Annotated in this window: 48 protein-coding genes (2 of these 48 only partly in view); 15 read left to right on the top strand and 33 right to left on the bottom strand. The window is 72.3% G+C overall.

All coding sequences use genetic code 11. From position 1 onward, the window contains the following. The 10 genes from F603_RS0116850 to F603_RS0116895 all read left to right on the top strand — a co-directional run. A protein-coding gene (locus F603_RS0116850) for a flavodoxin family protein (protein ID WP_019547158.1) crosses the window boundary here: on the top strand, positions 1–288 show its final stretch. It extends 333 nt beyond the left edge of the window; the window shows 288 of its 621 coding nt (coding positions 334–621); its start codon lies off the left edge, out of view; the stop codon is at positions 286–288. A gap of 123 nt (positions 289–411) precedes the next feature. Continuing rightward, complete coding sequence (locus F603_RS0116855) at positions 412–1,578, top strand: 3-deoxy-7-phosphoheptulonate synthase (protein ID WP_019547159.1); 1,167 nt, start codon at positions 412–414, stop codon at positions 1,576–1,578. A gap of 63 nt (positions 1,579–1,641) precedes the next feature. Beyond that, positions 1,642–2,412 (top strand): 2,3-dihydro-2,3-dihydroxybenzoate dehydrogenase, encoded by a 771-nt coding sequence (locus F603_RS0116860; protein WP_019547160.1) that lies wholly within the window; start codon positions 1,642–1,644, stop codon positions 2,410–2,412. 26 nt (positions 2,413–2,438) lie between these two features. Next, positions 2,439–3,065, top strand: coding sequence for an isochorismatase family protein (locus tag F603_RS0116865; protein WP_019547161.1), 627 nt, complete (start codon positions 2,439–2,441; stop codon positions 3,063–3,065). Beyond that, positions 3,062–4,960 carry a phenazine-specific anthranilate synthase component I gene (locus F603_RS0116870; RefSeq protein WP_019547162.1) on the top strand — a complete coding sequence of 633 codons (1,899 nt, stop codon included), beginning with the start codon at positions 3,062–3,064 and terminating at the stop codon, positions 4,958–4,960. The genes F603_RS0116865 and F603_RS0116870 overlap by 4 nt, the downstream gene beginning before the upstream one ends. Then, a complete protein-coding gene (locus F603_RS0116875) occupies positions 4,957–5,958 on the top strand; it encodes a 3-oxoacyl-ACP synthase III family protein (protein ID WP_019547163.1) in 1,002 nt (333 codons plus the stop codon). Before F603_RS0116870 ends, F603_RS0116875 begins: the two co-directional genes overlap by 4 nt. A 37-nt stretch (positions 5,959–5,995) precedes the next feature. Beyond that, the gene (locus F603_RS0116880; protein WP_019547164.1) at positions 5,996–6,796 is read left to right on the top strand and encodes an arylamine N-acetyltransferase family protein; all 801 of its coding nucleotides are present in this window, start codon (positions 5,996–5,998) and stop codon (positions 6,794–6,796) included. Next, on the top strand, positions 6,793–7,200 hold the full coding sequence (locus tag F603_RS0116885; protein WP_019547165.1) for a YybH family protein: 408 nt from the start codon (positions 6,793–6,795) through the stop codon (positions 7,198–7,200). Before F603_RS0116880 ends, F603_RS0116885 begins: the two co-directional genes overlap by 4 nt. 35 nt (positions 7,201–7,235) lie before the next feature. Next, the gene (locus F603_RS0116890) at positions 7,236–8,333 is read left to right on the top strand and encodes a phenylacetate--CoA ligase family protein (protein ID WP_019547166.1); all 1,098 of its coding nucleotides are present in this window, start codon (positions 7,236–7,238) and stop codon (positions 8,331–8,333) included. Continuing rightward, positions 8,333–9,706: an aldehyde dehydrogenase family protein gene (locus F603_RS0116895; RefSeq protein WP_019547167.1), complete on the top strand. Its 1,374-nt coding sequence runs from the start codon at positions 8,333–8,335 to the stop codon at positions 9,704–9,706. Before F603_RS0116890 ends, F603_RS0116895 begins: the two co-directional genes overlap by 1 nt. A gap of 710 nt (positions 9,707–10,416) precedes the next feature. Here F603_RS0116895 and F603_RS0116900 read toward each other — a convergent pair. From F603_RS0116900 to F603_RS0116925, 6 genes are all read right to left on the bottom strand, one after another. Beyond that, the gene (locus F603_RS0116900; protein ID WP_019547168.1) at positions 10,417–11,796 is read right to left on the bottom strand and encodes a nitrosuccinate lyase; all 1,380 of its coding nucleotides are present in this window, start codon (positions 11,794–11,796) and stop codon (positions 10,417–10,419) included. Further along, on the bottom strand, positions 11,793–13,760 hold the full coding sequence (locus F603_RS0116905) for an FAD/NAD(P)-binding protein (RefSeq protein WP_019547169.1): 1,968 nt from the start codon (positions 13,758–13,760) through the stop codon (positions 11,793–11,795). Before F603_RS0116905 ends, F603_RS0116900 begins: the two co-directional genes overlap by 4 nt. Continuing rightward, the gene (locus F603_RS0116910; protein ID WP_019547170.1) at positions 13,757–14,995 is read right to left on the bottom strand and encodes an FAD-dependent monooxygenase; all 1,239 of its coding nucleotides are present in this window, start codon (positions 14,993–14,995) and stop codon (positions 13,757–13,759) included. The genes F603_RS0116905 and F603_RS0116910 overlap by 4 nt, the downstream gene beginning before the upstream one ends. Next, a complete protein-coding gene (locus tag F603_RS0116915; protein WP_026328481.1) occupies positions 14,992–16,563 on the bottom strand; it encodes a class I adenylate-forming enzyme family protein in 1,572 nt (523 codons plus the stop codon). Before F603_RS0116915 ends, F603_RS0116910 begins: the two co-directional genes overlap by 4 nt. A 45-nt stretch (positions 16,564–16,608) precedes the next feature. Further along, complete coding sequence (locus F603_RS0116920; RefSeq protein ID WP_051096250.1) at positions 16,609–17,166, bottom strand: SRPBCC family protein; 558 nt, start codon at positions 17,164–17,166, stop codon at positions 16,609–16,611. A 94-nt stretch (positions 17,167–17,260) separates the two neighbouring features. After that, positions 17,261–17,875: a TetR/AcrR family transcriptional regulator gene (locus tag F603_RS0116925; RefSeq protein WP_019547173.1), complete on the bottom strand. Its 615-nt coding sequence runs from the start codon at positions 17,873–17,875 to the stop codon at positions 17,261–17,263. A gap of 165 nt (positions 17,876–18,040) precedes the next feature. On the opposite strand from F603_RS0116925, the gene F603_RS0116930 reads away from it, so the two are divergent. The 3 genes from F603_RS0116930 to F603_RS0116940 all read left to right on the top strand — a co-directional run bounded on the left by F603_RS0116930 (position 18,041) and on the right by F603_RS0116940 (position 20,865). Beyond that, entirely contained in the window at positions 18,041–19,432 is a 1,392-nt protein-coding gene (locus tag F603_RS0116930) for an FAD-binding oxidoreductase (protein ID WP_019547174.1), read from the top strand. 31 nt (positions 19,433–19,463) lie between these two features. Continuing rightward, positions 19,464–20,252, top strand: coding sequence for an alpha/beta hydrolase family protein (locus F603_RS0116935; protein ID WP_245600804.1), 789 nt, complete (start codon positions 19,464–19,466; stop codon positions 20,250–20,252). 157 nt (positions 20,253–20,409) lie between these two features. After that, the gene (locus tag F603_RS0116940) at positions 20,410–20,865 is read left to right on the top strand and encodes an NUDIX hydrolase (protein WP_019547176.1); all 456 of its coding nucleotides are present in this window, start codon (positions 20,410–20,412) and stop codon (positions 20,863–20,865) included. A gap of 336 nt (positions 20,866–21,201) precedes the next feature. Here the strand turns inward: F603_RS0116940 and F603_RS0116945 are convergent, their stop codons facing one another. The 17 genes from F603_RS0116945 to F603_RS0117025 all read right to left on the bottom strand — a co-directional run bounded on the left by F603_RS0116945 (position 21,202) and on the right by F603_RS0117025 (position 41,284). Further along, positions 21,202–21,738 carry a GNAT family N-acetyltransferase gene (locus tag F603_RS0116945; protein WP_019547177.1) on the bottom strand — a complete coding sequence of 179 codons (537 nt, stop codon included), beginning with the start codon at positions 21,736–21,738 and terminating at the stop codon, positions 21,202–21,204. A gap of 92 nt (positions 21,739–21,830) precedes the next feature. Then, positions 21,831–23,477, bottom strand: a complete 1,647-nt coding sequence (nuoN, locus tag F603_RS0116950) for an NADH-quinone oxidoreductase subunit NuoN (RefSeq protein ID WP_026328482.1) — start codon at positions 23,475–23,477, stop codon at positions 21,831–21,833. Positions 23,478–23,497: 20 nt separating this feature from the next. Next, positions 23,498–25,153 (bottom strand): NADH-quinone oxidoreductase subunit M, encoded by a 1,656-nt coding sequence (locus F603_RS0116955; RefSeq protein ID WP_019547179.1) that lies wholly within the window; start codon positions 25,151–25,153, stop codon positions 23,498–23,500. Next, positions 25,154–27,049 (bottom strand): NADH-quinone oxidoreductase subunit L, encoded by a 1,896-nt coding sequence (gene nuoL, locus F603_RS0116960; RefSeq protein WP_026328483.1) that lies wholly within the window; start codon positions 27,047–27,049, stop codon positions 25,154–25,156. Between the two features lie 13 nt (positions 27,050–27,062). Continuing rightward, positions 27,063–27,362, bottom strand: coding sequence for an NADH-quinone oxidoreductase subunit NuoK (gene nuoK, locus F603_RS0116965; protein WP_016909548.1), 300 nt, complete (start codon positions 27,360–27,362; stop codon positions 27,063–27,065). Continuing rightward, positions 27,359–28,234, bottom strand: a complete 876-nt coding sequence (locus F603_RS0116970; RefSeq protein WP_019547181.1) for an NADH-quinone oxidoreductase subunit J — start codon at positions 28,232–28,234, stop codon at positions 27,359–27,361. Before F603_RS0116970 ends, nuoK begins: the two co-directional genes overlap by 4 nt. Next, positions 28,234–28,809 (bottom strand): NADH-quinone oxidoreductase subunit NuoI, encoded by a 576-nt coding sequence (nuoI, locus tag F603_RS0116975; protein ID WP_019547182.1) that lies wholly within the window; start codon positions 28,807–28,809, stop codon positions 28,234–28,236. Before nuoI ends, F603_RS0116970 begins: the two co-directional genes overlap by 1 nt. After that, positions 28,802–30,178: an NADH-quinone oxidoreductase subunit NuoH gene (gene nuoH, locus F603_RS0116980; protein ID WP_245600811.1), complete on the bottom strand. Its 1,377-nt coding sequence runs from the start codon at positions 30,176–30,178 to the stop codon at positions 28,802–28,804. The genes nuoI and nuoH overlap by 8 nt, the downstream gene beginning before the upstream one ends. Positions 30,179–30,261: 83 nt before the next feature. Further along, complete coding sequence (locus F603_RS0116985; protein ID WP_019547184.1) at positions 30,262–32,778, bottom strand: NADH-quinone oxidoreductase subunit G; 2,517 nt, start codon at positions 32,776–32,778, stop codon at positions 30,262–30,264. Continuing rightward, positions 32,775–34,136 carry an NADH-quinone oxidoreductase subunit NuoF gene (nuoF, locus tag F603_RS0116990; protein ID WP_016909543.1) on the bottom strand — a complete coding sequence of 454 codons (1,362 nt, stop codon included), beginning with the start codon at positions 34,134–34,136 and terminating at the stop codon, positions 32,775–32,777. Before nuoF ends, F603_RS0116985 begins: the two co-directional genes overlap by 4 nt. Then, positions 34,136–34,840, bottom strand: coding sequence for an NADH-quinone oxidoreductase subunit NuoE (gene nuoE, locus F603_RS0116995; RefSeq protein ID WP_037956269.1), 705 nt, complete (start codon positions 34,838–34,840; stop codon positions 34,136–34,138). Before nuoE ends, nuoF begins: the two co-directional genes overlap by 1 nt. A gap of 80 nt (positions 34,841–34,920) precedes the next feature. Then, positions 34,921–36,249, bottom strand: a complete 1,329-nt coding sequence (locus tag F603_RS0117000) for an NADH-quinone oxidoreductase subunit D (protein ID WP_019547186.1) — start codon at positions 36,247–36,249, stop codon at positions 34,921–34,923. After that, positions 36,249–37,001, bottom strand: a complete 753-nt coding sequence (locus F603_RS0117005) for an NADH-quinone oxidoreductase subunit C (RefSeq protein ID WP_019547187.1) — start codon at positions 36,999–37,001, stop codon at positions 36,249–36,251. Before F603_RS0117005 ends, F603_RS0117000 begins: the two co-directional genes overlap by 1 nt. Beyond that, the gene (locus F603_RS0117010) at positions 36,998–37,552 is read right to left on the bottom strand and encodes a NuoB/complex I 20 kDa subunit family protein (RefSeq protein WP_016909539.1); all 555 of its coding nucleotides are present in this window, start codon (positions 37,550–37,552) and stop codon (positions 36,998–37,000) included. The genes F603_RS0117005 and F603_RS0117010 overlap by 4 nt, the downstream gene beginning before the upstream one ends. Positions 37,553–37,656: 104 nt before the next feature. After that, positions 37,657–38,016, bottom strand: coding sequence for an NADH-quinone oxidoreductase subunit A (locus tag F603_RS0117015; protein ID WP_019547188.1), 360 nt, complete (start codon positions 38,014–38,016; stop codon positions 37,657–37,659). 1,874 nt (positions 38,017–39,890) lie between these two features. Then, the gene (locus F603_RS35110) at positions 39,891–40,397 is read right to left on the bottom strand and encodes a hypothetical protein (protein ID WP_158678650.1); all 507 of its coding nucleotides are present in this window, start codon (positions 40,395–40,397) and stop codon (positions 39,891–39,893) included. Positions 40,398–41,092: 695 nt separating this feature from the next. Further along, a complete protein-coding gene (locus F603_RS0117025; RefSeq protein WP_019547190.1) occupies positions 41,093–41,284 on the bottom strand; it encodes a hypothetical protein in 192 nt (63 codons plus the stop codon). 503 nt (positions 41,285–41,787) lie between these two features. On the opposite strand from F603_RS0117025, the gene F603_RS0117030 reads away from it, so the two are divergent. Continuing rightward, the gene (locus F603_RS0117030; RefSeq protein ID WP_026328487.1) at positions 41,788–42,624 is read left to right on the top strand and encodes a C40 family peptidase; all 837 of its coding nucleotides are present in this window, start codon (positions 41,788–41,790) and stop codon (positions 42,622–42,624) included. Between the two features lie 299 nt (positions 42,625–42,923). Here F603_RS0117030 and F603_RS0117035 read toward each other — a convergent pair whose 3' ends face one another. From F603_RS0117035 to F603_RS0117060, 6 genes are all read right to left on the bottom strand, one after another. Further along, positions 42,924–44,237: a geranylgeranyl reductase family protein gene (locus F603_RS0117035; protein ID WP_019547192.1), complete on the bottom strand. Its 1,314-nt coding sequence runs from the start codon at positions 44,235–44,237 to the stop codon at positions 42,924–42,926. A gap of 114 nt (positions 44,238–44,351) precedes the next feature. Beyond that, entirely contained in the window at positions 44,352–46,175 is a 1,824-nt protein-coding gene (locus F603_RS0117040) for a hypothetical protein (RefSeq protein ID WP_158678651.1), read from the bottom strand. Between the two features lie 1,173 nt (positions 46,176–47,348). Then, on the bottom strand, positions 47,349–48,047 hold the full coding sequence (locus F603_RS0117045; protein ID WP_026328489.1) for a demethylmenaquinone methyltransferase: 699 nt from the start codon (positions 48,045–48,047) through the stop codon (positions 47,349–47,351). A 143-nt stretch (positions 48,048–48,190) separates the two neighbouring features. Next, positions 48,191–49,387 carry a cyclic dehypoxanthinyl futalosine synthase gene (gene mqnC, locus F603_RS0117050; RefSeq protein ID WP_019547194.1) on the bottom strand — a complete coding sequence of 399 codons (1,197 nt, stop codon included), beginning with the start codon at positions 49,385–49,387 and terminating at the stop codon, positions 48,191–48,193. 53 nt (positions 49,388–49,440) lie between these two features. Then, positions 49,441–51,123: a serine/threonine-protein kinase gene (locus F603_RS0117055; protein WP_019547195.1), complete on the bottom strand. Its 1,683-nt coding sequence runs from the start codon at positions 51,121–51,123 to the stop codon at positions 49,441–49,443. 134 nt (positions 51,124–51,257) lie between these two features. Then, complete coding sequence (locus F603_RS0117060) at positions 51,258–52,133, bottom strand: menaquinone biosynthetic enzyme MqnA/MqnD family protein (protein ID WP_019547196.1); 876 nt, start codon at positions 52,131–52,133, stop codon at positions 51,258–51,260. 297 nt (positions 52,134–52,430) lie between these two features. On the opposite strand from F603_RS0117060, the gene F603_RS0117065 reads away from it, so the two are divergent. Then, entirely contained in the window at positions 52,431–52,634 is a 204-nt protein-coding gene (locus F603_RS0117065; RefSeq protein ID WP_016909527.1) for a cold-shock protein, read from the top strand. 184 nt (positions 52,635–52,818) lie between these two features. Here F603_RS0117065 and F603_RS0117070 read toward each other — a convergent pair whose 3' ends face one another. The 4 genes in view from F603_RS0117070 to F603_RS0117085 are tightly spaced (at most 50 nt apart) and all read right to left on the bottom strand, a layout consistent with a single transcriptional unit that may run on beyond the window. Beyond that, entirely contained in the window at positions 52,819–53,307 is a 489-nt protein-coding gene (locus tag F603_RS0117070) for a ribose-5-phosphate isomerase (protein WP_019547197.1), read from the bottom strand. Positions 53,308–53,357: 50 nt separating this feature from the next. Next, a complete protein-coding gene (locus F603_RS0117075) occupies positions 53,358–55,088 on the bottom strand; it encodes a dihydroxyacetone kinase family protein (RefSeq protein WP_019547198.1) in 1,731 nt (576 codons plus the stop codon). 12 nt (positions 55,089–55,100) lie between these two features. After that, complete coding sequence (locus F603_RS0117080) at positions 55,101–56,570, bottom strand: FGGY-family carbohydrate kinase (RefSeq protein ID WP_019547199.1); 1,470 nt, start codon at positions 56,568–56,570, stop codon at positions 55,101–55,103. Further along, positions 56,567–57,479 carry the 3' portion of a 2-hydroxyacid dehydrogenase gene (locus F603_RS0117085; protein ID WP_019547200.1) on the bottom strand. The gene runs 140 nt beyond the window's last position, so only the last 913 of its 1,053 coding nucleotides appear in the window; the start codon falls outside the window, past its right edge; it ends in the stop codon at positions 56,567–56,569. Before F603_RS0117085 ends, F603_RS0117080 begins: the two co-directional genes overlap by 4 nt.

Below are 57,479 nucleotides of genomic sequence, written 5' to 3' on the forward strand. Positions count from 1 at the left end.
AAGGCCGTCACCGCGTTCACTTCGGGCTCGGCGCCGCACGGCGGAGCGGAGACCGCGATCCTCTCGCTCCACAACGCGTTCGCGCACTGGGGCGCGCTCATCGTGCCCAACGGCTCGACCGAGCCGATCCTCTTCCAGCCGGAGAACGGCAATCCGTACGGCACCGCCTCCGTCAGCCGCAACCGCCCCGGCAACGTCCACGAGGACAACCTGCGCTCCGTCGAGTTCCAGGCCCGCCGGCTGACGACGATCGCCTCCGCACTCGCCCGGGGCCTCGCCGACGCGTAACCCGCACCGGACCCCAACCCGCCCAGCCCCCAGGCGTTTCGGGGAAGCACGAGCCGCACCGCCGCAGGGAGGACGCCCCGCGGCACGGCACCTCATGCCCCGCACACCCGTCTTGGAGACACCGTGGAACAGGTCCTGCGCGCGTTACGCACGCGCCCCGCACAACAGCAGCCCGAGTGGCCCGACCCCCTGGCGCTGAGGGAGGTGAAGAACGCGCTCGGGGAGCGCCCCGCGCTCGTGAGGGCCGCCGACGTACGGCAGTTGCGGCTCGCGCTGGCCCTCGTCTCCGCGGGCCGGGCCCAGGTCGTGCAGGCGGGCGACTGCGCCGAGGACCCGGCCGAGTCGACCCGTGAGGACGTGGCACGCAAGGCCGGGCTCCTCGACGTCCTCGCGGGCGCGCTCCAGATGGTCACCCGGAAGCCCGTCGTCCGCGCGGGGCGGATCGCCGGGCAGTACGCGAAGCCGCGCTCCCAGCCGACCGAGCAGGTCGGCGGCGTGACGCTCCCCGTCTACCGCGGCCACCTCGTCAACAGCCCCGAACCCGACCCGGAGTTGCGGCGCCCCGACCCGCAGCGCCTGCTCACCGGGTACGACGCGGCCGGCCGCGTCCTCGCGCACCTCGGCTGGCACGGCGGCAGGCCCGAGAGCTCCGCACCGGTCTGGAGCAGCCACGAGGCGCTCGTCCTCGACTACGAACTCCCCCTCGTACGCACCGACGAGACGGGACATCTGCTGCTCTCCTCCACCCACTGGCCGTGGATCGGCGAGCGCACCCGACAGTTGGACGGCCCGCACCTGGCGCTGCTCGCGACCGTGTGCAACCCGGTGGCGTGCAAGGTCGGGCCGGCGATGGAGCCGGCAGAGCTCATCGAGCTGTGCGCGCGGCTCGACCCCCGGCGGACGCCGGGACGCCTCACGCTGATCGCCAGGATGGGCGCCGACGCCGTCGCCGACCGGCTGCCGCCGCTCGTGGCTGCCGTACGCGCTTCGGGGCACCCGGCGATCTGGCTCAGCGACCCGCTGCACGGCAACACCCTCTCGGCACCCGGGGGTTGGAAGACCCGCCTGCTGCCGACCGTCGTCAGCGAAGTGCGCCGCTTCCAGGCCGCCGTCGCAGCGGGCGGCGGCACGGCGGGCGGCCTGCACCTGGAGACGACGCCCGACCAGGTGACCGAGTGCGCCGACGACTCGGCGGCGCTCGCGTCGACCGGCGACAAGTACACCAGCTTCTGCGACCCGCGGCTCAACCCCGCGCAGGCCCTCGCCGTGGTGCACGGCTGGCAGGAGTGACCCCGAGGAGCACACGCGGCGCCGGCCGGCGCCGCGACCGGCGAGCTGTGGAGGTGACACGGAATGCAGAACAACGTGGCTGTGGTGACGGGAGCGGCCGGCGGCATCGGCGCGGCGATCGTACGGGCGCTCGGTGAGCGGGGTGCCGTCGTCGCCGCCGTCGACCGCGAAGGGGAGCGGCTGGAACCGCTCGCCGAGAAGGCGGCGGCCGAGGGCATGCGGGTGCACGCGTACCCGGCCGACGTCACCTCGGGGGGCGAGGTGGAGCGCCTCTTCGACCGTGTGGAGGGGGAGTTGGGCGAGGTGGAGTACCTCGTCAACGCCGCCGGGGTGCTCCGCCTCGGCGAGGTGCACGACTTCTCGGAGGACGACTGGACGGACACCCTGGAGACCAACGCGGGCGGCGTCTTCCGCCTCTCCCGCGCCGCCGTCGCCCGGATGATCCCCCGCCGCCGCGGCGCGATCGTCACCGTCGCCTCCAACGCGGCGGCCACCCCGCGCGCCGGCATGGCCGCCTACGCGGCCTCGAAGGCGGCAGCGACGCTCTTCACCAAGAGCCTCGGCCTGGAGGTGGCCCGGTACGGCATCCGCTGCAACACGGTCGCGCCCGGCTCCACCGACACCCCGATGCTCAGCTCCATGTGGCACGACGAGACCGGTCCCGCCGCGACCCTCCACGGCAGCGCGGAGAACTTCCGGATCGGCATCCCCCTCGGGAAGCTCGCCCGCCCCGACGACATCGCGGACGCCGTCCTCTTCCTCCTCTCCGAGCAGGCACGCCACATCACGCTGCACGACCTCACCGTCGACGGCGGCGCCGGCCTCGGCGCCTGAAACGGCACCAGAACCAGGAGACCTCCATGCCCGGCATACCCGCCCTCCTGCCCTACCAGCCGCCCACGGCAGGCGAGTTACCGCGCAACACCGCCGAGTGGACCCCGGACCCGGCCCGCGCCGTCCTCCTCGTCCACGACATGCAGCGGTACTTCCTCGGCGCCTTCGGGGGAAGGGAACCGCACGACGCACTCGTCGAGAACGCCGCGGCGCTGCGCGACGGCTACCGCGCACGCGGCGCCCGGATCGCCTACACGGTGCAGCCCGGGGACATGTCGGACGAGGACCGCGGCCTGCTCCGGGACTTCTGGGGCCCCGGCATGCGCAGCAGCCCCGAGGACCGGCAGGTCGTCGACGCGCTCGCGCCCGAGCCCGGAGACTGGGTGCTCACCAAGTGGCGCTACAGCGCCTTCTTCCGCTCCGATCTGCTCCACCGGATGCGCGCCGCCGGCCGGGACCAACTCGTCCTGTGCGGCGTCTACACGCACGTCGGCGTGGTCGCCTCGGCCGTCGAGGCGTTCACGCACGACCTCCGCACCTTCGTCGCCGCCGACGCCACGGCCGACTTCAGCCGGGAGCACCACATGTCGGCGCTCCGGTACGTCGCGGAGCGCTGCGGCATGGTGCTCACCACCAAGGAACTCCTCCGATGAGCTCCGCTGCCGAGCGCACCGGCAGCGCGCTGCTGGAGCACGTACTCGCCGCGCCCCAGGGCCCGTTCGCGCTGCTGCACCGGCCGGACAGCGCGGACCCGGAGTCCGTCGACGTCCTCCTCGGCACGCTCTCCACGCCCGGGTCGCTCGCGGAACTGCCGCTTCCCGCAGCCTCCCCGGGACCGCACGGGCCGCGGCAGGACGTGCTCGCCGTCGTGCCGTACCGGCAGATCGCGGAGCGCGGCTTCGCGTGCGTCGACGACGGGGCGCCGCTGCTCGCGCTGAGCATCACCGAGCAGGGCAGCGTGGGGCTCGCGGAGTTGGCGGCGCGGGTGCCGCGCCGCACCAGCGGGTTCACCGCCGGCCGGTTCCGCCCTTCCGACGAGGCGTACGCGCGCCTGGTGCGCCGCGTCGTCGACGAGGAGATCGGCAGCGGCGAGGGCGCCAACTTCGTGCTGAAGCGCTCCTTCACGGCCCAACTCGCCGACTACGGCCCGCACACCGCTCTCCTCCTCTTCCAACACCTGCTGGAGCGCGAGTCCGGCGCCTACTGGACGTTCCTCGTCCACACCGGCGAGCGCACCTTCGTCGGCGCGTCCCCCGAGCGGCACGTGAGTCTCCGCGACGGCCGCGCCGTCATGAACCCCATCTCCGGCACCTACCGGTACCCGGGCTCGGGCCCCGACCTGCCCGGGATCATGGAGTTCCTCGGCGACCGCAAGGAGACCGACGAGCTCTTCATGGTGCTCGACGAGGAGCTCAAGATGATGGCCCGCATCTGCGAGTCGGGCGGACGGGTCACGGGGCCCCGGCTGAAGGAGATGGCCCGGCTCGCGCACACCGAATACCTCATCGAGGGCGAGAGCCGCCAGGACCCGCGCACCGTGCTGCGCGAGACGCTCCTCGCGCCGACCGTCACCGGCAGCCCGCTGGAGAGCGCCTGTCGCGTCATCGCACGGCGGGAGCCGGCCGGGCGCGGCTACTACAGCGGCGTCGCCGCGCTCATCGGCCGCGACGAGCAGGGCGACCGCACCCTGGACTCGACGATCCTGATCCGCACCGCCGACATCGACGCACGCGGCCGCGTGGAGATCGGCGTCGGCGCCACCCTCGTCCGCCACTCCGACCCGCACTCCGAGGTCGCGGAGACGGCGGCGAAGGCGGCCGGGCTGCTCTCCGCGCTCGGCGGCGAGCGGCCGCAGCGCTTCGGCACGCACCCCGCGGTCCGCGAGGCACTGCGCCGGAGGAACGCCGCGATCTCCGGGTTCTGGCAGAGCGGCCACGCCCAACGCCGCGCTGCGGCACCGCTGTTGGAAGGCCGCAAGGCACTCGTCGTGGACGCGGAGGACACGTTCACCGCGATGCTCGACCACCAGCTCTCGTCGCTCGGCCTCGACGTGACCGTCCGCAGGTTCGACGAGCCGTACGCGCTCGACGGCGGATGGGACCTCGTGGTGATGGGACCCGGACCCGGTGATCCGCGGCAGCTCGCGGAGCCGAAGATCCGGCACCTCGAAGCGGACCTGCGCCGACTCCTCGCGGAGGAGCGCCCGTTCCTCGCCGTCTGCCTCAGCCACCAGGTGCTCGCCGGGTTGCTCGGGCTGCCCCTGCACCGGCGCGAAACGCCCAACCAAGGCCTGCGGCAGGAGATCGACCTCTTCGGCACCCGCGAAGAGGTCGGCTTCTACAACGCGTTCAGCGCGCTCAGCACCCAGGACAAGATCGAGAGCGAGGCCGCAGGGCTCGTCGAGGTGAGCCGCGAGGCCGGGACGGGCGAAGTGCTGGCGCTGCGCGGGCGGCGGTTCGCCTCGCTCCAGTTCCATCCGGAGTCGGTGCTCACGCACGAGGGACCCCGCATCCTCGCCGGCCTGCTGACGGAGGTGCTGGCCCCGTGAGTCGACCGCCCGGCACAGCAGACACGTCGGCCGCGTACGTCCTCGGGACGGGCGGCCATGTGCCCGCGCGGACCGTGAGCAACGCGGAGGCCGGAGCGGCGGCCGGCGTCACGGGCGAGTGGATCGCGCGGAAGACGGGCGTGCACGCCAGGCGCCGCGCCGACGCCGGCGAGGCCACCTCGGACCTCGCCGTGCACGCCGGGAGGGCGGCGTTGCAGAGCGCGGGGCTCACCGCCGCCGACCTCTCCTACGTCGTCGTCGCCACCTCGACCCCCGACTCGCCGCAACCGCCGACGGCGAGCGCCACGGCGGCCGGACTCGGCGCGCCGGCCGGCACGGCCGCCTTCGACGTCAACGCCGTGTGCAGCGGCTTCGTCTTCGCGCTGACGCTCGCCTCGGGGCTGCCGGGGTACGGGCTCGTCGTCGGCGCCGACGTCTACTCACGCATCCTCGACCCAGGCGACCGGCGGACCGCCGTGCTCTTCGGCGACGGTGCGGGCGCCGTCGCCCTCGGCCCGCCCGCCGCTGGGCGCGGCGCCCGCGTCCTTGCGACGCGGCTCGCCGGCTACGCGGAGGCGCGCGGCCTCATCGGCGTGCCCGCGGGCGGCAGCCGGATGCCGGCCACGGCCGAGACCGTCGCCGCCGGGCTCCACCACTTCACGATGGACGGACGCGGCGTCCGCGAGTTCGTGCAGGAGCAACTCCCGCCCGCCGTCCACGACTTCCTTTTCGCGGCGGGCCACAAGGCCGAAGAGGTCGACCACTTCGTACCGCACCAGCCCAACCTCCGGATGCTGGAGGCCCTTTCGGACCCGCTGCGCATACCGCACGAGCGCACCTGGTCGACGACGGAGGAGTACGCCAACACCGGTGCCGCCGCAGTGCCGTTGACGCTCGACCGCGCCGCGCGCTCCGGTCGCGTGCGGCCGGGCGACCTCGTCCTGCTCGCCGGCTTCGGCGGCGGCATGGCACTCGGCCTCGCCCTGCTCCGCTGGTGAACGCCCCACCCGACCGACGACCCGAAGAGGAGAAGCCATGCTCGAAGAACCGCAGGTCGAGGCGTACTTGAAGCGTATCGGTGCGACCGCGCCCACCCGCCCGGGGCTGGAGGGGCTGCGCCACCTCCAGGAGCGGCACGTGCTCTCGGTGCCCTTCGAGAACCTCGACTACCACCTCGACCGCGCCATCCACATGGACGAGGAGGTCCTCACCAAGGTCGTCGACGAGCACCGCGGCGGCGGCTGCTACGAACTCAACCCGGCGCTGTACTTCCTGCTCACGGCGCTCGGCTACCGGGTGAGCATCCTGCCGGGCCGGGTGCACAGGCCCGACGGTATCGGCCCGGCGATGTGCCACCTCGCGCTGCGGGTCGAGCTGGAGGAGGCGTGGCTCGTCGACGTCGGCTTCGGCCGCAACAGCAGGCGCCCGCTGCGCCTCGCCGACCGCGCGGATCAGAGCGATCCGCACGGCACCTACCGGCTCATCGAGGCCCCCGAGGGCGGCATCGACGTCCTGCTCAACGGCCGCCCGCTCTACCGCATCGACGACCGCCCCTGCACCCTCGACGACTTCCGCCCCACGCTCTGGTGGTACCGCACCTGCCCCGACTCCCCGTTCCTCCAGGACGCCTTCTGCGCGCTCCGCACCGAGGACGGCCGCGTCACCCTCCGCGGCACCACCCTGACCACCATCGGCTCCCAGGGCCGCACCGAGGAGGAACTCCCCGACGAGAGCGCCGTGCTGAGCGCCTACAAGGAGCACTTCGGGTTCGAGCTGGACCGCCTGCCCAACGACCCGACGGTCGCGGGGCGCACCGCGGGGGTGCAGATCGGATGAGCACCGACAGCCCGGCACGCGCCGGGATCGATGCGCCGACCGCGCCCGAGGAGCTTCCCGCCGCCTTCGCAGAGGCGTTCAACAGCGGCGAACCGGCGGCTGTGGAACGGCTCTTCGAGCCGGACGCCGTCTTCGTCACCGAGCCGGGGAACGCCGTCTCGGGGGAGGCGAGGCGCGCGGCCGTCGCCGACTTCCTCGCCCTCGGCGTCCCGATCGCGCTCGCCCCGAGGCACGTCTACACCGCGGGCGACCTCGCGCTGATCGTCGGCGAGTACCTCATCGAGGGGACGGCGGCCGACGGGTCGGCCGTGCACTCGGCCGGCGTCGCCACCGACGTCGCCCGCCGGGGCGCGGACGGCAGGTGGCGCTACGTCATCGACAGCCCGCCCGGCATCACGCCGTGAACAGCGGGCCCGACCACCCAACGGAGGGACGAACCATGGCACTTGCCGACCCCGTACTCGACTCGCCCAAGGAGGCGGCCGCCGACCCGGACGCCTTCGTCCGCGCCGCGATGCACTGGCACTTCTCCCCCGGGACCGGCTCGCCCTTCTGGCTCGCGCGCAGGTCCGAGCTCGGCTTCGACCCGCTCACCGACATCCGCGGCCACGCGGACCTCGCGAGGTTCCCCAACCTCGCGAGCGAGCTGCGCGAGGCGCCCGTCGGCGAGCTGATCCCGCGCGGCTACGGCGAGCGGCCCGACGTCGTCGGCGTCTACGAGAGCGGCGGCACCACGGGCGCGCCGAAGCGGATCGCCTTGCTCCAGGACTGGCTCGACCAGCTCCTCGCCTGGTCGAGCGGGCAACTCGACGCGCACGGCGTGCCGCAGGACGTCAACTGGCTCGTGGTGGCGCCCTCGGGGCCGCACATGGTGGGCGACGTCATCAAACGCCAGACGGCGTACCGCGGAGGCCTCGCCTTCACCGTCGACCTCGACCCGCGCTGGGTGAAGCAGCTCATCTCCGGGGGGCGTGCGGCGGAGGCCGACGCCTATGCGGAGCACATCGTGGACCAGGCCGCGTACGCGCTGCGCTCCCAGGAGATCGGCGTCCTGATGTGCACGCCGCCGGTGCTGGAGCGGATCTCGCGCCGGGACGAGCTCGCCGAGCTCGTCAACCGCAAGGTACGCGCGATCAATTGGGTCGGCACCCAGATGGACGCGGACACCCGGCACCTGTACCGCACCGAGGTCTTCCCCGACGCCGTCCTCTACAGCGGCTACGGAAGCACCCTCATCCTCGGCAACGCCAGCGAGCGGCCCGGGCTCACCGACGACGACCCGTGCGTCTACGACCCGTTCTCGCCGTACATGTCCTTCGGCGTCGTCGACCCGGAGAGCGGCGAGCCGGTGGAGTACGGGGAGCGCGGGCAGGTCGTCATGCACCATGTGAGCCGGAGCCTGCTGCTGCCGGCGAACCTGGAGCGGGACACGGGGCTGCGCGTCGAGCCGCTCCCCGGTCAGGTCGGGGACTCGGTGGCCGACATCGCGCCGGTCGCGACCTTCGAGGACCAGAACGTGATCGAGGGGGTGTACTGATGGCCGAGGAGCCGATCCAGCTCGACGCGCTCGGCGCGAGCGGCGCCTACCGGTCGCGCAGGCGGCAGACGGTCGAGGACGTCGCCGGGAGCCCCGTCGCCGAACTCACCCTCGTGCCGGGCCTGTTCGTGGGCCGCACGATGAAGGCGCTGCACCGGGCCCGCACTCTCCCCGCGCCCGAGCGGATCGCCGCGCTCGCGCGCGCCGGGTCGCTCTTCGCCGAGGGCGTCTTCGACGGCCTCGGCCCCGCCGGGTACCGCAGGACGGTGAGCCGCGTCTCCGGCGTGCCCGTCTCCGTGGTCGCCGAGGCGGCGGCGGCGATCTCCGAGGCGGCCGGGACCGCGGGCGAGACCGCGTACGCGGCGAAGCCGGCGGCCGCGGTGAGCGACTGGCGGTCCCCCGAGACGACGAAGGGCAGCGCCGTATGGACCCGGCGCGGCGACGTCTTCGCCGTCCACGCGGCGGGCAACCACCCGGGGCCGCACTCGCTGTGGCTGGAGGCGCTCGCGCTCGGCTACCGCGTCGCCGTACGCCCGTCGCGCCGCGAGCCGTTCACTCCGCACCGCCTCGTACTCGCCCTGCGCGAAGCGGGGTTCGGACCCGACCACGTCGCGCTGCTGCCGACGGACCACGGCACCGCGGACGCGATCCTGCGCGACGCGGACCTGGGCCTCGCCTACGGCGGGGACGACGTGGTCGCCAAGTACGCGGGCAGCGGGGTGCTCCCGCAGGGCCCGGGGCGCTCGAAGATCCTCGTCACCGCGGACACCGACTGGCGCGCGCACCTCGACACGATCGTCGCCTCCGTCGCCCACCAGGGCGGCGTCGCCTGCATCAACGCCACCTCCGTACTGGTCGAGGGCGACCCGGCGCCGCTCGCCGAAGCGCTCGCGGAACGCCTGGCGACGCTGCCCACGCTGCCGCCCGAGGACGAGGGGGCCGTGCTCTCGGCCCAACCCGTCGACTCCGCAAGGGCGTTGGAGAAACACCTGCTGAGCAGGGCGGCGGGGACCACCGCATGGCTCGGCGGCGACGGCGTGGTGGAAGAACTCCCGGGCGGCGGCGCCGTGTTGCGTCCCGCCGTCCACCAGGTCGCGGAGGCAGGCGCCGAGCAGCACCGCGTCGAACTCCCCTTCCCCTGCGTGTGGGTGGGCCCCTGGAGCCCGTCCGACGGAGTGGGCCCGCTGCGGGACAGCCTCGTCCTCACGGTGATGACCGAACAGGACGCGCTGGTGGACGAGTTGGTGGCAGAGCCGTCGATCAGCAACGTCTACCGCGGCGACCATCCGACGTACTGGATCAGGCCCGGCGTTCCGCACGACGGGTACCTGGGCGAGTTCCTGATGCGGACGAAGACGGTGATCCGGGACTGAACCCGACCGGCCGGAGCCCCTGCACAAGGGCTCCGGCCGAGACGCCTTCGGTGCTTGGCCCAACAGGGCGTGCCAGCACAGGGGTTGGAGCACGGGCCGGCCTCAGCAACGCCTGCCGCGGCGACAGCCCGACGTCGCCAGCCGCAGCCACGTCCGACGCCTTTGCGTGGTCAGGACGGTGCGAAGTCGGGGTAGTAGGCCGCGGTGGCGGTCCCGATGTTCCTCCGGAACAGCGCGGCTTCGTAGGCGCGGACGGCCGCGTGGATGTCCTGGGATGTTCGGCGACAGCGTTGACGAACGGGTCCGCGCCGCCCGAGCCCGGCTGCGGGACGCTCGGCGCACTGGTGCCCATGGCGTCCCGCTGGATGGCCTCCGGGTTCCCGGACGGGGACGCCAACACGGCACTCCGCTCCTGTGTGGGGCCGCGTTCCCGCATCCAACCCTCGGTGATGCGTCGCTGCCCCCACACGATCCGCCCGCGTCAGCTCCGACGTGCTCTCCCGCTTCGGCTCACCCGCGCGCCGCCAGAAGTCGCACCGTTCCGCTAGCGATTGGGCTTCCCCCGCTCCGCCACACACACGCTGTTCGAGCCGAACCTCCTCACGCAGCGCGGTCGCTCCGACGAGCGAGCGACGCACACCCACCTGCTGACCGGGCCGGAACCTCACCCACCGGCCGAAGCCCGCATGCGGACTCCGGCCGACCCGTCTTCAGCGCCCCAGCTCCCGATCGACGAGTTCGCCCGCCGCGCCCGCGTACCCCAGCGGGTCGGTCAGCTCGGCGAGCTTCTCCAGACCCAACTCCGCCTTGATCGCGGGACGTTCGGCGAGCACCTCGGCGAGGGGGCGGCCGGTGGCTTCGGCGTCGGCCGACGCCTCCGCCAGTGCGCGACGCGCCTCCTGCTTCCCCAGGTGCGGCGCGAGCGCCGCCGCGACCCGTTCGGAGACGATCCGGCTTCCGGTGAGGGCGAGGTTCTCGCGCATCCGGGACTCGTGGACGCGGAGCCCCTCGGCGAGCTCCACGGCGGTCTCGGCGGCCCCGCCCGTCAATCGGAGGGCCTCGCGGAGGAGTTGCCACTCCGCGTGCCAACCGCCGCCGGAGCGCTCGTCCTCGGAGAGGAGGCTCTGCGTCAACCCGGTGGCGAGCACGGGGACTTGGAGGGCGGCGCTGCGCACCAGGGTGGCGAGCACCGGATTGCGCTTGTGCGGCATCGCGGAGGACGAGCCGCGCCCCGCCACGGAGGGCTCGCTCACCTCGCCCACCTCGGTGCGCGCGAGCACCTGGACGTCCACGGCGAACTTGCCGAGCGCACCGGCGGTGAGCCCGAGCACGGAGCCGAGGTCGGCGAGCGGGGTCCGCCGCGCGTGCCAGGGCAGCGGCGGAACGGCGAGCCCCGTCTCCTCGGCGAACGCCTCGGTGAGCCGCGCCGCGTAGCCGCCCGACGCGTCCTCCGCGCCGTCCCCGGCCGCGAACTCCACGTAGCCGGCGAGGGTTCCGGCGGCGCCGCCGAGCGAGACGGGCAGCTCGTCGAGGACGCGGCCGAGCCGCTCATCGGCCTCCAGGAGCGCCCGCCGCCATCCGGCCGCCTTGAGGCCGAAGGTGACGGGGACGGCGTGGAGCGCCAGCGTCCGCCCCGGCATCGGGGTGTCCCTGTGCCGTCGCGCGAGGCTCGCGAGGGCCTCGGCGCAGCGGTGCAGGTCCACCCTGAGCAGCCGCACCACCTGCGCCGAGACGAGCATGGCGCCGGTGTCGAAGACGTCCTGGCTCGTGGAGCCGCGGTGCACGTACTCGGCGGCGGCGGGCTCCAACCGTCCGACGCGCCGGGTGAGCGCCGCCACGAGCGGCACCACGGGGTTCGCCGACTCCCTTGCGGCGAGGGCGAGTTCGCGCACGTCGAACTCGTCGGCGACGGCGGCCTCCGTGATGGTGCGGGCCGCGTTGGCGGGCAGCGCGCCGAGCCTCGCCTGGGCCCGCGCGAGGGCGGCCTCCGCCGTCAACATCCCCTGGAGCCAGGCCCGATCGTCGACCGCCGCCTCGGCCCGCGTCCCCGCGCGCACCGGTGAGAGGAGACCCGCGTCCAGGGCCGTCATACGAGCACCCCCGTGCGTTCTGCCGCCTCTGACGACCACCCACCGGGCTTCAGGGCAGGCGGCAGGGAGAGCACCTCGCGCGCGAGGGCGTCCGAGTCGCCGAGCGTCACCGAGTCGACGCCGGGGCGCGTGCCTGCGGCGGTGACCCAGTGCACGCCTTCCGTCGGGACGCCGAAGGCGAACCTGCGCGGGTGCGCGTGCCCACCCCCGTCGACGACGCGGTAGGGGCGGCGGGTCACGGCGAGCCCGCCCGTGTCGTGGCCGCGGCCGTTCCCTGCCGGGATGCGGTACGTGGTGCACTGCGCCGTCTCCATGAGGTGCCGCAGCAGCGGGTCGGCGGTGCGGCGCAGGTCGGTCTCGGGGAGCCGCGCCTCGATGAGCACCCGGGCGCGGACCGGCGGCCCCGGCACCGTCCGCGAGGCGCAGACGAAGGCGGGGTTCTCGGGGTCGATCCGGATCTCCGTGCCGGGGCCCGTGAGCTCGACCAACCCCGCGTCGACGAGTGCGAGGAGCTGCTCGATCCGCTCGGCGGGCGGGCCGATCGAGAGGAAGGCGTTGAACGGCGTGTACCAGCCGGAGAGTTCGTCGCGGTAGGAGCGCCCGTCGAGGCCGCCGTGGTCGACGACGAGGCGGACCTCGTTGCGGATGTCGCGGAGCACGTCGAGCGCGGCCTTGAGGGGACCCCTGACGTTGCCGGCGCGGGCGGCGCGCACGTCCTCGGCGAGGTGGCCGCGGAGCCAGTCGCGGAAGTCGGCGCGGTCCCTGAAGCGGCGCCCGCCGTACGGTCGCGCGAGGCGCTCCCAGTCCCACCTGTCCTCCTCGCCGATCCCGTACGCGGCGAGGAGCGCGCGCTGCTCGTCCTCCGCGCCCGGCGGCAGCGCGAGGTACCGCGCGACGAAGTCGTCGCGCTCGGCGGCGCGGCCACGCGCCGCGAGGAGCGCACCGTAGTAGACGCTCTCGACCTCGCGCGCCACGAGCGGCCAGACGTCCGTCGCGAACTCCACCCGGCCGCGCGTCCGAAGCTCCTCCACGGTCCGCGCGTCGAGCAGGCGGGGCAGGTGGCGGCCCGAGGCGCCCTTCTCGTTCTCCCCGCGGGCGTGGTAGGGAACGCCCCTGCGGGAGCTGGCGAAGAGCTTCGGCTCCCGCCCCGACGGGTGGTAGACGAGCCCGTGTTCGCCGCGCTCGAAGACGCCGCCGCGCGCGGTGGTGAAGAGCGCAAGGTAGTCGAAGAAGCACAGCCCCAGGCCGCGCAGGAGCACGTGCTCCCCGGGCGCGATGTCGTCGAGCACGGCGTCCGCCGGGTTGCCCGAGGCGACGTACCGCAGGCCGTGCACGCGCGCGAGGCTCGCGGTCTGCGCCTCGGGCGGCGACGGGCGCACGGGCCCGTGGCCGAGCGCGAGGACGACCGCGTCGAGCTGGTGGAGGCGGGTGCCGTCGGCGAGGCGTACGCCCTGCGGCCCGCCGGCCACCCCGTGGGTGTCGGCGGCGGCGACGGCGGCGGACCTGTGCACCCGTACGGTGACGCCCTCGGGGGCCGCCACCGCGATCCGGTGGAAGGCGTCCCGCAGGTAGCTTCCGTAGAAGGCCCTGCTCGGGTAGGTGTCGGGGCCCAACTCGGCGGCCTCGGCGACGGTTTCGGCGCCGTGCGCCTCGGCGGCCCCGGGATCGTGCACGAGGCCGCGTGCCCACTCGTGGAGGGTGGGGCCCGGCTCGATCGGTCCGTCGATCCGCGTCGAAGCGTCGGTGTAGACGGTGATCTGCGAGGCCACCGTGTTCATCAACAGGTGCCGGTGCTGGTCGGTGCGCCAGACGGCGCCCGCGCCCGGCGGCGCCGGGTCCACCATGTGCACGATCAGCGGTGGACTCGGGGGCTGCGCACGGGCGTTGGCGCAGAGCCGCTCGAGGACGGAGAGCCCTCTGGGGCCGGCTCCGAGTATGCAGACCTGGCGGGTGGTGAGGGTCACGTCGAGGCTCCGTCCCGGACGGGAGCAGTGTCGGTGTCGGCAAAATAGCGGGCGCCGTGCATCCACGCCAGGTGGTCGTGGAGCTGTGCAGGCGAGAGGGCGGCGAGCGCGCGGTTGCGCTTCTTCGCCGCCTCGCCCGAGGGGTGCCAGAGGCCGATGCTCAGCCGCGAGACGTCCTGGATCTCGGCGGTGCGCCGCCGGCGCCGTGCGTTGTACTCCGTGAGCAGGGCGGGGAGTTCGGCGTCCCCGCCCTCCAGCAGGTCGCCGAGGACGACGGCGTCCTCGATGCTCTGGCAGGCGCCCTGCGCGGCGTAGTGCAGCATCGGGTGCGCGGCGTCGCCGAGGAGGGTGACCCGGCCGTCCGTCCAGCCGGGCACGGGCGCGCGGTCGACGAGCACCCACGAGCGCCAGTCCTCGCCCAGGGCCATGAGCCGCTGCGCACCCTCGCCGAGCGCCTTCATCTCCCGCTCCACGAGCGCCTGCGACGCGGGCACGCCGGCGAGCGCCTCGGTGGCCCCGTCGGCGCTGCTCGCCGCCATGTTGAGGTACTCGCCGCCGGCTATCGGGTAGTGGACGAAGTGGCACCCGGGCCCCGCCCACCAGGTCACGGCGGTGAGGAGGCGCTCCGCCTCCGGCACGCGCTCCATCGGGACCACGGCCCGGTAGACCGTGATCCCGGAGATCCGCGGCTCCCCGTCGGCGACCAACTGACGCCGGATCGCGGAGTGCAGGCCGTCGGCGCCGATCACCATGCGCGCGGTGAGGCGCTCGCCCGCTGCCGTGCGCACGGTCGCGGTCGCGGGCCCGTTCTCGTAACCCGCCACCGCGCAGCCGCTCCTGAGCTCCACCGCCGGATCGGACCTGCACGCCGCGAGCAACGCCGCGTGGAGCTCGGCGCGGTGGACGACGACGTACGGGTTGCCGAACCGGCGCCTGTACCCCTCGGTGAGCGGCACGCTCGTCACGTGTTCGCCCGTCACACCGTCCATGAAGCGCAGTTCGGACATGTGGACGGCGAGCGACCGCACCTCGTCGCCGACGCCGAGGCGGTCGAGGGCGTGCAGCCCGTTCGGCGCGATCTGGATGCCCGCACCGATCTCTGCGAACCGCTCGGCGCGCTCCAGCACGAGGACGCGCATGCCCGCCCTCGCCACCGCGAGCGCCGCGGCGAGACCGCCGATCCCGCCGCCGACGACGACGGCGTCGAGGCCCTCTCCGGGCCCCTGCGCGCTCACGCCTCCTGCCCGGCGCCGACGGCGAGCAGCTTCGCGAGCTCCAGCCGTTTGATCTTGGTGGTCGCCGTCTGCGGCAGGTCGGCCTGCTTCCACTGCACGGGCTCGGCCATCGGCGGCAGCCCGGCGACGGCCGCCTCCCAGGCGGCCCGGTCGAGCGGCACGTCCCCCCTGGTGCACACGACGGGCACGGCGCGCCCGTCCGCGCCCGGCACGACGACCACCTCCGCGAGCTGCGGAACCCTGCCGAAGAGCCGGTCCTCCACCGCGAGCGTGCTGCCGAACCCGTCGATGAGGTCGACCTCGCGGTCGAGCAGGTGCACACAGCCCCACTTGGTCCGGTATCCGACGTCCCCCATGCGCCACCAGCCGTCGGTCACCTGCTCCCGGTAGCGCTCGTCCTCACCGAGGTAGGTGACGATCCGCCCGTCGCTCTTCACCTCGATGTATCCGGGGTTCTCGGCCGAGGGCGGCCTGCCGTTGCGGCTGACGACGCGCACGTCCGTCATGCCGGGGAAGGGCACGCCGACGCAGCGCCCGTCGGCGTCCTGGCGCCTGCGGCGCGAGAAGGAGCGCACCACGGAGGGGCCTATCTCGCTCTGCCCGTAGAGCTGCCCGAAGACGGGCGCGGGGCGTTCGGAGGCGGCGAGGAGCCGTTGGACGGTGCGCGGGTGGATCGCGTCGAAGGTGCTGCTGTAGAGCCGTACGCCGGAGAGCGGGCGGCGCGGGTCGTCGGCCAACTCCTCCCACTGGAGGTAGGAGTTGGGGTGTGCCTCCAGCACCGTCGGCTTCAGCCCCGCGAAGAGGTCGGCGACGTGCGCGGTGCCGCCGTCGGCGAGGATCACCACCGGGTAGCCGCGCAGCAGCGAGATGGCGAGCGCGGTGACGAGGCGGGAGTGGACGAACGAGACGTGGATGGCGACGACCTGCCGCCCGCGCAGCGGCGCGGTGACGGCGGCCTGCGGGCGGAACCGCGCTTGGAGCGTGCGCCCGGTGTGCACGGCGAGCTTGGGCACGCCCGTCGTCCCGGAGGTGTGGGTGATCAACGTCGGGTGGTCGGGCGGCATCTCCAGGGGGGCGACGCGCTCGACACCGGCGAACGAGCCGAGGGTCCGAGCCCTCGGGTGGCTGCCGGTGACCAGCAGCACGCTCTGCGAGGCGTCGAACACCTCCTCGGAGAGTTCCTGTTGGAGCTTCGCCCCGTCGGTGACGAGGTGCGGCCGGCCGGTGCGCCGCATGAGGGTCTCGACGGTCGCGCCGTCGAGCTGCGGCGAGAGCAGCACGGGCACGGCGCCGATCCGGGCGGCCGACCAGGCGAGCAGCGTGATGTCGAAGCCGTCGGACTTGTAGACGACGACGCGGTCGCCCGCGCGTATGCCCGACGCCCATAAGCGGGAGGCGAGGTCGGCGACGGCGTCGGCCGCCTCGCCCACCGTCGCGCGTCTGCCGAGCTGCGGTGCCGCATCGAGGTCGTGATCGAAGACGAGTATGTTGGCCGGGTGGCGTCGGGCGGCCCGCTCCAGGAGCGTGCCGAGGCCGATCCCGCGGTTGGCCACGCGCTGTAGAAACACTTCGCCGTCCTCTCGGGGAAGGGGGGGTCGTTCAGCCGGAGGTGCTCAACCGCCCTTCTCGATGACGGACTTGAGGCGCCGCAGCGTCTCGCCCATCTCGCGCTCCAGCTTCTCGCCCCACTCGGCGAAGAACCGCTCGCGCTGCGCGGTGTCCATCCCGGCGGTGATGCCCTGGATGCCCTCCGTCGGCGCGCCCATCCTGAAGTGGTGCGCGAGGGTGCTGCCGTCGGGAGCGGGCGCGATGTCGAACCCCCACACGCTCTCCTGGAGGCGCTCGGCCGAGTCGCGCATGGCCCAGTGGAACCGGGCGCCCGGTTCCGCCGTCGTCACCTCCGCGTGCGTACGCCAGTTGCCCCGCACCACGGGGGCCCAGGGGACCTCCTCCTCGGTGCGGTGGTTGCGGCCCTCGAAGACCGAGCCGACGGCGCCGGGTGAACCGGAGACCCAGTCGCCTCCGGTGCACTCGGCGCTCCACTCGCCGCTGCGCGGCAGGTCGCTGACGACCGCGTAGACCTGCGCCGGAGGAGCCTGGACGGGCGTTTCCACACGTACCCGGAAGAGCGTGTGTGCATCGCTTGTCTCTGAAGTCGCGTATGCGTCCATGGCCGGGATGGTGCCAGGGGCGCGCCGGGAGGGGTCAAAGCCGGCGGGCGGTCTCCGTCAAGTCCCGCTGTACGGAGGCGCGGAGGGCGGAGGGCTAGTCGGCGGGCGCCGCGTAGGAGTGGAGGAAGGTCTCGACGCCCTCGGCGACCACGGTGGTGACCTGCCGCCTCGACATGGGGAGGGCGCCGTAGAAGGTGGGTTGGGCGACCGCTATGAAGGTGAGCAGGTTGAGGTGGTTGGCGGCGCGCGCCGGGTCGTCGGTCGCGAGGTGCCCGCGGTCGACCAACTCGGAGATCCAGCGGGTGAGTTCGGCGATCGTCGCCCAGGGGCCCGCCTGCTGCCACTCCTCCAGGAGGACGGGCCGGATGCGGGCGGCCTCCGCTTCGATGACCCGGACGAGCGCCCAGTGGTCGGCGAACTCCTCCAGCGTGGCGACGCGGTCGAGGGAGAAGGCCACCAGGTCCTGCTCCAGGTCGACGATCTTGTGGAGGTGCCGATCGGCGAGGACCGCCTGGCTGCGGGCGACCTCCCGTGCGCCCTCCAGGACCACCGCCTGGAAGAGGGACTCCTTGTCCGTGAAGTGGTTGTAGACCGTCCGCTTGGAGACCTCTCCTTCGGCGGCGATCACGTCGACGCTGGCCCCTGTGAAGCCCTCGCGCCCGAAGACGGCCCTGGCCGCCCGGACGATGGCACGTCGCTTCTCCGGCATACGACGCGTCCTCGCTGAGGTCGTCTCGACTGTCACTGCGCGCTCTCCTCCTGGGACGGTTACACTCGCCAGTGTAATCCTGTAGCGTGCACCGCCTTGCGACAAGTGGACTCAACTCGGCGCCGCCGCCTGCAAGTTCGCGGACGCCCCGGTACGGGAGTGAGCATGCTCGATGCAGTGGGCCCTGTCCTGCGGCCCGAGGACGCGGGCTACGACGCCGAGCGCCTCGGCTTCAACCTCGCGCTCGACGACCACCCCGCCGTCGTCGTCGGCGCCGAGGAGTGGGGGGACGTCGCGGCGGCCGTGCGGTACGCGGCCGGGTCGGGGCTCGGCGTCGGCGTCCTCGCCACCGGGCACGGCATCTCGGTGCGCACGGACGGCCAAGTCCTCGTCGCCACACGGCGGATGCGCGGCGTCGAGGTCGACGCCTCGCGGCGCGTTGCGCGCGTCGAGCCGGGGGCGCGCTGGCAGGACGTCGTCGAGGCGGCGGCGGAGCACGGCCTCGCGCCGCCGAGCGGCTCCAACCCGGGTGTGGGTGCCGTCGGCTACACCCTCGGCGGCGGCATCGGCCTCCTCGGCCGCCGCTACGGCTACGCAGCCGAACACGCGCGCTCCTTCGACCTCGTCACCGCCGACGGACACCGGCAGACCGTCGACGCGGACCACGAGCCCGACCTCTTCTGGGCCCTCCGCGGCGGCAAGGGCAACTACGGCGTCGTCACCTCGATGGAGATCGGCCTCCTCCCCGTCTCCCGACTCCACGGCGGAGGGCTCTACTTCGGCGCCGACGACGCCGAGCACGTCTTCCACGCCTACCTGCACTGGGTGCGCGACATCCCTGAGGAGATGACCTCCTCGATCCAGCTCATGCACCACCCCGACCTGCCCCAGATACCCGAGGAGCTCCGCGGCCGGTACATCGCACACGTGCGGATCGCCCACTGCGGAGCGCCGAACGAGGGAGAGCAGTACACCGCCGCCCTCCGCGAGGCGGCCACACCGGTCCTCGACACCGTCCGGACCATGCCGTACACCGAGGCCGGCTCCATACACCACGAGCCCCCGGACCCCATGCCCACCTTCGACCGCAACTCGGCGCTCACCGACCTCACCGACGCCACCGCCGACGCGCTCCTCGCCCACTGCGGCCCCCGCAGCGAGGCACCGTACGTCGTCGAACTGCGCCACCACGGCGGCGCCTACGCCCGGACCAGCAAGGACCGCATCCCCGTCACCGGCAGGGACGCGGCCTTCCTGCTCTTCACCACGTCCCTGCTGGAGCCCGGCGGCTACCGGCAGGCACGCGCCGAGCACGACCGCCTCCACGAGGCCGCGGCCCCCTGGGCTACACACCGCACCTTCGTCAACTTCCTCGGCATCGACGACGCCCCGCAAGAACGCGTCGCCACCGCCTACGAGCCCGACGCCTACGCCCGGCTGCGCGCCCTCAAGGCCGCCTACGACCCGGACAACCTCTTCCGCGTCAACTACAACATCCCGCCGGAGGAGCAGCCCGACCGCCGGCACCGGGCCCCCGCGGAGCCGCACCCGCATTGACGGGCACCGCGGCCTCCCGCAGCATGCCCCTATGGCCCCAGGAGCGGTGCGCGCGCCCGTCCCCCGGTGGGCTGCGCTCCCGCTCGCCGCGCTGCTCCTCACCGGCTGCACCTCCCAGGACGGCGAGGAGCCGGGCCGCTCGACGGCCCCCGGCCACACCGCGCGCGAGTACGGCTGCTTCAACCCGGACGAGGTCCCGCACACCACGCTCACCGTCCCGCTCGCCGACGGGCAGGAAACGGGCGGCCTGCTCGTGGGCGACGCCCGCGTGGGAGCCACCGGCGTCCTCCTCTCCCACCAGGACGGCGGCACCGTCTGCGAATGGCGCGAACAGGCCCTGAAGCTCGCAGAGGACGGGTATCTGGTCCTCGCCGTGGAAGCCGTCGAGGACCGCCTGGAGGAGGACGTCTCCGGACCCGACGTCGCCGCCGTGGAGGCGGGCGTCGGCACCCTGCGCCAGAAGGGTGCCCGCACCGTCTTCCTCATGGGCGCCTCCCGCGGCGCCGCGGCATCCCTGCAAGCGGCCCCCGACCTCGACCCGCCCGCCGCAGGCGTCGTCGCGATCTCCTCCCCCGACAGCTACCGCGGCCTCGAACCCCTCGACGCAGTAAAGAAGTTGCGCACCCCCGTCCTCTACCTCGTCTCCCCCGACGACCTCGGCTTCGACGAGCAGACCGAACGCCTCTACCGGGCGAGCACGGCGGCCGAGGAACGGGACCTCGTGGTGAAGGGGCTGGGGCACGGGGCGCCGCTGCTGGAGTCGGGGGAAGGCATGTGGGGGCGGGTGGTGCGGTTCCTGGAGCGGCACGGGGAGGGGTGACGGCGGGTCGACGCCGGTGCGGAGCCTTGCGCCCGGCGAGTGCCTGCGCCGCGGAAGGCGGCACCGCGGCCCGGCTACGCTGACCGTCGGGCACTCCCGCCGCGTGCAGGACCGATGCGGCACCCGACGCCGCCAACCACCGCGAGGAACACGCACAGTGCACGCACCCGTCGACTCCGCCCTCCTGGCCTCCCTTCTCCACGCCGCCGACGCCGAGAACATCGCCAGACACGTCGTCGGCGCCGTCCTCACCGACGCCGAAGGGAAGGTCCTGCTGCTCCGCCGCACCGGCGGCGACCACTTCGGCGGCCTGTGGGAACTCCCCTCCGGCGGCGTCGAGTCGGACGAGACCCTCATCGACGCCCTGCACCGGGAAGTCGCCGAGGAGACCGGCCTCACGGTCACGGCGATCGGCGCCTACCTCGGCCACTTCGACTACCTCTCCCACAGCGGCAGCAAAACCCGCCAGTTCACCTTCACCGCCACCCACGCGAGCGACACGGTCCGGCTCACGGAGCACGACGCATACCTGTGGGCCGACCGAGAGGAACAGGAGCAGGTCTCCAGCTCCGTACGGTCGGTGCTGGGCACTTGGCGGGAGCGGGGCGTGTGAAAAAAGGCAGGGGTGCGAGAGTCGGACGGGGCGTGGCGGCGGGTCGGCGGGTATGCAGCGGTCCGGACCACACATCAGCCCAGGGAACGCGGAGACGCAAGCGCCGAGTTGCGCGCCCGGACAGTCAACGGTGACACGGAGTCCCGCACGCTGCTGACCTCCGGGGAAGCCGAAGTCGACGAGGGCACCGAACTCGGCCCCTCTCGACGAGGTCCGGGTCAGCTCGGCGAGTTGGGCATCGAGGAGAACGACGAGGCCCGCGCGAGCTGCGGCACTTCGGCGTGGGGTGTCACCAAGCCTGTACGGCACGCGCTCCGTCAAGCCCGGACCGGCGGCTCAACCCCGCAGTTCCACACGCCATTCGACCTCGTCCCCGACCAGCTCCCCCGTCCTCCGCATCCCCAGTGCCGCGGCCACGCCGGCCGAAGCCCCGTGTGCCGGGTGTACGTGGGCCGACACTTCCGACACCTCGCGCGGCGGGGAGGCGAGCCACTCCAGCAGGCCGCGTGCCGCCTCCGTCGCGTAACCACGGGACTGCCACGCCTCGCCGACGATCCATGCGACCTCCGCGCCCCAACCACCCGGAGTCCGCGCCACGGTAGCCTGCACCGTTCCCAACAACCGGTGCTGTGAGCGGTCTTCGAGGACCCAGTTGCACCAGTGCACCCCCGGTGACGGGCACCCGTCGGCGAGACGCTGGTAACGCGCACGCAGGGACGTGACGGAGGGGGGCGAACCCCCCGTGAAGGCGTACAGGCTCGGCCCCGCGAGAACCTCCGCCATCTCCTCCGCGTGTGCGGGAAGGAGCGGTCGGAGGAGGAGCCGTCGGGTCGCGATCGTCCGCGCCACCCACACGCTTCCCCCACCGTCCATGCTGGAACGCTACACGCACCGGGCCGGCTTCCCTCCCCGCAGCGAAATCGCCCGGCCCCTCCGCAGAGGAACCGGGCGACCCGCGGAAACCCTCAGCGCACGAACACCCCCGCGCTCCCCGCCAGATCCAGGAAGTACTGCGGCGCCACGCCCAGCACCACCGTCACCGCGACCCCCACGGCGATCGCCGTCGAGGTCAGGACGCTCGGTACGGCCACGCTCGGCCCGTCGGCCTTCGGCTCGCTGAAGAACATCAGCACGATGACGCGCAGGTAGAAGAAGGCCGCGATCGCCGAAGAGGCCACGCCGACCACGACGAGGGCGCCGGCCCCGCTCTCGGCCGCCGCCTTGAAGACGGCGAACTTCCCGCTGAAACCGGAGGTGAGCGGGATGCCGGCGAAGGCGAGCAGGAAGAGCGCGAAGACCGCGGCGAGCAGCGGCGAACGCCGGCCGAGACCCGCCCACTTGGAGAGGTGGGTCGCCTCCCCTCCGGCGTCCCGGACCAGGGTGACGACAGCGAAGGCGCCGAGCGTCACGAAGGAGTAGGCCCCGAGGTAGAAGAGGACCGACGAGACGCCCTCCTCGGAGAGCGCGACGACGCCGGCGAGGAGGAAGCCGGCGTGCGCGATCGAGGAGTAGGCGAGGAGCCGCTTGATGTCGGTCTGCGTGATGGCGACGATCGCACCCGCGACCATCGTGACGATCGCGACGCCCCACAGCACGGGACGCCAGTCCCAGGCGAGGCCGGGCAGCACGACGTAGAGCAGCCGCAGCAGCGCGCCGAAGGCGGCGACCTTCGTCGCCGCAGCCATGAACCCGGTGACGGGGGTGGGGGCGCCCTGGTAGACGTCGGGCGTCCACATGTGGAAGGGGACGGCGCCGACCTTGAAGAGCAGCCCCATCAGCACCAGGGCGCCGCCGATGAGCAGCAGCGCGTCGTTCCCCGTCGTCTGGGCGAGGACCGGGTCGGTGGTGGCGTCGGCGCCGGAGACGACGCGGGCGATGCCGGAGTAGGTGACGGTGCCCGCGTAGCCGTAGAGCAGCGCGATGCCGAAGAGGAGGAACGCCGAGGAGAAGGCGCCGAGGAGGAAGTACTTCACCGCCGCCTCCTGCGAGAGGAGCCTGCGGCGGCGTGCCAGCGCGCACAGCAGGTACAGCGGCAGCGAGAAGACCTCCAGCGCGATGAAGAGCAGCAGCAGGTCGTTGGCGGCGGGGAAGAGGAGCATGCCGCCGATGGCGAAGAGCAGGAGGGGGAAGACCTCGGTCGTCGTCCAGCCGGCCTTCGTCGCCTCCTTCTCCCCCTCGCCGCCCGGCACGGAGGCGGGCTGCGCGGCGAAGGAGTCGACGCGGGAGCCGTGCGCGGCGGGCTCCAGCTTCCGCTCCGCGAAGACGAGCACCGCCACCACACCGGTGAGCAGGATGACGCCCTGCATGAAGAGCGTCGGCCCGTCGACGGCGAGCGCACCCACGCCGACGAGCTGCGCCTTGGTCCCGGCCGCCCCGCCCGCGGCGAGCGCGATCACGGCGGCGAACGCCGCGACGAGGCCGAGCGCGGAGACGAACACCTGCGCCGTGTAACGGGCCTTGCGCGGCAGGAACGCCTCCAGCAGCACCCCCAGCGCGGCGACGCCGAGCACGATCAGCACGGGCGAGAGCTTGCCGTACTCGATGCTCGGGGCCTCGAGTTTCTCCGCTGAGAGCGTCCACAGGTTGGGGACTGCGCCGGAGGGCGCGTGCATCGAGGTGATCGCCACCGCGCTCACTCGTGCTCACCTCCACGGTGGTCGGTCTTGTCGGTGGACGCCCCGCCGTGCTCGGCCACCGGATGGTCCGGACGCGGATCGTTCTTCTGCACGTCGGAGAGGGAGTGCTCGACGGCCGGGTTGACGACCGAGGTGAGCGGCTTCGGGTAGACGCCGAGGACGATCAGCAGGGCGATCAGCGGTGCGACGACGGCGAGTTCGCGCACCTTCAGGTCGGGGATCGCCTTCACTTCGGCCTTGACGAGCGGGCCCGTCATCGTCCGCTGGTAGAGCAGCAGGACGTAGAGCGCGGCGAGGATGATGCCGGCCGTGGCGACGATCCCGGCCGCCGGGTAGCGGCTGAACGTCCCGACGAGGACGAGGAACTCGCTGACGAACGGGGCGAGTCCGGGCAGCGAGAGGGTGGCGAGCCCGCCGACGAGGAAGGTCCCCGCGAGGACGGGTGCGACCTTCTGCACCCCGCCGTAGTCGGCGATGAGGCGGCTGCCCCGCCGGGAGATGAGGAACCCGGCGACGAGCATCAGCGCCGCGGTGGAGATGCCGTGGAAGACCATGTACAGCGTCGCGCCGCCCTGGCCCTGGCTCGTCATCGCGAAGACGCCGAGGATGATGAAGCCGAAGTGCGAGATCGACGCGTAGGCGATGAGCCGCTTGATGTCCCGCTGGCCGACGGCGAGGAGCGCCCCGTAGAGGATGCTCACCAGGGCGAGGACGAGCACCACGGGGGTGGCCCACTCGCTGGCGCCGGGGAAGAGGCCGAGGCAGAACCGCAGCATCGCGAAGGTGCCGACCTTGTCGACGACGGCCGTGATGAGCACGGCGACGGGTGCGGTCGCCTCGCCCATCGCGTTCGGCAGCCAGGTGTGCAGCGGCCACAGCGGTGCCTTGATGGCGAAGGCGACGAAGAAGCCGAGGAAGAGCAGGCGTTCCGTGTTGGTCGCCATCGTCAGCTCGCCGTCGGCGCGGGCCTGGGTGAGCTGCTGGAGCGAGAAGGTGCCCTCGCCGAGCTGGTCGGCGCTGACGACGTAGAGGCCGATCAGCGCGGCGAGCATGAGGAGCCCGCCCGCGAGGTTGTAGAGGAGGAACTTGACGGCCGCGTAGGAGCGTTGCTTGGCGCCCTCGTCCTCGCCCGCGGCGTGCGCGCGGTCCCCGAAGCCCCCGATGAGGAAGTACATCGGGATGAGCATCGCTTCGAAGAAGAGGTAGAAGAGGAAGACGTCGGTGGCGGCGAAGGAGATCACCACCATCGCCTCGACCGCCAGGATCAGCGCGAAGAACCCTTGCGTGGGGCGCCAGCGCCGGCCCGTCTCCTGCGCACCCTCGGCCGGTTCCGCGTCGTGCCAGCCGGCGCCGATGACGAAGGGGACGAGGAGCGCGGTGAGGGCGATCAGTACGGCGCCGATGCCGTCGACGCCGAGCTCGTAGCGGACGCCGAAGTCGGCGATCCACGAGTGGGACTCGGTGAGTTGGTACCGGCCGCCGCCCGGGTCGAACCGGGCGAGGACGACGGCGGCGAGGACGAGGGTGGCGAGCGAGAAGAGCAGCGCCAGCCACTTCGCCGCCGTGCGCTTCGCCGCCGGCGTCGCGGCCGTGGCGATCGCGCCGACCGCCGGCACGACGGCGGTCGTGGTGAGCAAGGGGAAAGTTGACATCTAGACCGCCCTCATCAGCAGGGTGGCGGCGACCAGCACCGCCGCACCGCCGAACATCGATACCGCGTAGGAGCGGGCGAACCCGTTCTGGAGCCGCCGCAGCCGCCCCGAGAGGCCGCCGAACCCGGCGGCCACCCCGTTGACCGCGCCGTCGACGACCTTGCCGTCGAGGTAGACGAGGCTGCGGGTGAGGTGCTCGCCGCCGCGCACGAGGACGACGTGGTTGAAGTCGTCCTGGAGCAGGTCGCGTCGGGCCGCCCTGGTGAGCAGCGAGCCCCGCGGCGCCTCGGCCGGCACGGGTCGCCTGCCGTACTGGAGCCAGGCCGCGCCGACGCCGAGGACGAGCGCGACGATCGTCGCGGCCGTCACCGTGCCCGCGCTCACCGGCGAGTGGCCGTGCTCCAGGCTCACCACCGGCTCCAGCCAGTGCACGAAGGAGTCGTTGAGCTTGAAGAGGCCGCCAGCGAAGACCGAGCCGAAGGCGAGGACCACCATCGGGATCGTCATCGTCTTCGGGGACTCGTGCGGGTGCGGCATGTTCCCCTCGGCGTCGGGCTTCCACCGCTTCTCGCCGAAGAAGGTCATCAGCATCACGCGCGTCATGTAGTACGCGGTGATGGCGGCGCCGAGCAGGGTGACGGCGCCGAGAATCCAGCCCTGGGTGCCGCCCTTGGCGAACGCCGCCTCGATGATCTGGTCCTTGGAGAAGAACCCGGAGAGGTAGGGGAACCCGATGATGGCGAGGTAGCCGAGGCCGAAGGTGACGAAGGTGACCGGCATGTACTTCCGCAGGCCGCCGTAGCGGCGCATGTCCACCTCGTCGTTCATGCCGTGCATCACCGAGCCGGCGCCGAGGAAGAGGCCCGCCTTGAAGAAGCCGTGCGTCACCAGGTGCATGATGGCGAACGCGTAGCCGATCGGCCCGAGTCCGGCGGCGAGGATCATGTACCCGATCTGCGACATCGTCGAGCCGGCGAGGGCCTTCTTGATGTCGTCCTTCGCACAACCGACGAGCGCCCCGAAGAGGAGCGTCACCGCGCCGACGACGACCACGACCGTCTGCGCGTCGGGCGCCGCGTTGAAGAGCGCGCCGGAGCGGGTGATGAGGTAGACGCCCGCGGTGACCATCGTGGCGGCGTGGATGAGCGCCGAGACCGGAGTCGGGCCCTCCATCGCGTCGCCGAGCCAGGACTGGAGCGGCACTTGGGCCGACTTGCCGCACGCGGCGAGGAGCAGCATCAGCCCGATCGCCGTCAGCGTGCCCTGGCCCGCCTCCCCTGCCGCCTCGGCGACGGGCGCGATGGCGAAGCTGCCGAAGGTGGTGAACATCAGGAAGATCGCGATCGCAAGACCGGCGTCGCCGACGCGGTTGACGAGGAACGCCTTCTTCGCCGCCGCTGCCGCCGTCGGCTTGTGCTGCCAGAACCCGATGAGCAGGTAGGAGGCGAGGCCGACGCCCTCCCAACCGACGTAGAGCAGAAGGTAGTTGTCGGCGAGGACGAGCAGCAGCATCGCCGCGAGGAAGAGGTTGAGGTAGCCGAAGAACCTCCGGCGGCGCTCGTCGTGCTCCATGTAGCCGATCGAGTAGAGGTGGATGAGTGTTCCCACCCCGGTGATCAGCAGCACGAACACCATGGAGAGCTGGTCGAGTTGGAAGGCGACGTCCGCCTGGAACCCCTCGACGGGCACCCAACTGAAGAGGTGCGAGTGCAGGGTGCGGTCGTCGGTGCTCCGGCCGAGGAGCTCGGCGAAGAGCACGGCGCCCAGCACGAAGGAGACCGCGGCGAGCGCCGAGGCCAGCCAGTGCCCGACGCGGTCGAGGCGGCGCCCGCCGACGAGCAGTACCGCCGCGCCCAACAGGGGGGCGCCGACGAGCAGTCCGATCAATGACTCCACTGGTACGTACCCCTTACAGCTTCATCAGGCTGGCGTCGTCGACGGAGGCCGAGTGGCGGGCGCGGTAGAGCATCACGATGATCGCCAGGCCGACGACCACCTCCGCCGCGGCGACGACCATCACGAAGAACGCCATGATCTGGCCGTCGAGGTTGCCGTGCATCCGCGAGAAGGCGACGAGCGCCAGGTTGGACGCGTTGAGCATCAGCTCGATGCACATGAAGACCACGATGGCGTTGCGCCGGATCAGGACGCCGGCTGCGCCGATGGTGAAGAGCAGCGCGGCGAGGTAGACGTAGTTGATCGGGCTCACTTGGGCGCCTCCTGCTCATCGAGGTTCGAACCCCCGTGTCCCTCCGGCAGGTTGCCTTGGGTCCGGGGTCGCTCCTCCCGCGAGCGGCCGTGGTGGTCTGCGGTGCGCTGCTCCAGCGCCGCCAGCGTGGCGAGCGCCTCCGGGCCCACCTCGCGGATCTGCCCGCGTTGCCGCAGCGTCGGGTTGACGCTGAGCTCCGCAGGCGTGCCGTCGGGCAGCAGCGCCGGGCGGTCGACGGCGTTGTGCCGTGCGTAGACGCCGGGTGCGGGCAGCGGCGGGAGCTGCACGCCTCCGCGCACCCGCTCCTCGGCCTGCTCCCGCTGGGTCTTGGTGCGCTCGATCCGCTCCCGGTGGGAGAGGAGCGTCGCACCGACGGCGGCGACCGTCAGCAGCGCGCCGACGACCTCGAAGGCGGCGACGTAGCGGGTGAAGAGGAGCGTCGCGATCGCGGGGACGTTGCCGCCCGCGTTGGCCTCGGAGAGTCCGGTGAACCCGCCGACGGAGATCTGCCCGATCCCCGCGATGAGCAGGATGCCGAGCCCGAGGCCGCAGCAGGCGGCGAGGAGCCGCTGGCCCTTGAGCGTCTCCTTGAGGGAGTCGGCCGCGCTGACGCCGACGAGCATCAGCACGAAGAGGAAGAGCATCATCACGGCGCCCGTGTAGACGACGATCTGAACGATGCCGAGGAAGTAGGCGCCGTTGGCGAGGTAGAAGAGCGCCAGGACGATCATGGTGCCGGCGAGGCAGAGCGCCGCGTGGACCGCGCGCCGCAGCAGCACGGTGCACAGGCCGCCGATCACCGCGACCGTGCCGAGCACCCAGAACTGCACCGCCTCGCCCGTGGAGGTCGCCGTCTCGGCGAGGAGCTGCATCACGACCGCCCTTCGGCGTCGCCCGCGGGCTCCGCTCCCTTGGAGTACGCCACCTGCTGCTCGGTGCCGGGCGCCGCCTCGGTGACGAGTCCGCGGTAGTAGTCCTTCTCCGTCATGCCCGGGTAGATGGCGTGCGGCGAGTCGACCATCTCCTCGGTGAGGCCCGTGAGGAGCTCTTCCTTGGTGTAGATGAGCGACTCGCGGGAGGAGTCGGCGAGTTCGTACTCGTTGGTCATGGTGAGCGCCCGGGTGGGGCACGCCTCGACGCAGAGCCCGCACAGGATGCAGCGCAGGTAGTTGATCTGGTAGACGCGGCCGTACCGCTCGCCCGGCGAGTACCGCTCCTCGTCGGTGTTGTCCGCACCCTCGACGTAGATGGCGTCGGCGGGACAGGCCCAGGCGCACAGCTCGCAGCCGATGCACTTCTCCAGGCCGTCCGGGTGGCGGTTGAGCTGGTGCCTGCCGTGGAAGCGGGGCGCCGTCTGCTTCTTGTACTCCGGGTACTGCTCGGTGAGCCGCTTCTTGAACATGCCCTTGAAGGTCACGCCGAAGCCGGCCACGGGATTGTCAGGCACCGTCGCTCCCCCTTTCGTCGCTCGTCTTTCCTTCTGCGGGCGCCTCTTCGGCTTCGCCGTCCGACGGCTCCTCGCCGCCGACGCGGACGGGCTCGCGGTCCCTGTCCGCGCGAGACGGCCTGCGCGGGACCGGTGGCAACTGCTGCCCTGGCAGCGGTGGTACGGGGAAGCCGCCGGCCATCGGGTCGAAGGGTTCCTCCGACGCGCGCCGCGCCTCGTCCGCTTCCTTCGCCCGCTCGCCGCGCTCCCTGAAGGTGTCGACGACGAACGTGATCAGCAGCAGTACCAGTGCGGTGCCGGCGACCCAGTAGACGACCTCGCTGTACTCCCAGCCCTCGTTGCGCATCGCGCGCACCCCGGCGACGAGCATCAGCCAGACCAGCGCGATCGGGATGAGGACCTTCCAACCGAGCTTCATGAACTGGTCGTAGCGGGTGCGCGGGAGCGAGCCGCGAATCCAGATGAAGAAGAAGAGGAGCACCGCGACCTTGGCCGTGAACCAGAGCATCGGCCACCAGCCGTGGTTGGCGCCCTCCCACACCGTCGAGATCGGCGCCGGAGCCCGCCAGCCGCCGAGGAAGAGAGTGACCGCCAACGCCGAGACGGTGACCATGTGGATGTACTCGGTGAGCATGAAGAAGGCGAACTTGATCGAGGAGTACTCGGTCTGGAACCCCGCGACGAGGTCGCCCTCGGACTCCGGCATGTCGAACGGCGCACGGTGCGCCTCACCGACCATCGAGACGAGGTAGATGAGGAACGACACCGGCAGCAGCCACGCGAACCAGCCGTCCGCCTGCGAACCGACGATCGTCGACGTCGACATGGAACCGGAGTGCAGGAAGACGGCGGCGAAGCTCAGCCCCATCGCGATCTCGTAGGAGATGATCTGCGCCGTCGCGCGGACCCCGCCGAGGAGCGGGTACGTCGACCCCGACGACCACCCGGCGAGCACCACGCCGTACGCGGCGATCGACGAGGTGGCGAGGATGAAGAGGATCGCCACGGGCAGGTCGGTGAGCTGAAGTGCCGTGCGGGTGCCGAAGATCGAGACCTCGTTGCCTGGCGGCCCGAAGGGGATCACCGCGATCGCCATGAAGGCCGGGATCGCACCGAGGATCGGCGCGAGGATGTAGACGGCCTTGTCCGAGCCCTTGACGACGACGTCTTCCTTGAGCATCAGCTTGATGGCGTCGGCGAGCGACTGGAGCATGCCCCAGGGCCCTGCCCTGTTGGGCCCGACGCGCAACTGCATCCAGCCGACGATCTTCCGCTCCATGACGATGGAGAGGATCACCGTCACCATCAGGAAGGCGAAGCAGAAGACCGCCTTCAGCAGGATCAGCCAGAACGGGTCGTTGCCGAACATCGAGAGGTCCTCGGCCGCGAGCAGCGACGCGTCCGACGGGGCGACCGGGGGCAGGCCCACCGACGGCACCTGTGCGAGGGCGTTCACGCGCCCACCTCCTCATGCCCGGCGGCCGCGCCGCGCTGGGACGGTACGCCGAGCGAGACGAGCTCGCCCGGCCGTGCTCCGGTGTCCGAACCGACGCCGCCGCCCGTGGAGTTGAGCGGCAGCCAGACCACCCGGTCCGGCATCCGCGTCACCTGGAGCGGCAGCCTGACCTCGCCGGCGGGCCCCGAGACGGCGAGCTCCTCGCCGTCGGCGACGCCGGCCTCGGCCGCTGTCGCCGCGGAGAGCCGGGCGACCGCGCGGTGCCGGGTGGCGGCGAGGGCCTCGTCCCCCTCCTGGAGGCGGCCGCGGTCGAGGAGCAGCCGGTGCCCCGAGAGGACCGCCTCGCCCGCGCCGGGCTGCGGCAGCCCCCTGCTGCCCTTCTCCCGCGGCACCTCGGCCGTGCCGGACTGCGGGCGGCTGCCCAGGCGGTCCAACTCGGCGCGGGAGGTGGCCACATCGGGGAGCCCGAGGTGGACGTCGAGCGCGTCGGCGAGCATGTGGAGGACGCGGCCGTCGGGCTGGACGTGGCGCCTCGTCACCTGATCGGGCTTGATCGCGGCCTCGAACATCCGCGCCCTGCCCTCCCAGTTGAGGAAGGTGCCGGCCTTCTCCGCGACGGCCGAGACCGGCAGCACGACGTCGGCGAGCGCCGTCACCTCGCTGGGCCGCAGCTCCAGGCTGACGACGAACCCCGCCTTGCCGAGCGCCTCCCTCGCCTGCGCGGGCTCGGGCAGGTCCTCCAGGCCGACCCCGCCGACCACGAGCGCGCCCAACTGCCCCTCGGCGGCGGCCCGCAGGATCTCCTCCGCGGACCTGCCGGGCCGCTCGGGGAGCTGCGCCACACCCCACTCGCGCGCGACCTCCGCGCGCGCGGCGGCGTCGACGACCCGGCGCCCGCCGGGCAGCAGCGCGGGGAAGGCGCCGGCCTCCAGCGCGCCCCGCTCGCCGGCGCGGCGCGGAATCCAGACGAGCCGGGCACCGATGGCCGCGGACGCGCGGACGGCCGCCGTCAGCCCACCGGGCACGGCGGCGAGCCGCTCGCCGACCGCCAGCACCGAGCCCTCGGTGCGGAGCGCGGCTGCGGCCTCCTCGCCGAGCGCGTCGAGGCCGACGCCGCCGGCGAGCGCGTCGAGCCACTCCGTCTCGGTGCCGGGCGCGGCCGGCAGCAGCGTGCCGCCGGCCTTCTCCAGGCCGCGGGTGGCGAACGGCGCCAGCGCGAAGGTGCGTTGGCCGTGCTTGCGGTGCGCCTTGCGCAGCCGCAGGAAGACGCCGGGCGCCTCCTCCTCCGCCTCCAGCCCGGCGAGGAGGACGGCGGGCGCCTGCTCCAGCGCGGTGTAGGTGATGCCCGTGCCGTCGAGGTCGACGCCGCGCCCCGCGACGCGGGCCGCGAGGAACGCCGTCTCCTCGGCCGAGTGCGCCCGGGCGCGGAAGTCGACGTCGTTGGTGCCGAGCGCCACGCGGGCGAACTTCGCGTACGCGTAGGAGTCCTCGACCGTGAGCCGGCCGCCGGTGAGGACGCCCGTGCTCCCGGCGGAAGCGAGGCCGGCAGCGGCGGCGGCGAGCGCCTCCGGCCAGCTCGCGCGGGCGAGTTCGCCGTCCTCGCCGCGGACCAGGGGCTGGTCGAGGCGGTCCGTCTGCTGGGCGTAGCGGAAGCCGAAGCGGCCCTTGTCGCAGAGCCACTCCTCGTTCACCTCGGGGTCGGCGGCGGCGAGGCGGCGCATCACCTTGCCGCGCCGGTGGTCGGTGCGCGTCGCGCAGCCGCCGGCGCAGTGCTCGCAGACCGAGGGCGAGGAGACGAGGTCGAACGGGCGGGAGCGGAACCGGTACGCCTTGGAGGTGAGGGCGCCCACCGGGCAGATCTGGATGGTGTTCCCCGAGAAGTACGACTCCAGGGGCTCGTCCTCGCCCGTGCCCACCTGCTGGAGGGCGCCGCGCTCCAGCAGCTCGATCATCGGGTCGCCGGCGATCTGCTGGGAGAAGCGGGTGCAGCGGGCGCAGAGCACGCACCGCTCGCGGTCGAGGAGGACCTGCGGCGAGATCGGCACCGGCTTGGCGAAGGTCCGCTTCTGCCCCTCGAACCGGGACTCGGCGCTCCCCGTCGACATCGCCTGGTTCTGGAGCGGGCACTCCCCGCCCTTGTCGCAGACCGGGCAGTCGAGCGGATGGTTGATGAGGAGCAGCTCCATCACGCCGCGCTGCGCCTTCTCCGCGACGGGCGAGGAGAGCTGCGTCGAGACGACCATGCCGTCCGTGCACTGGATCGTGCACGAGGCCATCGGCTTGCGCTGGCCCTCCACCTCGACGATGCACTGCCGGCAGGCGCCTGCCGGGTCGAGGAGCGGATGGTCGCAGAAGCGGGGGATCTCGATGCCGAGCTGCTCGGCGGCGCGGATCACCAACGTGCCCTTGGGCACGGAGATTTCGGCGCCGTCGATGGTCAGGGTGACCAGATCCTCCGGCGGCGGTTCCTGCTGCCCGCCCCCCGTGGAGGCAGGCGCGGTGGGCGCGGTCACGCGTTCACCTCCAGGTGGGCGGAGCCCGGCCGGTCGGCCCAGGCGGTGGAGTGCGCGGGGTCGAAGGGGCAGCCTCCGCCCGTCACGTGCTGCTCGTACTCCTCGCGGAAGAACTTCATCGAGGAGAAGATCGGCGCGGCGGCGCCGTCGCCGAGGGCGCAGAAGGACTTGCCGTTGACGTTGTCGGCGATGTCCTCGATCTTCGCGAGGTCGTCCCTCGACGCCTTGCCCGCCTCGACGTCGCGGAGCAACTGGACGAGCCAGTACGTCCCTTCGCGGCAGGGCGTGCACTTGCCGCAGGACTCGTGCGCGTAGAACTCGGTCCACCGCGTGACGGCGCGCACCACGCAGGTGGTCTCGTCGAAGCACTGGAGCGCCTTGGTGCCGAGCATCGAGCCGGCGGCGCCGACGCCCTCGTAGTCGAGGGGGGTGTCGAGGTGCTCGTCGGTGAGCATCGGGGTGGAGGAGCCGCCGGGGGTCCAGAACTTCAACCGGTGTCCCGGGCGCATCCCGCCCGTGGCGTCGAGGAGTTGACGCATGGTGATGCCGAGCGGCGCCTCGTACTGCCCCGGGCGGGCGACGTGCCCGCTGAGGGAGTAGAGGGTGAAGCCGGGGGACTTCTCGCTCCCCATCGAGCGGAACCACTCCTTGCCCCGCTCGATCAGCGCGGGAACCGAGGCGATCGACTCGACGTTGTTCACCACCGTGGGGCATGCGTACAGACCGGCGACGGCGGGGAAGGGCGGGCGCAGCCTGGGCTGCCCCCTGCGGCCCTCGAGCGAGTCGAGGAGCGCCGTCTCCTCCCCGCAGATGTACGCGCCGGCGCCCGCGTGCACCGTCAGCTCCAGGTCGCGTCCGGGGCCGAGCGCGTCCTTGCCGAGGTACCCCTCCTGGTACGCCTCGCGCACCGCCTCGTGGAGCCGGCGGAGCACGGGCACGGCCTCGCCCCTGAGGTAGATGAACGCATGGGAGGAGCGGATCGCGTGGCAGGCGATGACGATGCCCTCGACGAGCGAGTGCGGGTTGGCGAAGAGCAGCGGGATGTCCTTGCAGGTGCCCGGCTCCGACTCGTCGGCGTTGACGACGAGGTAGTGCGGCTTGTCGTCGCCCTGCGGGATGAACTGCCACTTCATGCCCGTCGGGAAGCCCGCGCCGCCGCGGCCGCGCAGACCGGCGTCCTTGACGTAGGCGATGAGGTCGTCCGGGTCCATCTCCAGGGCCTTGCGGACGGCGGAGTAGCCGCCGTGCCTGCGGTAGGTGGCCATGGTCCAGGGCTCGGCCTCGTCCCAGAAGGCCGAGAGCACCGGTGAGAGCAGCCCCGACGGGCTGGTCTCGTCGACTTGGGTCTCCACCGACATCACTCCCCCTCCTCTGCGTCGCGCGGGGCGACCACCCGCTCACCGGCCGGCTGCGCCTCGCCCTTGGCGAGCCGCAACCCGGCGAGGGAGGCGTGCCCGGCACCGCCCGACGCCTCCACCGCGCCCTCCCGGGTGTCGGGGAAGCCGGCGAGGATGCGGGCGGTCTCCTTGAAGGTGCACAGCGGAGCGCCCCTCGTCGGCTCGACGCTGTCTCCGGCGCGGAGTTGGTCGACGAGTGCGGTCGCCGAGTCGGGGGTCTGGTCGTCGAAGAACTCCCAGTTGACCATCACGACCGGTGCGTAGTCGCACGCCGCGTTGCACTCGATGTGCTCCAGCGTGATCTTGCCGTCCTCGGTCGTCTCGCTGTTGCCGACGCCGAGGTGGTCCTGGAGGCGCTCGAAGATGGCGTCGCCGCCGAGGACCGCGCACAGGGTGTTGGTGCAGACGCCGACCTGGTAGTCGCCCGACGGCTTGCGGCGGTACATGGTGTAGAAGGTGGCGACCGCGTTTACCTCGGCCGTGGTGAGCCCGAGCATCTCGGCGCAGAACCGCTGCCCCGTGCGCGTCACATGGCCCTCCTCGGACTGCACGAGGTGGAGCAGCGGCAGCAGCGCGGAACGGCTGTCCGGGTAGCGCGCGACGATCTCTTTCGCGTCGGCGGTGAGGCGCTCGCGCACCTCGGGCGGGTAGTCGGGCGGGGGCATCTTGGGGATGCCGAGGATCGGCGGCTCCGAGCTGGGAGCCGTCCCGGCCCCCTCCCGTGCGGTCTCCTTGCTCGCATCCGTCATCGGTCGACGCCTCCCATGACCGGGTCGATGGAGGCGACCGCCACGATGACGTCGGCGACCATGCCGCCCTCGCACATCGCGGCCACGGCCTCCAGGTTGGTGAACGACGGGTCGCGGAAGTGCACCCGGTAGGGGCGGGTGCCGCCGTCGCTGACGACGTGCGCGCCCAGTTCGCCCTTGGGCGACTCGACCGCCGCGTACGCCTGGCCCGGTGGGACCCTGAACCCCTCGGTGACCAGCTTGAAATGGTGAATGAGCGCCTCCATCGAGGTGCCCATGATGTTCTTGATGTGGTCGAGCGAGTTGCCCAATCCGTCAGGTCCCAGGGCGAGTTGGGCCGGCCAGGCGATCTTCTTGTCGCCGACCATCACGGGGCCCGGCTCCAGGCGGTCGACGCACTGCTCGATGATGCGCAGGGACTCGCGCATCTCCTCCAGGCGCAGCAGGAAGCGCCCGTAGGAGTCGGCGGTGTCGGTCGTCGGGACCTCGAAGTCGTAGTTCTCGTAGCCGCAGTAGGGCTGCGCCTTGCGCAGGTCGTGCGGGAGGCCGGCCGAGCGGAGGACGGGTCCTGTGATGCCGAGGGCCATGCAGCCGGAGAGGTCGAGGTGGCCGATGTCCTTCAGGCGCGCCTTGAAGACGGGGTTTCCCGAGCAGAGCTTGTCGTACTCGACGAGGTTCTTCCGCATCTTCTTGACGAACTCGCGGATGGCGTCGACGGACCCGGCCGGCAGGTCCTGCGAGAGGCCGCCGGGGCGGATGTAGGCGCTGTTCATCCGCAGCCCGGTGATCAACTCGTAGAGATCGAGGCAGAGTTCGCGGTCCCGGAAGCCGAAGATCATCACCGTGGTGGCGCCGAGCTCCATGCCGCCCGTGGCGATGGCGACCAGGTGCGAGGAGAGCCGGTTGAGCTCCATCATCAGTACGCGGATGACGTTGGCGCGGTCGGGGACGTCGTCCTCGATGCCGAGGAGCCGCTCCACGGCGAGGCAGTAGGCCGCCTCGTTGAAGAACGGCGTGAGGTAGTCCATCCGCGTCACGAAGGTCGTGCCCTGGGTCCACGTGCGGTATTCGAGGTTCTTCTCGATACCGGTGTGGAGGTACCCGATGCCGCACCGCGCCTCGGTGACGGTCTCGCCGTCGATCTCCAGGATCAGCCGCAACACCCCGTGCGTGGACGGGTGTTGGGGGCCCATGTTGACGATGATGCGCTCGTCGTCGTTCTTGGCGATCTCCTCGGCGATACGGTCCCAGTCACCGCCCGTGACGTCGTAGACCGGGCCCTCGGTCGTCTCGCGGATTCCCGCCGTGGCTTGGGTGTTGGACATCAGCTGTACGACCTCCGCTGGTCGGGAGCCGGGATCTGGGCGCCCTTGTACTCGACGGGGATGCCGCCGAGCGGGTAGTCCTTGCGCTGCGGGAAGCCCTGCCAGTCGTCCGGCATCATGATCCGGGTGAGTGCCGGGTGGCCGTCGAAGAGCAGGCCGAAGAAGTCGTAGACCTCCCGCTCGTGCCAGTCGTTGGTGGGGTAGACGTCGACGATCGAGGGGACGTGCGGATCGGCGTCGGGCGCGCTCACCTCCAGCCGGATCAGGCGGTTATGGGTGAGCGACCGCATGTGGTAGACGGCGTGGAGCTCGCGGCCCGCGTCCCCGGGGAAGTGCACGCCGCTCACGCCGGTGCACAGCTCGAAGCGGAGCGCCGGGTCGTCCCTGAGCGTCCGCGCCACGGCCGGCAGGTGCGCGCGGGCGATGTGGAAGGTGACTTCGCCGCGGTCGACGACGGTCTTCTCGATCACCTCGGCCGGTGCGAGCCCCTGCTCCTCCAGGGCGCCCTCCAACTCGTCGGCCACCTCGTCGAACTCGCCGTGCCCCGAGCGCCCGCGGGGACCGCCGTAGGGGCGCTCGCTCGGCCCCGGCAGGCGGACGGTGCGTACGAGGCCGCCGTAACCGGTGGTGTCCCCGCCGTTGTTGGCGCCGAACATGCCGCGGCGGACGGCGATCGCCTCGCCCGCCTCGTCCCTCCGGGCCGGCTCCTCGGCGGGGGCGTCCTCCCGCGGCTCGCCGCTCGCCGCGCTCATCGCAGCAGCCCCTTCATCTCGATCGTCGGCAGCGCGTTGCGTGCGGCCTCCTCGGCCTCGCGCGCCGCCTCCTGCTGGTTCACGCCGAGCTTGCCGCCCTGGATCTTCTGGTGGAGCTTGAGAATCGCGTCCATCAGCATCTCGGGCCGGGGCGGGCAGCCGGGGAGGTAGATGTCGACGGGCACGACGTGGTCGACGCCCTGGACGATGGCGTAGTTGTTGAACATCCCGCCCGAGGAGGCGCAGACGCCCATGGAGATGACCCACTTGGGGTTCGGCATCTGGTCGTAGACCTGCCGCAGCACCGGCGCCATCTTCTGGCTCACCCGCCCCGCGACGATCATGAGGTCGGCCTGCCGCGGGGAGCCGCGGAAGACCTCCATGCCGAACCGCGCGAGGTCGTAGCGGCCCGCACCGGTCGTCATCATCTCGATGGCGCAGCAGGCGAGCCCGAAGGTCGCCGGGAACATCGACGACTTGCGCGCCCACCCGGCCAACTGCTCGACGGTGCCGAGCAGGAAGCCGCTCGGGAGTTTCTCTTCGAGTCCCATTCAGATCGCCCCTCTCACCGGTGCCGCCGGTGCCGCGGCTCGCGTCGGTTCCGGATGCGGCGCCGAGGCCGGCGGCCCCGCGTCCCTCGGCGCCCGTTCTGCCCCTAGTCCCATTCCAGGCCGCCCCGGCGCCAGTCGTAGGCGTAGGCGATGCCGATGAGGGCGACGAAGACCAGCATCTCCACGAACCCGAACATCCCGAGCGAGTCGAAGTGGACGGCCCACGGGTAGAGAAAGACGATCTCGATGTCGAAGATGATGAAGAGCATCGCCGTGAGGTAGTACTTCACCGGGAAGCGCCCGCCGCCCTCCGGCTGCGGCGTCGGCTCGATACCGCACTCGTACGCCTCCAGCTTGGCGCGGTTGTACCGCTTCGGCCCGACGAGCGCGGCCACCGCCACGGAGCCGACCGCGAAAAGCGTTCCGAGCGCTCCCAGTACAAGGATTGGCGTATAGGCGTTCACCGCTCCCCGCTCCTTCCCTTCGACCGCTGAGCACGTCCGCGCATAGAAGATCGCTCCTATGTGAGGCAGTTCACAAGCCCTCTTCGCAGGCATCCTAAGCCCGGTGCTCTGTGATCTGCGACACGGGGTACGCCAACGCCTTTGTGATCTCCACCACCTGACACCTTCTCAGTTCAGCAACCACTTAACGATCTTCATACGCAAAGACCGTGCATGATCACCTGCGGTGACCATCAGCCATGCATACGGCCGCGCAAAGTGCGTTTGCTTAGCAGCAGTTGTCGGCATAGGCAAATTCGCGCCGGACACAGCGGGGTGGTAAGTGGCCGTTACACCAGCCCTCTCGGCCCGTGCACACCCGCGCAGCCCTCCGCACGGAAGAGCATGTCTCGTGCACTCGTGAACGCCAACACAAGGTGATCCGGGGGGAGTTGACGCTCGAAAGGAGGAATACGGGCGGCGTGGCGGTGACGCCGCCCGGCCGTGGGCCGTTCCGGGCAGCGAGCGACGACGGTGAACCCACGTCCGCCGTGCAGGACACGGTTCCCGCGCCGCACGGCGAACCGGCCCAGCGCTCCCGGGAGTTCGTACACCGCCGGTGTCAGCGACATCAGGGCAGGACTCGCACGACCCTGCACTTGCTCGCATCCGTGCCGACCGGGACGCATCAGCGAACGCCCTGCCAATGCCTCGGGACACGGCTGTATCGGGCGTGCTTCTCGTTGCGGAAACGTGCCGGAAGCCGACTCATCGCCGGTCTGCTGTGCGGCACCGCGAGCTGCGACCGCTTCCCCCTGCGCTTCGGAGCGGCACGAAACCGAACAACTCGCGAGTACGGCCCGTCAGGTGACCTCCGGTGTTGTCGAAGGCCACCGAGCGGGTCGAGCCCTGGGCACGCAGCGGACCATGATCCGTCCAGCGTCGGGGATGAGCCGCCGCGCGGTCGCGGCCACGACGACCGCTCCGGCCACCGTGGCAACGGCTCGGCCAGAACCCACGACTCATCGTCCACGTACCCATACCCTCGCGAACTGCCGAGTCGTCACACCGGTCACGCCCCACCAGCATGCTTCGACACTCTCGGGGAGCGGCGGTTCGCCCCTGCTGACCAACCTGTTCCTGCATCAGGCGTTCGACGAGTGGCCTGACGATTCCCGGTGGTGCCGTTCGAGCGGTACGTCGACGACACGGTGGTGCGGGCAGCGTGAGTCAGGCCAGAATGCCGGTCACAGCAATCGGCGAGCGGATGGAACAGGTCGGACTGCGACTGCGCCCGGGAGACTTGGATCGTCTACTGCAAGGCCGGAAAGCGACAAGACTCCTTCGAGCACACGACGTTCGGGTGCCCGACCCACGTTCCGGACACGGAAGTACGCAGGAGGCAGAGGGCCGTCTTCACGGGCTTCGAACCGGGAGTCTCCGTGAATGACATACGGAGGATGAGCAAGACAGTGTGGTCGTGGAGGCTGCGTCGCCACGCCTCCCTGTCCGAGCAGGACCTTGTCGGCGTGGATGAATCACGACTGCCGCTTCAACGGGTCGGCCATATCCGCTGCCCAAACGCATGAACGTCTACCTGGTGCGCCGGATGGGGAAGTACAGACGCTGAGGACCTCCAACAAAGCGCACGCCGCTCGGAAGCGCACGACTCGCCAGTGCCCGCGCTTCTTCGCGTACTAGCGATGGCCCGGAGTTCTGACGGTGAGATTGATAGGAGCCCGGTGACGGGAGACTGTCACGCCGGGACCTGTGGGGTTCCGGAGGCAAGCCCCCTCTTGGCCACCCGCCCATGTCTTTTCACAGGGATGCCCCGACAACACCACGCCACCCCGACGGCGTTCACCCGCCACGAAGGTCATCTTGCTGAGAAACCCTCACTTGTCCACGAAAAAGCATCGGGCTGGCTTGTGAGTGGTGGATGTGTTGCTGGCAAGGCTCTTGCCGTCGATGCTGATGTCACAGGAAAGTTCGCCGGTCGCCCCATGACGGTACTTGGCGATGATCAGGACCTTGGTTACCTCAGTTTCGGTTCGGAGACTGACCTTCTTGGAGAACGGCAGCGTTTCGTCCACCATCCGTCCCCCGGTCTCCTTGCCGTCTGCGGTAATCACCAGGGCCTTGACCATGGCGTTGTCCTTTTCCCCCTGAACCGTGAGCGTGACCTTTCGCTCAGCCGCAGCGCCGGAAGTCCCGTCGGAATTCGCCGTGTTGGATTCGCCGGCGCTCGGCGACTGTGTGCTTTCCGAAGTCTCGGAGTTCTGCGATGCGGGGGTGTCGTCGCCGGTGGCGCATCCGGCAAGCCCCATTCCAAGCATCGCGATGGTAGCACCGGCCCATGCGCGGAAAACAACGGCGGGTCGGGGCTTTAGGCTAACTGACATGTTCGGATTATTGCAGTGGGAGCACGAGCGGCAAAATCCTGGATTACCGCTCACGTCGTCGATTACGCGCGAGCAGGTCCATGGCCCCACCAAGTTCCATAAGTGTGCGCATAGTTGGTGACGCCCAGAACGGTCGACCCTCGGAACGGTGCGCACCGCGTGAAGCCCGCCATGCAACCGTCGCCGCTGTCCCTCGGACACCACCGACGCCGAACGGTGCCGAGGAAGACACGACCCGGTACAGCCACTTGCCGGTAACCAGGCGGCCCCCGGCCCGAGTTGACGCGCGCGGTGAAGGTGCCGTTGGGCAGCTTGTGCAACTGCCCCAGCTTGACGCTTGCCCCGGGGCGAGTGATGAGTGGGTGCACTGCGCCATCGACCAGGGGCTCCGCCACGTCACCTCACGCCGACCAGCCCGTCTCACGCCCGAGAACACAGGGCTGTTGCCTACCTGATCACCGCGACGGAGAAGTACTTCACGCACGGCTCCGCGCGCGTCCTTCCGCTTCCCGGCGGCCGGAAAGTGGGGCGCTGCTCGTTACTGCCCGCCACTGCCACCGGCGCGGAGCCGTTCGCGCGGTGGCTACGGAACTGACCGTACGGGAGCCGTCCCGCAGGGGCCGCAACTTCAGTTCCCGTAAGACGGGACCAGGGAGCCGCTCGGGCGGCACCCCTCTTGCCGCATCCGGACCCCCTCAGGGCCGCTCCCCCTTCGGCCCCCTTCCGCGTTCGTTCCGCGGCCCGGAGGGGCGCCAGTGCGGGTCCTTCTCGAGGTCCTGCTTGGCTTCCTCGTTCGCCTCCTGCCCGGAGGCGCCCGACTCGTCCTTCGCCTCCTTGCGGCGGCGGGACCGCTGGATGTCGTAGCTCTTGCTGCCGGGTTCGGGCATGGGGATCACCTCGGTCCCCCGGGTTCCCCCGGTGCGGGGGCCAAACCTCCGGGCCGCGTCCGGCCTTCACCCGGCGCCCTCCGTCCCTTCACGGAACCGTCGGACGAGCAATCCACCCCGGAGACGCATAGAGGCAGGCGAACCGGGCAGGCGGAGCGCAGACGGAGTGGCTCCAACGCACCTTGATGCCCCGGTAACCATGGGTTGGACCCAGTTGCCCTTTTCGGGCGAAGAGTTCGGGTGTGCGCTGTGACCTCGGCCACCGAGATTCACGTCAGTCACTGCCACCTTTGCGCGCCCCACGAGACCCGTGGTAGGCGATCGGTACGACTCCGGCATTGCGGGCAACTACGTGGTCACAGCGGCGTAGTTGGGCAATGATCACTGTTCCGCGGGCTCGCCGAGCGGCGTCCGAGAGCCCCCAACTGGCCGTGTACGCGTCGGGTGTGGCGCATTCCACCTTTCTTGAGCACCGGGTTTCACGCCTGCTAGGCATTGCAGCCATGTCCCCGAAAGCTCAGATCCCCAGCCACCGGAAGCCCCGCGAGAGGAAGATGCCGAAGGCACTCCGCGCGGGCATGACGGGTGGCGTCATGGGCACCATCGCCCTCACCGCGGCAGCCGCCCCGGCCGTCGCGGGCGACAAGTCGCAAGCAGGCGGCGGCAAGGCGTCAGAGACCGTCGAGATGCCGGCCCTCACCGGCGAGCTGGCGAGCTCCACCCAGCAGGCCGTCGACTCGATGGAGACCTCGGCCGAGCGCTACGAACTCCAGGTCGCCCAGGAGAAGGCAGCCGCGGCGGCCCACAAGGAAGCCAAGGAGACGAAGCAGAAGGCCGAGGCGAAGAAGCGCGCCGAGGCGGCGAGGAAGGCCGAGGCACGCGAACGTGCCGAACAGGCCCGCGCCGACCGGAGTTCGGAGCGGACCACGCTCGACTCCGCCACCGACTCGGAGCAGTCCACGCCCGCCTCGACCGAGGCCGGCAGCGGCTCCGCCGCCGAGGTCCTCAGCTTCCTGCGCGCCCAGGTCGGCAAGGCGTACGTCCTCGGCGGCACAGGACCGTCCTCCTACGACTGCTCCGGGCTCACCGCGGCCGCGTTCAAGCAGGTCGGCGTCGACCTGCCGCGGATGTCCCAGCAGCAGTCGACGACGGGCACCCAGGTCTCCGTCGACGAGGCGCAGCCGGGCGACATCCTCTACTGGGGCGGCTCGGGCAGTGCGCACCACGTCGCCGTCTACGTGGGCGACGGCAAGTTCATCGGCGCCCAGAACTCCTCGACAGGCGTCGTCGAGCGCGACCTCAGCTACGACCAGCCGACCGGCGCGGTCCGCGTCCTCTGACCGAACCGCCCGCCCGAACTCCGGCCCCCGCCACGCTCATGCCCCCGAGAGCGTGCCGGGGGCCGGCTGCTCTCTCCACGCCGTGTAGAGCCGCCGAGCGGCCTGCACGGACCGCTGGGAGCGGGCGAGACGGACTCCCCGGCGTGGCGGCCCACCGCCGCGGTCGGCGGCACGGAACGCCTCACAGAAGCCCCGCGAACGACGCGCGCCCCCGCACGCGCGGCAGCAACCGCACGCCGGGAGCGCGCCGTCGGGAGAGCCCCGCGCCCGAACTCGGCGTCCGCGCGGGGCCGGTGGGCTCACGCCCGGGGCGCGACCTTCGTCAGCCCGTTGATGATCCGGTCCATCGCGTCCCCGCCCCTGGGGTCGGTGAGGTTGGCGAGGAGCTTGAGGGTGAAGCGCATCAGCAGCGGGTGGGAGAGTCCGCGCTCGGTGGCGAGCTTCATGATCTTCGGGTTGCCGATCAGCTTCACGAAGGCGCGGCCCATGTTGTAGTACCCGCCGTAGGTCTCCTTGAGTACCTTCGGGTAGGCGCGGAGGGCGAGTTCGCGCTGCGAGGCGGTGCTGCGCCCGTGCGCCTGCACGATCGTCTCGGCGGCGATCGCGCCCGACTCCAGCGCGTACGCGATCCCCTCGCCGTTGAACGGGTTGACGAGCCCGCCCGCGTCGCCCACGAGGAGCAGCCCGCGCGTGTAGTGCGGCTGCCGGTTGAAGGCCATGGGGAGCGCGGCGCCGCGGATCGCGCCCGTCATGTTCTCCGGGGTGTAGCCCCACTCCTCAGGCATCGACGCGCACCACGCCTTGAGGATCTCCCGCCAGTCCAACTCCCCGAAAGCCGACGAGGTGTTGAGGATGCCGAGTCCGACGTTGCTGGTGCCGTCGCCCATCCCGAAGACCCAGCCGTAGCCGGGCAGGAGCTTGTCCTGCGCGCCGCGGCGGTCCCAGAGTTCGAGCCAGGACTCCAGGTAGTCGTCGTCGTGCCGGGGCGACTGGAAGTACGTGCGCACCGCGACGCCCATGGGGCGGTCCTCCCTGCGGTGCAGCCCCATCTTCAGCGAGAGCCGCGTGGAGTTGCCGTCGGCCGCGACGACGAGCGGCGCGTGGAAGGTCACCGGGGTCATGTCCTTGCTGAGCACCCCCGGGCCGCCCAACTTGGCGTGCACGCCGGTGATTCGGCCCGTACGCGGGTCGAGGATCGGCTCTCCGACGTTGCAGCGCTCGTGGAGGCGGGCGCCCGCCTTCTCGGCCTGGCGCGCGAGCTGTTCGTCGAAGTCGTCGCGGCGGCGGACGAGGCCGTAGTCGGGGAAGCTGGCCAGCTCCGGCCACTCCATCTGGAGGCGGTGGCCGCCCGCGATGATCCGCAGGCCCTTGTTGCGCAGCCAGCCCGCCTCCTCGGAGACGTCCATCCCCATGGCGAGGAGCTGCTTGGTGGCGCGCGGGGTGAGGCCGTCCCCGCAGACCTTCTCGCGGGGGAACGCCGTCTTCTCCAGCAGGAGCACGTCGAGTCCGGAGCGGGCGAGGTGGTAGGCCGTGGCGGAACCGGCGGGCCCGGCCCCGACGACGATCACATCGGCGGTCCGCTCGGAGGCCGGCTTCGGGTGGGCTTCGGGCACGAGGACTCCCGCAAGGCTAGGCGTGGTGTGTCCGCGCAGGGGACACGGTCCGAACTGGACGCGGCAAGTCTATGCAGCCGCACCCTGGCCGCGCCGAAGGGGTGCGGCGCCGGTTCAGCCGTCTGCGCCCGGGACCTCCCAAGTGTGGAGGGCGGTGCTGAGGACGACGTCCTCGTGCGGGTCCCACGCCTCGGCGCGGCCCTCGAAGCGGATGCTGTACTCGGTTCCGTCCTCGGCGACGTACGCCTGGTCGACGGTGTGGAGACGCCGCCCCGACTCCTCGTCGGTGTGGCTGAACTCCCAACGGGCGCCCGGACGTCCGCGGAAGGTGTCGGCCCGCAGCTCGTGCCGCTCGTAGCCCTCGCGGTGCTGCGCCTGCTCCTCCAGGGCGCGGAAGTTCTCCAGCGGGGAGGCACCGGTGGCCTCGACGGCGCCGATCCGCAGGCGCTCGGGCCCGGTCGGCGGCGCGTAGTCGACCCGCGTCCCCTCGGCAGTGCGCTCCCAGCCGTCCATGACGCCCACGGTGAACCCGGCCGGGTCGCGCCGGAGCGAGAATCCGTCGGGCAGCTCGGCGGGCCGGGGCGCGGCGGTGCCGGGCGGGGGCGGGGGCTTCCCGTCGTCCTCCGGGTCGACGGGTGACGAGCCCGGGGACTCGGCGTCGCGGGCGGGAGGAGTCTCCTCGGGGTCGGAGGCGCGTGGGGCGCCGGGGCGCACGTCTTGGTTCTGGGAGCCCGAAAGCAGCCCCGCGGTGAGCGCGCCGCCGGCGAGGGAAGCGGCGGCCGTCCAGGCGACCGTCCGCGCGAGCGGCCTGCCGGTCGGCGGCGGGGCGCCTCCGGTGGCGCAAGTGCCCTGGGGAGACGTCGGGTTCGGGCGGGGGCGGCGGGCGAGTCGCAGGAGCCACGGCGCGAGCAGTACGGCAGGCAGCGTCCACAGCAGCGACGCGAGGAGGAGTGCGTCGAGCGCGGCACCGAACTCCGCGCGCGCCTCCTCTCCCGGGTACGGTGCGGTCCCGCCGCCGAGGGACGCCGTCATCCGGGCGCCCGCGACCGCCGTCGCAGCGAGGAGGAGGCAGACGAACAGGCCGCCGCCGAGCAACTGTTCGGCACGTGCCCTGCAACGCCGCGCGAGTGCGAGCCCGACGAGCAGCGCACAGGCGACGCCGAGCGCGCCGAGGGCGAACGGCGCCCAGGAGGCGGCATCGCCGGCCTGTGCGTAGCCGAGGCTCTGCCGCTCCAGCTCCAACCCGGGGAGCCTGGACGAGGCGCGGAGGGAGGCACCCCAGGCGAGCGCCAGCCCGTTCAGCCCGAGGTTGGGCAGGACGAGGAGCAGCGCCACGGCACCTTCGGCGCCCAACTCCCGCTGCGTCGCGAGGAGATACCCGCACACCGAGGCCCCGGCGAGGAGGGAGGCACCCACCAGCCCGGCCCCGGCTCCGCTCGCGACGTCGTGGACCATCCGCGCCCCCGGACGCTCCACGGCGGGCCGACTCGCGAGCGCGACCCACACCGCGACGACCGTCAGCACGAACGACCAGAGCAGCACCGACCACGGAGCCCCGCTCAACTCACCCCCTTCAGCCTTCGGTTGGGCGACCAGCGCCAGCGCCCACGCGGCGACGGCCGCCACCGCACCGACCCGCAGCGCCGTCTCCGCTGCCGTCCCGACCGCGTGCCTCCGGCGCGCGCGACGTGCGGTGAGCACCGTCAGCAGCACCCATACCGCGGTGACCGCCAGCGGCGTCGCCGAGAGCGCGACCTCCCCACCGAGCGGGACTCCCGCGAAGGAGTCGCCGTACCGCACGGAGACGTCTCCCCCGACCCCCTGGAGCAGCAAGGCGAGCCACGCCCGGAGACGTGCAACCCGGCCGACCTCTCCCAACTCCCCCTCGTCAAAGGCCGATACGGCCCCGGCAAGCACCAGCACCCCGACCGGAGCCACGACCCCGGCCGCCAGCGCAGCACCCCAGCCCCGCCGCACCAGCCGCGAAACGAAGAGCGCGGCGACGCCGGGCGCGGGGTGTGGCGGCAGCGGGGGAACGACGGGGCGGGGCGGAACCGGCTCCGACTGCTCGCCCGGCCGGGGCGGGACCGCGGCAGGGGCTGGCGGCTCCGGTGGGGGCGACGGGACGGCGGCGGACGCCGGGGCGACGGGCGGCCCGACGGGACGAGGCGGGACAGCGGCCGACGGTCGCGACTCCGGCGACCCGGCCGGACAGGGCGGAACGACGGCGGGCTCCGGCGACTCCGGCGAGGCGGGCGGCCCGACGGGACGAGGGGGAACGACAGCAGGCGCCCGTGACTCCGGCGCCCCGTCACCAGCCAACGGCGCGCCCGCCCCCTCGCCCACAGGCACCTCCTGGGCGGGGCCGCCCATGCAACCGTCTGATCCCTCGTCACACCGTCCGCGCCGGGCGTCCCCGGGCGAAACCTCGTCAGGCGCCTCCGCAGCGGAAGGCATCACCAAGTCGGCACCTGCCGCCGCCTGTTGACTCCCCGTATTCCCGCCGGCCGACGCCCGCGCCTTCCCTACCCCATCCTCCTCCGCACCCGCACACGGCGCCCCGCCGCGAGCCGCGGGAACCCCCGCCGAGCCCGCCGAGTCCCTGACCTGTCCCCCCTCGACGCCCCCGGACGAAGCCTCCTCACGCGGCATCCCACCCGCACCGGCCGACACCCCCAAGTCGGCCCCGCACTCCCCCGGTCGCCCCCTCAAGTCCACCGCAGCGGACGGCCGATCCCCCGCGCCGCGCTCCTCGTCTTCGGCCGCCGATCCGCCGCCGTCGGAGGCGGGTCGGTCGCGGTCTCCGGCGGGGCGTGGAACGTCGCCGCGCTCACGGCCGCTCAGCGGCGTGCCGCACTCCATGCAGTACCGGGCGGAGGACGGCGAGGCGGTGCCGCACTCCTGGCAGGGTGAGGTGGACGTGGGCAAGGGTCCCCCGTGGCGTTCGAGCAGACGCCCGGGCCGGGCGGCGCGAGTCGGGCAGGTCCGCGTCGCAGGACGCGCGCACGGCGCGGGTACGGCCTCACGCTACGCCGCCGCACTCCGCCGGTCGCGGACACGCGGCGACGCCACCCGAACGAGCCGCACAGCGGCGGCCGTTGCCGAAGCCGCCTACGCGCCGGCCTTGAACCCCCGGTGCAGCGCCACGATCCCGCCCGTGAGGTTGCGCCACGCCACCTTCGTCCAGCCGGCCTCCTGCACCCGGCGCGCCATGGCGGGCTGGTCCGGCCAGGCGCGGATCGACTCGGCGAGGTAGACGTACGCGTCCGGGCTGCTGCTGACGGCCCGCGCGAGCGGCGGGAGCGCGCGCATCAGGTACTCGGTGTACACGGTGCGGAACGGCGTCCACACCGGCTGGCTGAACTCGCAGAGGACGAACCGCCCTCCGGGCTTCGTCACCCGGTGCATCTCGCGGAGCGCCGCGTCGACGTCCTGCACGTTCCGCAGCCCGAACGAGATCGTCACCGCGTCGAAGACGCCGTCGGCGAAGGGCAGCGCCGTGGCGTCGCCCGCGGTGAACGGCATCCAGGGGTGCCGCTTCTTGCCCTCGCCGAGCATGCCGAGCGAGAAGTCGCTCGGCACGGTGAAGGCCCCCGCCGTGGCGAACGGCATCGAGGAGGTGCCGGTGCCGGCCGCGAGGTCGAGCACGCGCTCACCGGCGCGCGCGTCGACCGCCTGCGCGACGGCCCGGCGCCACAACCGCGCCTGACCGAGGGAGAGTACGTCGTTGGTGAGGTCGTACTTGGCCGCCACGTCGTCGAACATCGTGGCGACGTCGGTCGGTTGCTTGTCCAGGGATGCTCGGCTCACCCGACCATTGTCGCGGACGCCCCCGCAGGCCCCGCGGGCAGGCTCACCACCGGACCACGTGCGGCGCCGACCAGCGGCACCGTCGCCCGCCCTCCGCGAGAGGTCCGTACGCGCCTCCGCCCGGGGATACGCCTGGCTGCGCGTCAGCCCGCGTCGACGAGCCGGAGCTCCGGGTGGGCCGTGCCGCCCTCGATCGCGGTGGAGCTGAGGTGCGAGACGGCACGGTCGTCGACCGGGTCGTTGGCGGGGTCGTCGTGGACGACGAGGTGCTCGTAGGTGGTCGAGCGCTGGGCGGGCACCCGGTCGGCCTGGCGGATCAGGTCCATCAGCTCGGTGCGGTCGGAGCGGTGCTTGGCGCCCGCGGCCGAGACGACGTTCTCCTCCAGCATCACCGAGCCGAGGTCGTCGGCGCCGTAGTGGAGCGAGAGCTGGCCCGCCTCCTTGCCCGTGGTGAGCCAGGAGCCCTGAATGTGCGGAACGTTGTCGAGGAAGATCCGCGCGATAGCGATCATGCGGAGGTACTCGAAGAGCGTCGCCTGGGTGCGGCCCTTCAGGTGGTTGTTCTCCGGCTGGTAGGTGTACGGGATGAAGGCGCGGAAGCCGCCGGTGCGGTCCTGCACGTCGCGGATCATCCGGATGTGCTCGATCCGCTCGGCGTTGGTCTCGCCCGTGCCCATCAGCATCGTCGTCGTCGACTCGACGCCGAGGCCGTGCGCCGTCTCCATGATCTCCAGCCACCGCTCGCCCGACTCCTTCAGCGGCGCGATGGCGTTCCGCGCACGGGCCGGGAGGAGCTCGGCGCCGGCCCCCGCGAACGAGTCGAGCCCCGCCGCGTGGATACGGGTGATCGCCTCCTCGACGCCGACGCCCGAGATCTTCGCCATGTGCGCGACCTCGGAGGCCCCCAGCGAGTGGATCACGAGCTGCGGGTAGGCGCGCTTGATCGCGGAGAAGTGCTCCTCGTAGTACTCCACGCCGTAGTCCGGGTGGTGGCCGCCCTGGAACATGATCTGGGTGCCGCCGAGTTCGACGGTCTCGGCGCAGCGGCGGAGGATGTCGTCGAGGTCGCGGGTCCACACCTTGTCGCTCTTGGGCGAGGCGTAGAAGGCGCAGAACTTGCACGCCGTCACGCACGCGTTGGTGTAGTTGATGTTGCGCTCGATGATGTACGTCGCCAGATGCTCGGTTCCCGCGTACCGGCGGCGGCGGACGGCGTCGGCGGCGGAGCCGAGTGCGTGGAGCGGGGCGCGGCGGTAGAGCTCCAGAGCCTCCTCGGGGGTGACGCGCCCGCCTGCGGCCGCGCGGTCGAGTACCGCCGTAAGGTCTGCGTTCTCCGGCACCGGCTTCCCTTTCCAAGGTGGCTCCTGCGGGACCCGTCCAGCGTACGCCAGCGTCAACGGGCCTTCGTGAGCGTCCCCTCGGGGGTACCGGCCGCCTCGTCCATCGAGGAGTAGTGGAGCTCCCCGCCGCGGAGTGCGAAGTGCTCGGGATCACTGCTCGCGCTGCACAGCGGCTTGTCCTCGTTGTCGGCCTGGTCGCGGGTGATGAGCTTCGTCTTCTCGGACGTCACCAGCTTCCACTCGCCGTCGCAGACGAGGCCGCGCAGCTCGACCCGTCCCGTGCCGACGGTCTCGCCGTACTCGCCCTGCTTGAACGTGACCGTCAGCTCGCCGCCCGGCGCTCCGCTGCGGGTGGTGACCTTGCCCTTCCAGGTGCCGAGGAAGCTTTCGGGCACCTGGTCGCCGACGCTGTCGCCCGGCGGCTTGCCTCCACCGCCGCTGCCCCAGCCCGGCAGCACGGAGAAAAGGGAGGCACCGCCCGGCAGCACGATCGCGCCGAAGACGGCGAGGAGGACGAGGCACCCGATCCGCCCGCGCTTGCGCTTCTTCGGGCGCTGGTTCTTCTCCGCCCGCTTCCGCTCGGCCTTCGTCTCCGGCCAGCGCGGAGGCACGGGCGCGTAGGGCGCAGGGGTGGGCGGCGCCCCCGCAGCCATCGGCTGCGGACCGGACTCGGGCCGCATGACGTACGCCGGGTCGGGCGGCCCGAAGCCGGGCGCCACGGCACCCGGCGCGGAACCGGCCGCCGCGCCGACGGCCGGGCCCTCGGCTGAGTGCGTGAAGGCGACGGGGCCCGAGGCGGTGGAAGGGCCGCCCCTGTCGGGGAGTTCGAGGTTGAGCAGCGCCACGGCGTGCCGGCTCGCCTGCTCGACGAGGGGCGCGGGCAGCCACCCGCCGGGCACGGGCCCGACGCCCCCGCCGGTCTCACCCGCGAGGCGGTCGGCGAGCTCGCCCGGCTCCGGCCTGCGGTCGGCCTCCTTGTCGAGGCACGCGGTGACGATCTCGTGCAACTCGCCTTCGAGCCCGTCGAGTTCGGGCTCCTCGTGCACGACGCGGTAGAGCAGCGTCGCGGAGCTGTCGCCGGGGAAGGGCGGTTCGCCCCGCGCCGCGTAGGCGAGGACGGCGCCGAGCGAGAAGACGTCGGAGGCGCCGAGGACGGTGCGCCCCAGCACCTGCTCGGGCGACATGTAACCGGGGCTGCCGATGGAGGCGCCCGTCGCGGTGAGCGAGGCGGTGCCGTCGGTCGCCCGGGCGATGCCGAAGTCGATGAGCCGCGGGCCGTCGAGGGTGAGCAGCACGTTCGACGGCTTGACGTCGCGGTGCACGAGGTTGAGCCCGTGGACCTGGTGGAGCGCGCGGGCGAGCCGCGCGCCCATGGTGCGCACCGTGTCCTCGGGGAGCGGCCCTTCCTTGTCGACGGCGTTGTGCAGCGGCGGCCCCGCGACGTACCCCGTCGCGACCCACGGCACCATGGCGTCCGGGTCGGCGTCGAGGACGGGTGCCGTCCACTCGTCCTCGCCCGCGGCCTCGGCGACCCGTCTCGCCGAGGCGACCTCGCGCCTGAAGCGGCTGCGGAACTGCTCGTCGACGGCGAAGTGCGGGTGCACCACCTTCACGGCGACGGTACGGCCGCTCTGCGACCTCGCCAGGTAGACCCGTCCCATCCCGCCGGCACCGAGCCTGCGCAGGAGGCGGTACGGACCGATCTCGGACGGATCGTCGGCTCCCAGCGGCTGCATCTGCCTGCACTCCCCCTCGCGTCTGCGTACACCCTAGGTCCTCGCCCGCGCGGTACACGAAAGGGCTCCGCACATGCGTACGCACCGGCGCCTGCCGACGTCTCAACCCGTCGGCAGGCGCGCGCGGTTGCCGGTCAGTCGCGGGGTTGCAGCAGCTCCACGCGCACGTCGGAGGGGAATCCGGTGTCGGGGCCGACGCGGCGGGCGAACTCCGTGACGCCCTCCAACTGCCGCTCGCCGAGGTGGAAATAGAGCGTGGTGAAGTACCGCTCCAGCACGGCCGGGTCGAAGATCTCCCAGCGCGCCGCGTGCTCGGCGACCTTGCCGACCTCCCGCATCGAGAGGTCGCGCGAGTCGAGGAAGGCGCGGTGCACGGCGTGCACCGACTCGGGCTCCTGCGCGAGGTACTCCTTGCGCGCGGCCCAGATGGCGAAGACGAACGGCAGCCCCGTCCACTCCTTCCACAGCTCGCCGAGGTCGTGGACGTACAGCCCCTCCTCGGGGAGGTGGCCCAGGTAGGCGCGCAGCCCCAAGTCCCCGATGACGACGGCGGCCTGCGCCTCCGAGAGCATCGCCGCGAGGTCGGGCGCGCATGTGTAGTACTCGGGCTCGACGCCGTACCTCTCGGAGAGGAGCAGTTGGGCGAGGCGTACCGAGGTGCGCGACGTGGAGCCGAGAGCCACCTTCGCGCCGTCGAGCTCCTCCAGCGGCACCCGCGAGACGATCTCGCACGACATGACCTGCCCGTCGCAGCCGACCGCGATGTCGGGCAGCGCGACGAGCTCGTCGGCGTGGCGAAGGTACTCGACGAGGGTGACGGGGCCGATGTCGAGTTCGCCGCGGACCAGTTGCTCGCTCAGCTTCTCCGGGGTGTCCCTTGTGAGGTCCAGGTCGAGTATCGAGTGGGTGTGGACGAGTCCCCAATACAGGGGAAGGCAGTTGAGGAACTGGATGTGTCCGACGCGGGGCCGACGGGTCGGCTGGCCGGGCTGGCTCGGCTGGGCTGTCACTCTCCGGAGAGTACGCCCAGTTCTGTACGGTCTCGTGCAGGGGTGGCCGAGCGGATGACACCCCTCCGGTCCCGCGGCCGTGACCTGCGCTTCCGAAGGGGGCGCACCGAGCCGCCGACGGTGATCGTCGAGGCTTCCGGAGCCGGGCCCACCGTGCTACGCTCGGCGCCAAGTTGCAGTTTGGTTTCCTTGCAGTACAGAGCCTGCGGAGCATGTGACCGCGGGCTCTCGTCGTTTTCAGAGACTTGCTTGCGGGTTCTGGGAGCAGGGCAACCCTTATAGGCCCAAGGAGGGCTTATGGCTACCGGAACCGTCAAGTGGTTCAACGCCGAAAAGGGCTTCGGTTTCATCGCCCAGGACGGCGGCGGTCCCGATGTCTTCGTCCACTACTCCGCGATCAACGCGACTGGTTTCCGCTCCCTCGAGGAGAACCAGATCGTGACCTTCGACGTCACCCAGGGCCCCAAGGGTCCGCAGGCGGAGAACGTCATCGCGCAGTAGCAGCAGGAGCCGGGAGCTCTCGGCGCTGTTCGCCTCACACGCACATCCCGTGCCCGTAGCCCGGGCACCACAGACTCGCAGTACCCAAGGAGCCCCCGCCGGCGGCGGGGGCTCCTGCCTGTGCGCCCGCAGGCAGGAAGGGGGCGCGCCCTTCGCGGGCACGCCCCCTGCTGCGTCGGAGTGTTCAGCAGTTCTCGTAGCCGGAGATCGCGGCGACCTTCTCCGCCGACGCCGAGCTCTCGTCGAAGCGCAGCCCCAGCCACTCGGCGGCGAGCGCCCGCGCAAGCTCCAGCCCTATGACGCGCTCGCCGAAGCAGAGCACCTGCGCGTTGTTGCTGAGGACCGAGCGCTGCACCGAGTAGACGTCGTGCGCGGTGACGGCGCGGACGCCTGGCACCTTGTTGGCGCTGATCGCGACGCCGAGCCCGGTGCCGCAGACGAGCAGCGCCCGGTCGGCCCGGCCGTCGGCGACCCGCCGCGCCGCCTCGACCGCGACGTGCGGGTAGGCGGTGTGCTCGTCGGCGCCGACACCGACGTCGACGACCTCGGCGACCCGCGGGTCCGCCTGGAGGTCCTGCTTGAGGGCCTCCTTGTAGGTGAGCCCCGCGTCGTCCGAACCGACGACGATGCGGAAAGGCTTCTCCACCGCGGAGTTGGCGGTTTCGGTGCTCATCTCTTCCTCCGGGGAGCGTGGTGGTGCGGGTGTTGCGGTCGGTGCGGCCGTCAGGCGAGGCACTGCGCGACGGCGCCGAGGACCATGCCGAGCGAGGTGGCGCCCGGGTCGGGCGTGCCGACGCTGCGCTCGGCGAGCGGACGGGCCCTGCCGAGGCGGGGCTTGAGCTCCGCCGTCGCTTCCGCTGCCTTCCGCGCGGTCTCGACGGCCTCCCCGTACGCCTCGCCCGCCGGCCGACCTGCCTCGACGGCGCTGGTGAACGCCGTCACGAACGGGTGGAGTGCGTCGATCATGGTCTTGTCGCCCGGCTCCGCCTTGCCGAGCCGGGCCACGGCCGCGTGCGCGGCCTCCGCGCCCTTGGCCAACTCGGTTGCCTCGGGCGCCCGTTCGGCGGGCAGCGCGGCGCCGAAGGCACGGAGCCCGACGCCCCAGAGCGCGCCCGAGGTGCCGCCGGCCTCCGCCGCCCAGGCGTCGCCCGCGGCGGCGAAGAGCGGCGCGGCGGCGGCGCCCTGCGCCTGCGCCTGCTCGGCGGCGGCGAGGGCCGCGTCGACGCCCTTGCACATGCCGCGCCCGTGGTCGCCGTCACCGGCGACCGCGTCGAGGCGGCCGAGCGCCTCCTCCTCGCGGTGGAGCAGCTCGTGCGCCGCACGCAGCGCTGCGACGGCGCGCTCCGCCGTCCGCACGCCGTCGCCCTCCGCCTGCGCGACCGGCGCCGATTCGACCGCCCCGCCCGCGTACGCACCGGTGGCGGGCGCCGCGACGGCGCTGCGCTCACCGGAGCCGGTGAGCGCGCCGCGGCGGAACGAGGGGGTGTCGGTCGGCGCGAGCCAGTACCGCTCCAACTCCTCGTCGAGCCAGGTGACGGTGAGCGAGCAGCCGGCCATGTCGAGGCTGGTGACGAGCTCGCCCACCTCGGGGCGGACGAGTTCGAGTCCGGCCTCGTCGAGGAGGCGCGAGAGCGTGCCCCAAAGGACGTACAGCTCCTCGTACTTGGTGGAGCCGAGGCCGTTGAGGAGCACGGCGACGCGGTTGCCCGCGTCGGCCGGGCGCTCGTCGAGGACGCCCTCGGCGAGGGTGCGGGCGAGGTCCTCGGCCGTCGAGAGGTCGGACTCGCTGACGCCCGGCTCGCCGTGGATGCCGAGGCCGAGGCCGAGCTTGCCCGCGGGGACGGTGAAGAGCGGCTCGCTCTGGCCCGGCAGGGTGCAGCCGTCGAAGGCGACACCGAGGGTGCGGGTGCGCGCGTTGGTGCGCTCGGCGACGGCGACCACCTCGTCGAGCGGGGCGCCCTCCTCGGCCGCTGCCGACGCCGTCTTGTAGACGACGAACCCGCCGGCGATCCCGCGCCGCCTGCTCGGGTCGTCCTTGGGCGCCGAGGCGATGTCGTCGGTGACGGCGAAGGTGGACGCCGGTATCCCCTCGGACGCGAGGCGCTCGGCGGCCTGCCCGAAGTTCATGACGTCCCCTGCGTAGTTGCCGAAGAGGAAGAGGACGCCCGCACCGCTCTCCGCTTCACGGCCGACGGAGTGCGCCTGCGCCGCGGACGGGGAGGTGAAGACGTTGCCGATCACCGAGCCGTCGGCGAAGCCGGGACCCACCACGCCGCAGAACGCCGGGTAGTGTCCCGAGCCGCCGCCGGTGAGGACGGCGACCTTCGGCTTCGCCGGGCGCTCGGCGCGGACGACGCCGCCGTGCACGGCGCGTACGTGCGCGGAGTGGGCCGCTGCGAAGCCGGCGACCATGTCGTCGGTGAAGCGGGCCGGGTCGTTGAACAGCCTGGTCATGTCGGGCTCCAGTTACCAGCTCTGGCGGGCGGTCTTGAGGGTGCTCAGGTAGGCGGCGTATCCCCGCTCGTACTCCTCCGCGGCCTGCGGATCGGCCCGCACGGTACGGCGGTCGGCGTGCCACTCGGCCGGGTCGACCGGGCGGCCGAGCGCCTCCCAGGCCACCTGCGCGGCGCCGCGTATCCCGACGGCGTCGTCGCGTACGTGCACGTCGCGGCCGAGGACGCCGGCGAAGATGCGGTCCCACTCGCCGGAGCGGGTCCCGCCTCCGCAGGCGGTGACGGAGCCGTCGAAGCCGAGCGTCTCCAGGCAGTGCCGCGCCGAGTAGGCGACGGACTCGCAGAGGGCACGGACGAGGTCGGCACGGGTGGTGAGCGGGGAGAGCCCGTCGAACCTGCCGCGTGCGTTGGCGTCGACGAAGGGTGCGCGCTCGCCGCTGGTCGAGATGAAGGGCAGCGCGGTGACGCCGCCCGCGCCGACGGGCGACTGCGCGAGGAGCGCGTCGATCTCCTCGACGCGGAGGCCGAGCATCTTCAGCAGCCAGTCGAGCCCGGCGGTGCCGATCATCGCCGGCATCACCTTGAGGTACCGGCCCTCGTACGGGGTGGCGAGCAGCATGCCCGCCGGCTCGTCCTCGCCCGCCGGGGTCGGGTCGTCGCTGAGCACCTGGCTGGCGAGCGTGGTGCCGATGATGAGGTTGCCCTCGCCCGGCTCGCTGAGCCCGGAGCCGAATCCGCACGCCGGGATGTCGAACGGGCCCGCGCTGACGGGGAGTCCGGACGGCAGCCCCAGCTCGGCCGCGACCTCGGGGAGCAGGGGGAAGAGCGTGCCGGGGGGCGCCGGCTCGGCGAGGAGCCGGCGGTGCGCGGTGAGCCCCGTCAGCTCCAGCGCACGCTCGTCGTAGGTGCGCGCGGCGACGTCGAGGAAGGGCTGCGACGCCTCGGAGGCGTCGACCGTGATCCGTCCGGTGAACCGGTGGACGATCGAGTCGACGCAGTACCCGGCGACCGCCGCGCGCTCCAGGCGCTCCGGCTCGTGCTTCGCGAGGTGGGCGAGGAGGGGCGCGGCGGAGCCGGGGAAGAGCCCGGCTCCGGTGCGCCTGTGGACCTCGGCCGCGACGCCGTCGGCCGTCCACCGCTCCAGGATCTCGGCGGCGCGGCCGTCCATCCAGGAGAGCACCCGGCCGACGGGCCTGCTCTCGGCGTCCCTGAGCCAGAGGCCGTCGCCCTGTCCGGTGAGGGCGAGGGCCTCTATCGGCTCTTCCGGGTTGCCGACGCGCTGCCGCATCTCATCGGCGTCGGCGACGGCGGCCTTGACGACCGTGACGACCGTACCGACCACCTCGTCGAGATCCTGCTCGACGCGGTTGCCCGGCAGGGTGTAGACGGTGCTGCGCGCCTCGTGCGCGGGCGAGGTGCGCCCGTCGCGCGAGATGAGCTGTGCCTTGGTCACCGAGGTACCGACGTCGACGCCGATGATCATGAGGAGGAACCTCCGGGGAGCACTTCGGGGTTGGCGACGAAGCGCAGCGGTTCACCGCGCAGGAAACGGGCGGCCTCGCCGGCCGTCACGGCGGCGGCGCGGTGCGCGGTCTGGCGGGTGGCGCCGGCCAGGTGCGGGGTGGTGATGACGTTCGGGGCCTGGTGCAACGGCCAGTCGGCCGGCGGGGGTTCGATGTCGTAGACGTCGAGCGCCAGGGCGCCGAGGCGGCCCGACTTCAGCAGCTCGGGCAGCGGCGCGTAGTCGAGGAGGTCGCCGCGCGCGGAGTTGACGAGGACGGCGCCCTCGGGGAGGAGCGCGAGGTTCTCGCCGTTGAGCAGGTGCCTGGTCTCGGGGGTGGCCCGGGCGTGGAGGCTCACGACGGAGCTGCGGCGCAGCAGGTCGTCGAGGGCGGTGAGCTCGACGCCGTCGGCCGCGGCCTTGTCCTTGTCCGCGTAGGGGTCGTGGACGAGGACCCGTGCGCCGAAGGCGCGCAGCACCCGCGCGACGATCGAGCCGATCGCGCCGTAGCCGACGAGGCCGACGGTGGAGCCGTCGAGCTCGATGCCGGCGTTCTCGTACCTGTAGTAGTCGCCGCGCCAGGTGCCCTTCTTCAACTCGCCGTCGGAGACGGGGATGCGGCGCATCGCGGCGAGCATCAGGCCGATGGCGAACTCGGCGGCGGCAGCGGCGTTCCGGCCCGGCGTGAAGGTGACGGGGATGCCCGCCTCGGTCGCGGCGGCGACGTCGACGTTGACCGGGCCGCCGCGCGCGACAGAGATCAGCTTCAGGTGCGGGGACTTCTTGATGACGTCGGCGGTGAACGGCGCCATCTGGATCAGCGCGATCTCGGAGTCGCCGAGCGCTTCGAGGAGTTGCTCCTCCGTGCCGCTCGCCTCCTTCACGCCGCCG

Origin of the sequence: Streptomyces sulphureus DSM 40104, from assembly GCF_000381025.1 — a bacterium.
Taxonomy (GTDB): domain Bacteria; phylum Actinomycetota; class Actinomycetes; order Streptomycetales; family Streptomycetaceae; genus Streptomyces; species Streptomyces sulphureus.

Excerpts from the sequence above, each read along its gene's own strand:
- nuoE (WP_037956269.1), bottom strand. The coding sequence starts at position 34,840 with ATGCCCCCGCCCGACTACCCGCCCGAGGTGCGCGAGCGCCTCACCGCC.
- F603_RS0116895 (WP_019547167.1), top strand. The coding sequence starts at position 8,333 with ATGGCCGAGGAGCCGATCCAGCTCGACGCGCTCGGCGCGAGCGGCGCC.
- nuoH (WP_245600811.1), bottom strand. The coding sequence starts at position 30,178 with ATGTTCGGCAACGACCCGTTCTGGCTGATCCTGCTGAAGGCGGTCTTC.
- F603_RS0116890 (WP_019547166.1), top strand. The coding sequence starts at position 7,236 with ATGGCACTTGCCGACCCCGTACTCGACTCGCCCAAGGAGGCGGCCGCC.
- F603_RS0117010 (WP_016909539.1), bottom strand. The coding sequence starts at position 37,552 with ATGGGACTCGAAGAGAAACTCCCGAGCGGCTTCCTGCTCGGCACCGTC.
- F603_RS0117030 (WP_026328487.1), top strand. The coding sequence starts at position 41,788 with ATGTCCCCGAAAGCTCAGATCCCCAGCCACCGGAAGCCCCGCGAGAGG.
- F603_RS0116885 (WP_019547165.1), top strand. The coding sequence starts at position 6,793 with ATGAGCACCGACAGCCCGGCACGCGCCGGGATCGATGCGCCGACCGCG.
- F603_RS0117005 (WP_019547187.1), bottom strand. The coding sequence starts at position 37,001 with ATGAGCGCGGCGAGCGGCGAGCCGCGGGAGGACGCCCCCGCCGAGGAG.
- F603_RS0117070 (WP_019547197.1), bottom strand. The coding sequence starts at position 53,307 with ATGAGCACCGAAACCGCCAACTCCGCGGTGGAGAAGCCTTTCCGCATC.
- F603_RS0116945 (WP_019547177.1), bottom strand. The coding sequence starts at position 21,738 with ATGGACGGTGGGGGAAGCGTGTGGGTGGCGCGGACGATCGCGACCCGA.
- F603_RS0117075 (WP_019547198.1), bottom strand. The coding sequence starts at position 55,088 with ATGACCAGGCTGTTCAACGACCCGGCCCGCTTCACCGACGACATGGTC.
- nuoN (WP_026328482.1), bottom strand. The coding sequence starts at position 23,477 with ATGCACGCGCCCTCCGGCGCAGTCCCCAACCTGTGGACGCTCTCAGCG.
- F603_RS0117025 (WP_019547190.1), bottom strand. The coding sequence starts at position 41,284 with ATGCCCGAACCCGGCAGCAAGAGCTACGACATCCAGCGGTCCCGCCGC.
- F603_RS0116955 (WP_019547179.1), bottom strand. The coding sequence starts at position 25,153 with ATGTCAACTTTCCCCTTGCTCACCACGACCGCCGTCGTGCCGGCGGTC.
- F603_RS0117000 (WP_019547186.1), bottom strand. The coding sequence starts at position 36,249 with ATGTCCAACACCCAAGCCACGGCGGGAATCCGCGAGACGACCGAGGGC.
- F603_RS0117065 (WP_016909527.1), top strand. The coding sequence starts at position 52,431 with ATGGCTACCGGAACCGTCAAGTGGTTCAACGCCGAAAAGGGCTTCGGT.
- F603_RS0116865 (WP_019547161.1), top strand. The coding sequence starts at position 2,439 with ATGCCCGGCATACCCGCCCTCCTGCCCTACCAGCCGCCCACGGCAGGC.
- nuoF (WP_016909543.1), bottom strand. The coding sequence starts at position 34,136 with ATGTCGGTGGAGACCCAAGTCGACGAGACCAGCCCGTCGGGGCTGCTC.
- F603_RS0116900 (WP_019547168.1), bottom strand. The coding sequence starts at position 11,796 with ATGACGGCCCTGGACGCGGGTCTCCTCTCACCGGTGCGCGCGGGGACG.
- F603_RS0116925 (WP_019547173.1), bottom strand. The coding sequence starts at position 17,875 with ATGCCGGAGAAGCGACGTGCCATCGTCCGGGCGGCCAGGGCCGTCTTC.
- F603_RS0116935 (WP_245600804.1), top strand. The coding sequence starts at position 19,464 with ATGGCCCCAGGAGCGGTGCGCGCGCCCGTCCCCCGGTGGGCTGCGCTC.
- F603_RS0116920 (WP_051096250.1), bottom strand. The coding sequence starts at position 17,166 with ATGGACGCATACGCGACTTCAGAGACAAGCGATGCACACACGCTCTTC.
- F603_RS0116930 (WP_019547174.1), top strand. The coding sequence starts at position 18,041 with ATGCTCGATGCAGTGGGCCCTGTCCTGCGGCCCGAGGACGCGGGCTAC.
- F603_RS0116870 (WP_019547162.1), top strand. The coding sequence starts at position 3,062 with ATGAGCTCCGCTGCCGAGCGCACCGGCAGCGCGCTGCTGGAGCACGTA.
- F603_RS0117080 (WP_019547199.1), bottom strand. The coding sequence starts at position 56,570 with ATGATCATCGGCGTCGACGTCGGTACCTCGGTGACCAAGGCACAGCTC.
- F603_RS0116970 (WP_019547181.1), bottom strand. The coding sequence starts at position 28,234 with ATGCAGCTCCTCGCCGAGACGGCGACCTCCACGGGCGAGGCGGTGCAG.
- F603_RS35110 (WP_158678650.1), bottom strand. The coding sequence starts at position 40,397 with ATGTCAGTTAGCCTAAAGCCCCGACCCGCCGTTGTTTTCCGCGCATGG.
- F603_RS0116860 (WP_019547160.1), top strand. The coding sequence starts at position 1,642 with ATGCAGAACAACGTGGCTGTGGTGACGGGAGCGGCCGGCGGCATCGGC.
- F603_RS0117055 (WP_019547195.1), bottom strand. The coding sequence starts at position 51,123 with ATGCAGCCGCTGGGAGCCGACGATCCGTCCGAGATCGGTCCGTACCGC.
- F603_RS0116880 (WP_019547164.1), top strand. The coding sequence starts at position 5,996 with ATGCTCGAAGAACCGCAGGTCGAGGCGTACTTGAAGCGTATCGGTGCG.